This window comes from Pseudomonas sp. TYF_14, from assembly GCF_043105275.1.
Classification (GTDB): Bacteria; Pseudomonadota; Gammaproteobacteria; order Pseudomonadales; family Pseudomonadaceae; genus Aquipseudomonas; species Aquipseudomonas alloputida.
The window spans coordinates 55,996-111,910 of sequence record NZ_JBICLK010000009.1 but is presented as its reverse complement, the minus strand read 5'-3'; the positions used below and the strand labels follow the sequence as shown (position 1 = coordinate 111,910).

51 protein-coding genes (1 of these 51 cut by a window edge) are annotated in these 55,915 nt (G+C 62.9%); 25 read left to right on the top strand and 26 right to left on the bottom strand.

Annotated features, from left to right (window positions below; translation table 11 throughout):
- The 4 genes from ACF8O8_RS03590 to ACF8O8_RS03575 all read left to right on the top strand — a co-directional run.
- Positions 1–64: the end of a CidA/LrgA family protein gene (locus ACF8O8_RS03590; protein ID WP_010955288.1), read on the top strand. 323 nt of this gene lie to the left of the window's left edge; only the last 64 of its 387 coding nucleotides appear in the window; the start codon falls outside the window, past its left edge; the stop codon is at positions 62–64.
- Complete coding sequence (locus ACF8O8_RS03585; RefSeq protein ID WP_010955287.1) at positions 54–740, top strand: LrgB family protein; 687 nt, start codon at positions 54–56, stop codon at positions 738–740. The genes ACF8O8_RS03590 and ACF8O8_RS03585 overlap by 11 nt, the downstream gene beginning before the upstream one ends.
- 176 nt (positions 741–916) lie before the next feature.
- Positions 917–1,822 (top strand): alpha/beta fold hydrolase, encoded by a 906-nt coding sequence (locus ACF8O8_RS03580; RefSeq protein WP_049587072.1) that lies wholly within the window; start codon positions 917–919, stop codon positions 1,820–1,822.
- Between the two features lie 333 nt (positions 1,823–2,155).
- Entirely contained in the window at positions 2,156–5,380 is a 3,225-nt protein-coding gene (locus ACF8O8_RS03575) for a hypothetical protein (RefSeq protein ID WP_049587069.1), read from the top strand.
- Here the strand turns inward: ACF8O8_RS03575 and ACF8O8_RS03570 are convergent.
- Positions 5,311–6,144, bottom strand: a complete 834-nt coding sequence (locus tag ACF8O8_RS03570; RefSeq protein WP_010955284.1) for an IclR family transcriptional regulator — start codon at positions 6,142–6,144, stop codon at positions 5,311–5,313. The two genes, ACF8O8_RS03575 and ACF8O8_RS03570, sit on opposite strands and share 70 nt — an antisense overlap.
- Positions 6,145–6,256: 112 nt before the next feature.
- On the opposite strand from ACF8O8_RS03570, the gene hmgA reads away from it, so the two are divergent.
- From hmgA to maiA, 3 genes are read left to right on the top strand one after another with little or no spacing between them, the layout of a single operon-like run.
- The gene (gene hmgA / locus ACF8O8_RS03565; RefSeq protein WP_010955283.1) at positions 6,257–7,558 is read left to right on the top strand and encodes a homogentisate 1,2-dioxygenase; all 1,302 of its coding nucleotides are present in this window, start codon (positions 6,257–6,259) and stop codon (positions 7,556–7,558) included.
- A 3-nt stretch (positions 7,559–7,561) separates the two neighbouring features.
- Positions 7,562–8,854 carry a fumarylacetoacetase gene (fahA, locus tag ACF8O8_RS03560; protein WP_019436968.1) on the top strand — a complete coding sequence of 431 codons (1,293 nt, stop codon included), beginning with the start codon at positions 7,562–7,564 and terminating at the stop codon, positions 8,852–8,854.
- 12 nt (positions 8,855–8,866) lie between these two features.
- Positions 8,867–9,499, top strand: coding sequence for a maleylacetoacetate isomerase (maiA, locus tag ACF8O8_RS03555; RefSeq protein WP_010955281.1), 633 nt, complete (start codon positions 8,867–8,869; stop codon positions 9,497–9,499).
- Here maiA and ACF8O8_RS03550 read toward each other — a convergent pair.
- Positions 9,493–10,299: a SirB1 family protein gene (locus ACF8O8_RS03550; protein WP_392509254.1), complete on the bottom strand. Its 807-nt coding sequence runs from the start codon at positions 10,297–10,299 to the stop codon at positions 9,493–9,495. The genes maiA and ACF8O8_RS03550 overlap by 7 nt on opposite strands.
- Before the next feature lie 124 nt (positions 10,300–10,423).
- Here ACF8O8_RS03550 and ACF8O8_RS03545 point away from each other — a divergent pair, with 124 nt between their 5' ends.
- Entirely contained in the window at positions 10,424–11,443 is a 1,020-nt protein-coding gene (locus ACF8O8_RS03545) for a Glu/Leu/Phe/Val dehydrogenase dimerization domain-containing protein (RefSeq protein ID WP_010955279.1), read from the top strand.
- Between the two features lie 58 nt (positions 11,444–11,501).
- Here the strand turns inward: ACF8O8_RS03545 and ACF8O8_RS03540 are convergent, their stop codons facing one another.
- On the bottom strand, positions 11,502–11,765 hold the full coding sequence (locus ACF8O8_RS03540; protein ID WP_003251679.1) for a YebG family protein: 264 nt from the start codon (positions 11,763–11,765) through the stop codon (positions 11,502–11,504).
- A 410-nt stretch (positions 11,766–12,175) separates the two neighbouring features.
- Between ACF8O8_RS03540 and ACF8O8_RS03535 the strand changes: the two genes are divergently transcribed.
- Entirely contained in the window at positions 12,176–12,646 is a 471-nt protein-coding gene (locus ACF8O8_RS03535) for a phosphate-starvation-inducible protein PsiE (protein ID WP_003251685.1), read from the top strand.
- 3 nt (positions 12,647–12,649) lie between these two features.
- Here ACF8O8_RS03535 and ACF8O8_RS03530 read toward each other — a convergent pair whose 3' ends face one another.
- On the bottom strand, positions 12,650–12,940 hold the full coding sequence (locus ACF8O8_RS03530) for a DUF3509 domain-containing protein (RefSeq protein WP_026031873.1): 291 nt from the start codon (positions 12,938–12,940) through the stop codon (positions 12,650–12,652).
- A 120-nt stretch (positions 12,941–13,060) separates the two neighbouring features.
- On the bottom strand, positions 13,061–13,408 hold the full coding sequence (locus tag ACF8O8_RS03525; RefSeq protein ID WP_014592331.1) for an HPF/RaiA family ribosome-associated protein: 348 nt from the start codon (positions 13,406–13,408) through the stop codon (positions 13,061–13,063).
- Positions 13,409–13,664: 256 nt separating this feature from the next.
- Between ACF8O8_RS03525 and ACF8O8_RS03520 the strand changes: the two genes are divergently transcribed.
- From ACF8O8_RS03520 to ACF8O8_RS03495, 6 genes are all read left to right on the top strand, one after another.
- Positions 13,665–13,970: a DUF3649 domain-containing protein gene (locus tag ACF8O8_RS03520; protein ID WP_104962548.1), complete on the top strand. Its 306-nt coding sequence runs from the start codon at positions 13,665–13,667 to the stop codon at positions 13,968–13,970.
- A complete protein-coding gene (locus ACF8O8_RS03515; protein WP_392509253.1) occupies positions 13,967–15,544 on the top strand; it encodes a PepSY-associated TM helix domain-containing protein in 1,578 nt (525 codons plus the stop codon). The genes ACF8O8_RS03520 and ACF8O8_RS03515 overlap by 4 nt, the downstream gene beginning before the upstream one ends.
- Positions 15,544–15,870, top strand: coding sequence for a DUF3325 domain-containing protein (locus ACF8O8_RS03510; RefSeq protein ID WP_020191456.1), 327 nt, complete (start codon positions 15,544–15,546; stop codon positions 15,868–15,870). The genes ACF8O8_RS03515 and ACF8O8_RS03510 overlap by 1 nt, the downstream gene beginning before the upstream one ends.
- A 5-nt stretch (positions 15,871–15,875) precedes the next feature.
- The gene (locus ACF8O8_RS03505; RefSeq protein ID WP_010955272.1) at positions 15,876–16,451 is read left to right on the top strand and encodes an RNA polymerase sigma factor; all 576 of its coding nucleotides are present in this window, start codon (positions 15,876–15,878) and stop codon (positions 16,449–16,451) included.
- Positions 16,448–17,428, top strand: a complete 981-nt coding sequence (locus ACF8O8_RS03500) for a FecR family protein (RefSeq protein ID WP_392509252.1) — start codon at positions 16,448–16,450, stop codon at positions 17,426–17,428. The genes ACF8O8_RS03505 and ACF8O8_RS03500 overlap by 4 nt, the downstream gene beginning before the upstream one ends.
- 175 nt (positions 17,429–17,603) lie before the next feature.
- Positions 17,604–19,994, top strand: a complete 2,391-nt coding sequence (locus ACF8O8_RS03495; RefSeq protein ID WP_392509251.1) for a TonB-dependent siderophore receptor — start codon at positions 17,604–17,606, stop codon at positions 19,992–19,994.
- 29 nt (positions 19,995–20,023) lie between these two features.
- On the opposite strand, the gene ACF8O8_RS03490 is transcribed toward ACF8O8_RS03495, so the two are convergent.
- Positions 20,024–20,899 carry a helix-turn-helix domain-containing protein gene (locus ACF8O8_RS03490; protein ID WP_010955269.1) on the bottom strand — a complete coding sequence of 292 codons (876 nt, stop codon included), beginning with the start codon at positions 20,897–20,899 and terminating at the stop codon, positions 20,024–20,026.
- A 185-nt stretch (positions 20,900–21,084) separates the two neighbouring features.
- Between ACF8O8_RS03490 and ACF8O8_RS03485 the strand changes: the two genes are divergently transcribed.
- Positions 21,085–21,987, top strand: coding sequence for a DMT family transporter (locus tag ACF8O8_RS03485; protein ID WP_392509250.1), 903 nt, complete (start codon positions 21,085–21,087; stop codon positions 21,985–21,987).
- A gap of 114 nt (positions 21,988–22,101) precedes the next feature.
- On the opposite strand, the gene ACF8O8_RS03480 is transcribed toward ACF8O8_RS03485, so the two are convergent.
- Both ACF8O8_RS03480 and ACF8O8_RS03475 read right to left on the bottom strand, forming a co-directional pair.
- On the bottom strand, positions 22,102–23,076 hold the full coding sequence (locus tag ACF8O8_RS03480; protein ID WP_392509249.1) for a 2-hydroxyacid dehydrogenase: 975 nt from the start codon (positions 23,074–23,076) through the stop codon (positions 22,102–22,104).
- Positions 23,077–23,251: 175 nt separating this feature from the next.
- On the bottom strand, positions 23,252–24,199 hold the full coding sequence (locus ACF8O8_RS03475; RefSeq protein ID WP_003251712.1) for a LysR family transcriptional regulator: 948 nt from the start codon (positions 24,197–24,199) through the stop codon (positions 23,252–23,254).
- A 191-nt stretch (positions 24,200–24,390) separates the two neighbouring features.
- Here ACF8O8_RS03475 and ACF8O8_RS03470 point away from each other — a divergent pair, with 191 nt between their 5' ends.
- The 4 genes from ACF8O8_RS03470 to ACF8O8_RS03455 are packed head-to-tail and all read left to right on the top strand — an operon-like array spanning position 24,391 to position 29,155.
- The gene (locus tag ACF8O8_RS03470; RefSeq protein ID WP_392509248.1) at positions 24,391–25,920 is read left to right on the top strand and encodes an efflux transporter outer membrane subunit; all 1,530 of its coding nucleotides are present in this window, start codon (positions 24,391–24,393) and stop codon (positions 25,918–25,920) included.
- Complete coding sequence (locus tag ACF8O8_RS03465; protein ID WP_003251716.1) at positions 25,917–28,094, top strand: FUSC family protein; 2,178 nt, start codon at positions 25,917–25,919, stop codon at positions 28,092–28,094. The genes ACF8O8_RS03470 and ACF8O8_RS03465 overlap by 4 nt, the downstream gene beginning before the upstream one ends.
- A complete protein-coding gene (locus ACF8O8_RS03460; protein ID WP_009685040.1) occupies positions 28,084–28,284 on the top strand; it encodes a DUF1656 domain-containing protein in 201 nt (66 codons plus the stop codon). Before ACF8O8_RS03465 ends, ACF8O8_RS03460 begins: the two co-directional genes overlap by 11 nt.
- A gap of 10 nt (positions 28,285–28,294) precedes the next feature.
- Positions 28,295–29,155, top strand: a complete 861-nt coding sequence (locus ACF8O8_RS03455) for an HlyD family secretion protein (RefSeq protein WP_010952396.1) — start codon at positions 28,295–28,297, stop codon at positions 29,153–29,155.
- 72 nt (positions 29,156–29,227) lie between these two features.
- On the opposite strand, the gene ACF8O8_RS03450 is transcribed toward ACF8O8_RS03455, so the two are convergent.
- From ACF8O8_RS03450 to ACF8O8_RS03440, 3 genes are all read right to left on the bottom strand, one after another.
- A complete protein-coding gene (locus tag ACF8O8_RS03450) occupies positions 29,228–29,695 on the bottom strand; it encodes a type II toxin-antitoxin system YhaV family toxin (RefSeq protein ID WP_392509247.1) in 468 nt (155 codons plus the stop codon).
- The gene (locus ACF8O8_RS03445; RefSeq protein WP_014859917.1) at positions 29,692–30,018 is read right to left on the bottom strand and encodes a type II toxin-antitoxin system PrlF family antitoxin; all 327 of its coding nucleotides are present in this window, start codon (positions 30,016–30,018) and stop codon (positions 29,692–29,694) included. Before ACF8O8_RS03445 ends, ACF8O8_RS03450 begins: the two co-directional genes overlap by 4 nt.
- Positions 30,019–30,110: 92 nt before the next feature.
- Positions 30,111–30,557: a universal stress protein gene (locus tag ACF8O8_RS03440; RefSeq protein ID WP_350298590.1), complete on the bottom strand. Its 447-nt coding sequence runs from the start codon at positions 30,555–30,557 to the stop codon at positions 30,111–30,113.
- A 272-nt stretch (positions 30,558–30,829) separates the two neighbouring features.
- On the opposite strand from ACF8O8_RS03440, the gene ACF8O8_RS03435 reads away from it, so the two are divergent.
- From ACF8O8_RS03435 to ACF8O8_RS03420, 4 genes are all read left to right on the top strand, one after another.
- On the top strand, positions 30,830–31,735 hold the full coding sequence (locus ACF8O8_RS03435) for a LysR family transcriptional regulator (protein ID WP_010952400.1): 906 nt from the start codon (positions 30,830–30,832) through the stop codon (positions 31,733–31,735).
- Positions 31,736–31,851: 116 nt separating this feature from the next.
- Positions 31,852–33,393 carry an MFS transporter gene (locus ACF8O8_RS03430; RefSeq protein ID WP_010952401.1) on the top strand — a complete coding sequence of 514 codons (1,542 nt, stop codon included), beginning with the start codon at positions 31,852–31,854 and terminating at the stop codon, positions 33,391–33,393.
- 28 nt (positions 33,394–33,421) lie between these two features.
- Complete coding sequence (locus tag ACF8O8_RS03425; protein WP_049587435.1) at positions 33,422–34,483, top strand: HlyD family secretion protein; 1,062 nt, start codon at positions 33,422–33,424, stop codon at positions 34,481–34,483.
- Complete coding sequence (locus ACF8O8_RS03420) at positions 34,480–35,934, top strand: efflux transporter outer membrane subunit (RefSeq protein ID WP_392509246.1); 1,455 nt, start codon at positions 34,480–34,482, stop codon at positions 35,932–35,934. The genes ACF8O8_RS03425 and ACF8O8_RS03420 overlap by 4 nt, the downstream gene beginning before the upstream one ends.
- 249 nt (positions 35,935–36,183) lie before the next feature.
- Here ACF8O8_RS03420 and ACF8O8_RS03415 read toward each other — a convergent pair whose 3' ends face one another.
- Together ACF8O8_RS03415 and ACF8O8_RS03410 are read right to left on the bottom strand one after the other, a co-directional pair.
- Entirely contained in the window at positions 36,184–36,996 is an 813-nt protein-coding gene (locus ACF8O8_RS03415; RefSeq protein ID WP_350298593.1) for an SDR family oxidoreductase, read from the bottom strand.
- A 31-nt stretch (positions 36,997–37,027) separates the two neighbouring features.
- Complete coding sequence (locus ACF8O8_RS03410; protein WP_010952405.1) at positions 37,028–37,492, bottom strand: hypothetical protein; 465 nt, start codon at positions 37,490–37,492, stop codon at positions 37,028–37,030.
- A gap of 169 nt (positions 37,493–37,661) precedes the next feature.
- On the opposite strand from ACF8O8_RS03410, the gene ACF8O8_RS03405 reads away from it, so the two are divergent.
- Positions 37,662–38,114: a hypothetical protein gene (locus tag ACF8O8_RS03405; RefSeq protein ID WP_392509245.1), complete on the top strand. Its 453-nt coding sequence runs from the start codon at positions 37,662–37,664 to the stop codon at positions 38,112–38,114.
- 38 nt (positions 38,115–38,152) lie between these two features.
- Here ACF8O8_RS03405 and ACF8O8_RS03400 read toward each other — a convergent pair whose 3' ends face one another.
- The 13 genes from ACF8O8_RS03400 to yaaA all read right to left on the bottom strand — a co-directional run bounded on the left by ACF8O8_RS03400 (position 38,153) and on the right by yaaA (position 55,851).
- Complete coding sequence (locus tag ACF8O8_RS03400) at positions 38,153–39,607, bottom strand: mannose-1-phosphate guanylyltransferase/mannose-6-phosphate isomerase (protein WP_003251742.1); 1,455 nt, start codon at positions 39,605–39,607, stop codon at positions 38,153–38,155.
- A gap of 35 nt (positions 39,608–39,642) precedes the next feature.
- The gene (locus tag ACF8O8_RS03395) at positions 39,643–40,290 is read right to left on the bottom strand and encodes an alginate O-acetyltransferase AlgF (RefSeq protein WP_129932692.1); all 648 of its coding nucleotides are present in this window, start codon (positions 40,288–40,290) and stop codon (positions 39,643–39,645) included.
- Positions 40,291–40,310: 20 nt separating this feature from the next.
- On the bottom strand, positions 40,311–41,468 hold the full coding sequence (locus tag ACF8O8_RS03390; RefSeq protein ID WP_392509244.1) for an alginate O-acetyltransferase: 1,158 nt from the start codon (positions 41,466–41,468) through the stop codon (positions 40,311–40,313).
- 11 nt (positions 41,469–41,479) lie between these two features.
- Entirely contained in the window at positions 41,480–42,937 is a 1,458-nt protein-coding gene (locus ACF8O8_RS03385) for an MBOAT family O-acyltransferase (RefSeq protein WP_392509243.1), read from the bottom strand.
- Positions 42,938–43,116: 179 nt separating this feature from the next.
- Positions 43,117–44,220: a mannuronate-specific alginate lyase gene (locus tag ACF8O8_RS03380; RefSeq protein ID WP_392509242.1), complete on the bottom strand. Its 1,104-nt coding sequence runs from the start codon at positions 44,218–44,220 to the stop codon at positions 43,117–43,119.
- Between the two features lie 8 nt (positions 44,221–44,228).
- The gene (locus tag ACF8O8_RS03375; protein WP_274145073.1) at positions 44,229–45,668 is read right to left on the bottom strand and encodes an alginate biosynthesis protein AlgX; all 1,440 of its coding nucleotides are present in this window, start codon (positions 45,666–45,668) and stop codon (positions 44,229–44,231) included.
- Between the two features lie 13 nt (positions 45,669–45,681).
- Positions 45,682–47,241 (bottom strand): mannuronan 5-epimerase AlgG, encoded by a 1,560-nt coding sequence (gene algG, locus ACF8O8_RS03370; RefSeq protein WP_019752508.1) that lies wholly within the window; start codon positions 47,239–47,241, stop codon positions 45,682–45,684.
- A gap of 22 nt (positions 47,242–47,263) precedes the next feature.
- Positions 47,264–48,742, bottom strand: a complete 1,479-nt coding sequence (locus ACF8O8_RS03365) for an alginate export family protein (protein ID WP_064490718.1) — start codon at positions 48,740–48,742, stop codon at positions 47,264–47,266.
- A complete protein-coding gene (gene algK / locus ACF8O8_RS03360) occupies positions 48,739–50,172 on the bottom strand; it encodes an alginate biosynthesis TPR repeat lipoprotein AlgK (protein ID WP_392509241.1) in 1,434 nt (477 codons plus the stop codon). Before algK ends, ACF8O8_RS03365 begins: the two co-directional genes overlap by 4 nt.
- 10 nt (positions 50,173–50,182) lie before the next feature.
- Positions 50,183–51,349 (bottom strand): PilZ domain-containing protein, encoded by a 1,167-nt coding sequence (locus ACF8O8_RS03355; RefSeq protein ID WP_392509240.1) that lies wholly within the window; start codon positions 51,347–51,349, stop codon positions 50,183–50,185.
- Positions 51,350–51,386: 37 nt separating this feature from the next.
- Positions 51,387–52,868 (bottom strand): glycosyltransferase family 2 protein, encoded by a 1,482-nt coding sequence (locus ACF8O8_RS03350; RefSeq protein ID WP_003251762.1) that lies wholly within the window; start codon positions 52,866–52,868, stop codon positions 51,387–51,389.
- Positions 52,869–52,954: 86 nt separating this feature from the next.
- Positions 52,955–54,271 carry a nucleotide sugar dehydrogenase gene (locus ACF8O8_RS03345; RefSeq protein WP_010952417.1) on the bottom strand — a complete coding sequence of 439 codons (1,317 nt, stop codon included), beginning with the start codon at positions 54,269–54,271 and terminating at the stop codon, positions 52,955–52,957.
- Positions 54,272–55,071: 800 nt separating this feature from the next.
- Entirely contained in the window at positions 55,072–55,851 is a 780-nt protein-coding gene (gene yaaA, locus ACF8O8_RS03340) for a peroxide stress protein YaaA (RefSeq protein WP_392509239.1), read from the bottom strand.
- Positions 55,852–55,915: the final 64 nt, after the last annotated feature.

Genomic DNA, 55,915 nt, shown 5'->3' with positions numbered 1-55,915 from the left:
GATGATAGTGACCGCCATGACCGTTGAGATGGTGTGCCGCTGGAGGCTGCGTCGTGAGCCTTGAACCCATGCCGCTGTTCTGGTTGGCCTTGACCTTGCTGGCTTACCTGGGCAGCCGTTGGTTGTATCGGCGTAGCCAGCGCTACCTGCTGTCGCCGTTGATCCTGGTGCCGGTGTTGCTGCTGGCTGTGGCCGTGCCGCTGCATACGGCCTATGCCGAGTATGCGCGCAACACCCACTGGTTGATGGGCGTGCTCGGCCCGGTGACTGTCGCCTTCGCGGTGCCGATCTGGCAGCAGCGGGCCATGCTGGCGCGTCATTGGCCGGCCCTGATGGTGGGCATGGTCGCCGGCAGCAGTGCCTCGATCGCCAGCTCCTGGGGGCTGGCGCACCTGTTGGCGCTGGACAGCGCAACCAGCCTGTCGCTGGTGCCGCGTTCGATCACCACGCCATTTGCCATGCCCCTGGCCCATGACCTAGGTGGAGTGCCAGAACTGACCGCGGTGTTCGTGATGTTCACCGGCGTGCTCGGTGCCATGTTCGGCGGTGTGCTGTTGCGTTGGTTGCCGCTGCGTACGCCGTTGGCACGGGGGGCGCTGTTCGGTGTTGGCGCGCATGGTGCCGGGGTCAGCCGGGCGCAGGAAGTGGGCCGTGAGGAAGGCTCGGTGGCCGGCCTGGTGATGGTCCTGACCGGGCTGCTTAACCTGTTCGCGGCGCCTTTGTTGGCCTTGCTGCTCTGACCGTTCGTGCCACTGACTCGCTCAGTCATCAAGCTGGCTGGCAACGCAAGTTCCAGCCAATGGGCTGCTGGCTAGACTTTGCCTCGACATAGAGAGCACATGTAAGTGCCGAGGTGACATGCAATGACCGCAGCCTTGCCCTATTCCGCCAATACCACTACACCGGGACCCATCTGATGCCTATGGCCGAGATTCCATTGTGCGTCTGGCGTACCCGGGCACAGAGTTTCATGTTCCGGGGCCAGAGCATCCGCTACTGGACCGCAGGGCAAGGAGAGCCTCTGCTTCTGTTACACGGTTTCCCCACCGCCAGTTGGGACTGGCACTACCTGTGGGGCCCTCTGAGCCAACGTTTCCGGGTGATCGCTTGCGACATGCTCGGCTTTGGTGATTCGGACAAGCCCGTCGATCACACTTACAGCCTGATGGAGCAGGCAGACCTGCAGCAGGCATTGCTTGTCCATCTGCAGGTCGCGCAGCCCGTGCACCTGCTGGCCCACGACTACGGCGGCAGCGTGGCTCAGGAACTGCTGGCGCGACACCATGAGCAGCGTGCCGACATCGCCAGTTGCGTGTTTCTCAACAGCGGGCTGTTCCCCGAAAGCTGCCGCATGCTACTGATCCAGAAGCTGCTGCTCAGCCGCTTTGGCTGGCTGGTCGGGCGCTCGTTCGGGCGTGACGACCTGGTGCGTAATGTGATGCAGGTGTACGGCCCCTGCACCCATCCCAGTGAAAGCGCGCTGGATGATTTCTGGAGCCTGATCGCTGCCAACCGGGGCACGCGCATCCTGCACAAGCTGGTGGGCTACATGCCGGAGCGCAGGTTGCACCGCGAACGCTGGGTCGGGGCGATGCAACGTAAAGGCGTGCCGCTGCGCTTGATCAATGGCGTGGTCGACCCGCTTTCCGGCGCGCACATGCTTGAGCGCTACCGGCAACTGGTGCCGGAGCCGGACACCGTGCAGTTACTGGGCATTGGCCATTACCCGCATACTGAGGCGCCGGTGCAGGTGCTGCGCCACTACCTGGCCTTTCGTGAGCAGCCGCTGAGCTTCTACCCGCCGAAAGTGGCGTGGTCATGACGAGGCTTCGGCGTCGGCCACCTGGCAGCCAGGGTGCATGTTCAGACGCCAAAAAAAAGGCCGCTGCAAGCCGCAGCGGCCAATCGAGACGTCAGATCAAGGAGCTTCAAAATCTACGTCGGTGAACCTGGCAGGCTTGAAAGGCGGGGGGGAGAGCCCTTCAAGCCGGCCAGTGAGTCAAGAATAAGCGCTTGATCCGTCAGGAAAAATAGCTTCTGTCGACATTCACCGTTACGTATCAGGCAACAGTGCCAAGTGCTGGGTAAGCTTCCCTGCGCTATTGCCTTTATCATCCGTTCACTCTGCTGCTTCGGTAATTTTGGAGCACAGTTCATGTCTTTCGATTTCAATTTTGGCACCCCCAATCTCGGTGAGGGGTGCCCAGATCCACGCTCTGTGAAAGAACAGGTGAAGGCCATGATGGCTCACGCCCAGGAGCTGCAACAACTGATGGCTACGGTTGCGCAACTGGGCAGCCTGATACCGGAGGCGCATCGACAACAGTTCACCGAGCAGAAGCGTTTACCGTTGGCGGTTGTCGAGTCGCTTGTGCCGCAAAGGCAGGCGGTGCTTGGCCAGTGGTGGGAGCAACAGTCCAGATTAAGTTTGAAACCACTTACTTTGGCGTCCCGTTTGATCCAGCTGATGTTTGCCGAAACGCGCCTCAAGGCCCTTACGTTCAAGGCCTGGGAAGCCGGTATCGAGGCCCTCGAACAGGACGGGGACGCAAACAAGCATGAGGTGTACCTGGTTGCCGGAGATTTGCGTTTTCGTTTGCCGGGTGTCGTCGCCAGCCGTCATGACCTCGAACAGAACCCGGACGCACCTGCGGATTTTCTGATCTACAGCCTGGCCAGCGGTTGCTGGTTCGACACTGAACGCGCGCGCGCAGCCCGTGAACTCGCCCCTGCCTTTGCTGAAGGCAGCCCGTTGCGTTGGCTGTTGTCTTCGCAAGAGCGGGCGGCGTTGTCTACGGAGAGTTTGACACTCGATTTCGTGCCGCTGCAGGTGCCACTTCACAGGTATTTCATCCGTGATCTGCAGGCTATCCAGCTTGAAGCCACCCGGCGCAGCCTGCGGGTCAAGGTCGATGACGCCCGGCGTCTGGCCCAGCTCGACAGTGCGGCTCGGCTTGAGCCTCTGGTGGCTACGCTGCAGAAACGTGCGACGCGGCATGTGCGAGCGTACCGCACCAGCCTGCTGCCCGAATGGCGGCGGTTCATGCAGGGCGAGGAACTGCAAGCCTATCGACAGCTGGAAGATGACCTGCAGGTGAAGGAGAAGCGTTGCACCGAGCGTCTGGCGCAATGGCGCGACCTGCGCAGCTTCGCCAAGAAACAGGTCCAGCAAGCCCTTGGCCTGGATATCGACCCCGAGCAGGTACGACTGCGTGTCAGTCACGTCGATGACCCTGAACAGGCGATGAAACACACCCTGCTCGATTGGGCGCTGAGTGGTGGCTACAGCGGGGGCCAGCTCAAGGTCGAAGTCCTGGGTGAGCGGCACCGTTCCTTGTTGGGGAGTACCTCTATCCAGAGCGTGATCGAAAAACTGGATTTGCGCGTGAACTACGTCAAGCAGATCCGTACGCTCTATGACGACACTTTGACCATGGCCGCACTGTGTGAGGTGCTTGATGCACGGCTGGCGCTGGCCAATCAGGCCGCTCGTCATCAGGGTTTTCACCCGGCGGCGTTCGATCTGTTGCACCACGCACGCCTGGGGAAAATGCAGGCCAATGTCATCAGCGCCGGTCTGGTTTGCCTCAATGGTGCGCAAACGCCCTTGAAGGATCTGCTGTGCCTGGTGCAGGACGATCAGTACCTGCTCTATGCCCCTGGGGCGCCGGGAGGCGATTTTCATCTTTTCGACTCACTCGAAAAAATGGCGCTCGAAATCGGTAGCTGGACCTTGTGGCCGGTAGGCAGTGAATACCTGCTGGGGCAATGCTCGCGGGCCCAGCATGATTCGCTCAAGCGCCATTTGCGCAAGGTCGAGCTGCTACCCACTGACTGGTCCATGCACAGCGTGACGCTCGCGCCGATCAAGTCGCAGCAGTGGCCGGATGTGCTCAAAGCTCTGGCCAAGCGCAAGATCCTTGCCCTGATCGAGGATCAACAGGCCACCACGCCAAGCTGGTTCATCAAGGCCAGTCGTACCGAGCAGCAGGCACTGGTTGATATCGACCAACTGCTCAAGCTGGCGCAGGCCAGGTATCAGTCGCTGATGAAGGTGCCGAGCTTTCGCACCTTCGCCCATCGACAGGTGACGGAAAAGATCAATTCATACCCGGGCAATCGCGGCGGCCCAATCAACCCGGATCAGGTATTGATAACGCTGGAAGAGGATGCCATTCGCACACTGACACAGACTGTCATCAAAGGTTATCCCACGTATTACAATTTCTCCGACTTTGCCCGCATCACCTCGGCTATCGGCCAGGATATCTCGCACCTGAGCCCGGCGCTGCTAGGGAGCTACATTCGTGCTGCCGACCTGGGCAACAAGTACATCGAAGAAGTGAAAGCGCAGTTACTCGACCGCTCTAGGCCGGAATATGAAAGGCTCAGGCAGTGTTATCGCACGCTCTTTGCTTTGAAGATCAGGCGTGCCGTGCTCAGCGAGAAACTTCAGGGAAGCTTGTCGGGCCGCCATGCGCAGTGGCTGGAGTCGGTGAGCGACAGCTTTTCGGGGACCTTGATCGACGCGGCGTGCAACCTTTATCCGTTGTGGATGGACGATTGCCCCGTTCAAGGTGCCTACCTGCTGAAGCATGCTCGTGACCGCGAGCTTGAGCCCTTGGTCTATCTGCCAGAAATCGAGCAAGGCCCCACGCTGCGGACCCTCAGCGAGCTGGCAAGGACTTGGCGTGAGCACGACTTGGCAGGTTATTGCCAAGACCGCGTGCCGTTATCGAGCCAGTCGCGCTTGAACGCATTGATCGAAGAGCAACTGCGCGCCGGCGATGGCATTGGGGTGGTGCTGGATGCCGTCGCCCGAGGCAGGGGCGTGCGGCCGCCGATAGGGGAGACCGGGCGTATCGGGGATCCTGTCCAGGACCTGGAGAAACGTATCAGGCGGATGATCAACGAAGCCGCTGAAGACAGCGCCGACGCTGCCGAGCGTATTTCGTCCGTGGTGGTGGAGTGGGGGATCGTACTGGCCGGCATCCTCACCGTGCCGTTTCCGCCGGCGGCCATGGCCGTCGGGCTGTTCTGTGCGGCCAGGTCCTTCATCACCGGGGCCATCGCGTGGAGCGATGGCGACCGTTCCGCCGCCTTGCTGTCGTTCGCGGCGGGGGTTGCAGGAACGGTGGCTTCCACGGGGGTCTTGGTGCGGCTGTTCGGTGCCGCACAGAAATACATCACCGTGCTTTCCCGGGCAGAGGTGTCGCAGCCCACGGCATTCTCGCGTGTGATCGGGCGGCTATGCGATGACTACGGGGATCTGGTGAGTGAGGTGGCGCCCGCCCTTTATGACGGCTTCTCTCAGGAACTGCTCTGGCTCGTCGAGGAGGAAACGCTAGACGTCGAAGCGCAGTGTGGGTTGCCCGCGTAACCCATGCGCCAGCTCACGGTTCGTGCGGCCGTGAGCAGGCTCTGCGCCGCCGGCCCATGTTCATCGGCATGGAAGATCGACGTCGGCCCGACCACGGTCATCACCGCGGCGATCTGCCCCATGGCGTTGAATACCGGCGCCGACAGCGCATCCACCCCCGGCATCAGCAGGCCATGCACATGGTGCAGGCCCTTTTCGCGGATGCCGGCCAGCAGTGTGTGATAGTCACTGGCGGTTTGTTGCAAAGCGGCCAGTTCCCTGTCGCGCAGCTCCTGGGTTTCTCGCTCGGGCAGGTAGGCGGCGAATACCAGCCCGGTGGACGAACTGAGCAACGGCAGCACCGAACCGATCTGGGTCACCACGGTGACCGCGCGCACGGCAGGTTCGATGCTTACCACCGTGGCCCCCTGGTTGCCCCACACGGCGATGAAGCAGCTTTCGTTGAGCTCATCTCGCAACTGCGACAACGGCATCGCCGCCACCTTCAGCACATCGATGCTGCCCAGCGCCGCCAGCCCCACCCGCAATGCCTCGCGCCCCAGCCCGTAATGGTTGGTGGCCGCATCCTGTTCGGCAAAACCACTGGCAATCAGCGCCTGCAGGTAGCGATGCACTTTGCTCGCAGGCATCTGCACGTGCTCGGCCAGGCGTGATAGTGACGTCGAGGGTGAGAGTTCTGCGAGGGCCTTGAGGATGTCGGTGCCGACTTCCGCCGAGCGGACCTTCTGCTTGCCGGTGTCGGTGGGGGAGCTGGCTTTGGCCATGGGAGGGGAGGTTCCGGATTTATCGTGTCGCCTTTATAGCTTGACGCCTTGAGCGGAGCAAATTACGTTATTCGTAATCTGATTACGATAAAAACAAAATCCGGAGGCATCGATGAACCGCGACACGTCGCCCGACCTTCACTACCTGAGTGGCTTCGGCAACGAATTCGCCAGCGAAGCATTGCCCGGGGCGCTGCCTGTTGGGCAGAACTCCCCGCAGAAGGCCCCGTATGGCCTGTATGCCGAGCTGCTGTCGGGCACGGCGTTCACCATGGCCCGCAGCGAGCTGCGCCGTACCTGGCTGTACCGCATTCGCCCTTCTGCCTTGCACCCACGCTTCGAGCGCCTGGCGCGCCAGCCGCTCGGCGGGCCACTGGGTGGCATCAACCCCAACCGCCTGCGCTGGAGCCCGCAGCCGATTCCTGCTGAACCGACCGATTTCATCGAAGGTTGGCTGCCCATGGCTGCCAACGCCGGAGCGGAAAAACCGGCTGGCGTGAGCATCTACATCTACCGCGCCAACCGGTCCATGGAACGGGTGTTCTTCAACGCAGACGGTGAGCTGCTACTGGTGCCGGAACAGGGCCGCCTGCGTATCGCCACCGAGCTGGGCGTGATGGAGGTCGAACCGTTGGAAATTGCGGTGATCCCACGTGGCATGAAGTTCCGCGTCGAACTGCTCGACGGCCAGGCCCGTGGCTACATCGCGGAAAACCACGGTGCGCCGCTGCGTCTGCCGGACCTGGGCCCGATCGGCAGCAACGGCCTGGCCAACCCCCGCGACTTCCTCACGCCTGTGGCCCACTACGAAGAAGCCGAAGGCCCGGTGCAACTGGTACAGAAGTTCCTGGGTGAGCACTGGGCCTGCGAGCTGCAGCACTCGCCACTGGACGTTGTGGCCTGGCATGGCAGCAACGTGCCGTACAAGTATGACCTGCGCCGCTTCAACACCATCGGCACGGTCAGCTTCGACCACCCGGACCCCTCGATCTTCACCGTGCTCACCTCGCCAACCAGCGTGCATGGCATGGCCAACATGGACTTCGTGATTTTCCCGCCACGCTGGATGGTGGCCGAGAACACCTTCCGTCCGCCATGGTTCCACCGCAACCTGATGAACGAGTTCATGGGCCTGATCAATGGCGCCTACGACGCCAAGGCCGAGGGCTTCCTGCCGGGTGGTGCCTCGTTGCACGGGGTGATGAGTGCCCATGGCCCCGACGCCGAAACCTGTGAAAAGGCCATTGCCGCTGACCTGGCGCCACACAAGATCGACAACACCATGGCCTTCATGTTCGAGACCAGCCAAGTGTTGCGCCCGAGCCTGCAAGCCCTTGAATGCCCGCAATTGCAGGCCGACTACGATAGTTGCTGGGCGACTTTGCCGAGCACCTTCAACCCGAACCGGAGATAATCCATGAACCACTCTGCCAATGCCCGTAGCTGGGTCGAGCACGCCAACGGGCACAGCGACTTCCCCCTGCAGAACCTGCCATTGGGCATCTTCAGCCGGCCGGGTGAAGCCAGGCGCTGTGGCGTGGCCATCGGCGACGCGATCCTCGACCTGGAGGCGGTGCTGGCCGCCGGGCTGTTCGACGGGGCGGCCAAGGCCGCCGTTGAAGCCACCCGCGGCGGGGCTCTGAACGCATTCTTCGCTTTGGGCCGCAACGCCCGCGTAGCCCTGCGTGAGCGTTTGCAGGTGCTGCTGGGCGAGCACAGCGAACACCAGGCAGCCCTGAAGCCGGCGCTGCTCCCGGCCAGCGACTGCCAGCTGCACGTGCCAGCGCAGATCGGTGACTACACCGATTTCTACGTTGGTATCGAGCATGCGAAGAACGTGGGCAAACTGTTCCGCCCCGACAACCCACTGCTGCCCAACTACAAATACGTGCCGATCGGTTATCACGGCCGCGCCTCCACCATCCGCCCGTCCGGCACCGACGTGCGTCGGCCCAAGGGCCAGACCCTGCCGGCGGGGCACACCGAGCCGAGCTTCGGCCCTTGCGCTCGTCTGGACTACGAACTGGAACTGGGTATCTGGATTGGCCAGGGCAATGACATGGGCCAGGCAATTCCGGTAGGCGATGCCGCCGAGCACGTAGCCGGCCTGTGCCTGCTCAACGATTGGTCGGCGCGCGATATCCAGGCCTGGGAATACCAGCCACTGGGGCCGTTCCTGTCCAAGAGCTTCATCACCACCATTTCGCCCTGGGTGGTTACCGCCGAAGCGTTGGAGCCGTTCCGCTGTGCCCAGCCGGCTCGTCCCGAAGGTGACCCGCAGCCGCTTTCGTACCTGCTGGACAAGCGCGACCAGGCCAGCGGTGCATTCGATATCGAACTCGAAGTGCTGCTGCTGACCGAGCGCATGCGTGAGCAGGGCATTGCCCCGCACCGCCTGACCCTGAGCAACACCCGCAGCATGTACTGGACCGTGGCGCAGCTGGTGGCGCACCACAGTGTCAACGGCTGCCAGCTGCAGCCAGGTGACCTGTTCGGGTCGGGCACGCTGTCGGGCGCCACGCCGGGATCGTTCGGTAGCCTGCTGGAGATCACCGAAGGCGGCAAACTGCCGGTCGAGCTGGCCAGCGGCGAGGTGCGCAAATTCCTCGAAGACGGCGACGAAATCATCCTGCGTGCCCGCTGCACACGTGACGGCGTGGCCAGCATCGGTTTCGGTGAGTGCCGCGGCACGGTCATCGCAGCCAACTGAGGAGGCAGGGGTATGGAGCTGTACACCTATTACCGTTCCACCTCGTCCTACCGGGTGCGCATTGCCCTGGCACTGAAGGGGCTGGCTTACCAGTCCCTGCCGGTCAACCTGCTGCAGGGTGAGCAGCGTGGCGAGGGCTATGTAGCCGTCAACCCGCAGGGCCGCGTACCGGCCTTGCGCACCGACGGTGGTGAGGTGCTGGTGCAGTCGCCGGCGATCATCGAGTACCTGGAAGAGGTTTATCCACAGCCTGCGTTGCTGCCGGCCACCGCCGAGGCACGGGCCAGGGTACGGGGGGTGGCGGCCATCATTGGTTGCGACATTCATCCGCTGCACAACGTCAGTGTGCTCAACCGGCTGCGCCAGGCCGGTCAGGATGAGGGGCAGGTCAACCAGTGGATCGGCCACTGGATCAGCCAAGGGCTCGCGGCAGTGGAGCAACTGATTGGCGATCACGGTTTCTGCTTTGGCGACACGCCTGGGCTGGCGGATGTGTACCTGATCCCGCAGTTGTACGCGGCCGAACGCTTCAACATCGACCTCGACAGCTTCCCGCGCATCCTGCGGGTTGCCGCACTGGCGGCCGCGCACCCGGCGTTCGCCAAGGCCCATCCCGCCCAGCAGCCGGACAGCCCGGCTCAGTGAAGTGAACGGTTCGCCGCCGGAAGCTTGCCGATTCGCTCGGACAGCTTCAGGCGCTGGACCGGGTCTTCCGTCAGCAGCAATGCATGCTCCAGGTCGAAGCGCTCGGCCTGCGGGCAATCCAGATGATGGTAGAGAGAGGCGCGAGTCATGTAGTCGCTCACCTGCACCGGGCCCAACTGCATGATCCGCTCTGAATCGATCAATGCCGCCAGGTGGTTGTCGTTACTGATGTGCAGTTGGCGCAGGTTGCGTGACAGGCGTTGCAGCATCTGCAGCGGGCTGGCGCTGCGCAGGTGCTCGGCTGTCAGCGCCAGGTGCGGGCCGAACTGGCGCGCCAGCAATTCGCGGCAGTCGCTGGGATACAGGCGCCGGCCGCCACAGGGATCGAGCAGGTGGTCGGCACCCGGCACGCGCAGCAGGAAATGCCCAGGGAAGCCCACACCCTCCAGCGGTATGGACAGGCGCCTGGCCAGTTCCAAAGCGAGGATGGCCAGGGTCAGTGGTTGGCCGCGGCGGCGCTGCAGTACCTTGTCCATCATCGCCGCATGGGGGCGCAAGGGGTGATATTCATCCTGCTGAAAGCCCAGCGCATTCAGCTGGCGCAGCAGTGGCTGGGCCAGTTCGCTTAGTGGAAGCATCGGCAGGTTGGCGCTTATCTCGCGCTGCAGGTCGTGCAGCGCAGCAAGGCTGGCCGCGGGCTCGACACCAGGGTCGTGCTCGGCGGCAATCCACAATGCGGCTTCCAGCAGGTCGACAGGCTCGCGTTCCAGGCAGGCCAGGCAGGCTTGACGTGGCTTCATGGGGTATCTCCACACACGTTTGAGTATTAGCCGTGGCGCGTGGTTTCGTCCAGTGGTCCGGCGGCGGCGTCGAGGCTGAGGCCGTGCCTATACTGGAAGGAGCACCTCGTAGGGGAGCCGGTCGATGTTCGCGCTGATGCAAAGCACCCGTACCCAGTCACTGCACCTGTTCAATGACCCGCCTACGGGCCTGAAAGCCGTTGTGGCAATCCACAGTGAGCATTTGGGCCCGGCCATGGGGGGGTGCCGCTACCTGCCTTACGCCGATGACGAAAGCGCCATGACCGACGCGATTCGCCTAGCCCAGGGCATGAGCTACAAGGCAGCACTGGCCGGCTTGCCGATGGGGGGTGGCAAGGCGGTAATCATGCGCAACCCGCATGTGGAAAACCGCGCAGCGCTGTTCGAGGCCTTTGGCCGCTTCATCGATACCTTGCATGGGCGCTTCATCATCGCCGTGGACAGTGGCACCTCGACCTTGGACATGGACTGCATTGCCCACAGCACGCCCTACGTGACCAGCACCACTGCATCGGGCGACCCATCGCCACATGCGGCGATGGGGGTGTTCGCGGGCATACGTGCCACAACCTCGTTCCGGCTGGGCAGCGATGACCTGAGAGGCTTGCGGGTAGCGGTCCAGGGGTTGGGCAATGTTGGTTATGCCCTGGCGGAGCAATTGCATGCGGTGGGCGCGGAGCTGCTGGTCAGCGACTTGGACCCGGGGCGGGTGCGGCTGGCGATGGAGCAGTTCGATGCCAAACCGGTGACCAACGATGCGTTGATCAGTACCCCTTGCGATATCTTTGCACCCTGCGGCGTGGGCCCGGTACTGAACGGGCAGAGCGTGATGCAACTGCGTTGTGCGGCAGTGGCGGGGGCGGCCAACAACCAGCTGACTACCTTGCAGGTGGCAGACCAGCTGGAGTCGCGCGGCATATTGTATGCACCTGACTACGTGATCAATGCCGGTGGGCTGATCTATGTGGCACTCACCCACCGTGGCGAAGACCAGCGCACCATTACTGCGCACCTGGCGCGGATCCCTTCACGGCTGACCGAAGTGTTTGGCCATGCGCAGGCGGAGAAGCGTTCGCCGGCAAGGGTGGCGCAGATGTTGGCGGAGCGGTTGTTGTATGGCTGAAGGTTGATGATGGCGTGGTGGGCCACTTCGCGGGTAAACCCGCACAGCTCCAGCGATATCACTCGGCAGCAGTACCCTCAAGCAATTCGGCCAGCGCATCCGGCTGGCTTTTGAACGCCCGGGCGAACACATCGCGGTTCTTCGCCATGTAGATACCGGCTTCCTCGACCTGCTGCTCGGTCAGCGACGGCACCGCCTTGTGCAGCACTTCGGCCAGGCGCTCGGCCAGTTCGAGCATCTTGTCGTGACGGTCTGCTTCGGCCTTATCCATGAACAAGCGCTCCGGGTCGCGGCTGCTGCGGTACACCACTTCGACGGCCATTCATCACCTCTATGCCTTTTTGCTGGTTGTGTTGCGGTTTACTGTATCTATATACAGTAATGGCAATACTGGTTGGTTCGCAAGCAGAAATTGTAGCGTGGCATAGACCGAGTGCTGCGGGTGCCTTTGCCTTGGTTTTTGCGGTGTTGCGGAGATCGAGCGCCGCCCGCGCGGCGCATCGCGAGCAAGCTCGCTCCTACATTTGTTTCGGGCCAGTATCGCCTGTGCCTGCGCGCGCGACCGCCTTGTTTGTCCCTCACGATATCGAGGTGAGCTCCAGGGCCATGCCTCAAGGTGCCTTGCGGCAATCGGTCGCCTTCCAAGACAGGGGCTTGGCCCTTTAACTGCATGGCACAAGCGTCACATCAGCGACGCATCATCCTTAAAGACGTATCGGGGAATGGAACATCGTGAACATCAAATGGGCAGAAAAACTGCGCAAGGGCCTGCACGGCTCGGCCGACTCGCTGGGCAACCTGTGCGTCGAGGCGTTCCATTACCTGGCGCTGTTCGGCATTGGCGCCATCACCGCCTACGCGGCGGTGGTGACGTTCCTGGACATGCTGGGCAAGGGCGGGATCAGTGTCGATGACATCCTGCTGTTGTTCATCTACCTGGAGCTGGGGGCGATGGTGGGGATCTACTTCAAGACCAACCACATGCCGATCCGCTTCCTGCTGTACGTGGCAATCACCGCGCTCACTCGCCTGCTGATCGGCGATGTTTCGCACCACAAGGCACCCGATGAAGGGCTGTTGTACCTGTGCGGCGGCATCCTGTTGCTGGCGTTCTCGATCCTGGTGGTGCGCTACGCTTCGTACCGCTACCCCTCGACCAAGGTGCTGGACGCCAACGGCAAGGCAGTGGAGGAGGGCAAGTAGCCCTCAATTGGCAACAAAATGGCGCGGCTCGTGGCGGGCGTCACGGGTCAGCGCGGCCAGCACTTGCAGGGGGTTCTGGCTGAGTTCGATCGCAAGGCCCAGGCGGATGCTGTCGATCACCCGTTGCAGGCGCACCGGGTCATTGCGTTGGGCCGGGGTGATGAGGCGCTTGGCGACCACGCCGGCGTCGTCGGACAGGGTCAGCATGATGCTGCCGTCGAGGTTGGCAATGCTCAGGTTCACCCGGTATTCGGGGGCGAATGCAGCACTGATTCGTTCGAATGGGTTGTTCATGGTCTTGCTTCTGCGGTGAGTGATGCAGAGGTTGACCGGGACGTTCGCATGTTGGTTCAGCGCCATTGATCGGCACAAACGAAAACGCCCGGCTCAAGGCCGGGCGTTTTGCATTGCCGATCAGGCGTCCGGGTCACTCAGTTCCAAGGCGCCGCGCTTGCTGCGCAGCTTGCCGTAGAAGTGCTCCAGCGCGTGATTGAGCTTGGTGGCGGCACCGTCGACTGCCTGGTCCAGCGAACTGGCGGTGTGGGTCACGGAAATCGGTTGGTGGCCTTTCGGGCGAGCCTCCATCTGGCAGCGTTTGTCATGCGGTCCGGGCTTGACGCCGTTCTCGTCGCGCAGGTGAACCTCGATGCGGGTGAGGTCTTCTTCGTAACGTTCCAGTGAGTTCTGCAGTGTGCTGCGGACCCATTGGTCGAGCCGGGCGTTACCGTCGAAATCGTTGCTGCTGTTGACCTGGATTTGCATGATTCAATCCTTATTCAGCTTGCTCGCATGGAGACGCGCCTAGGCCCTTGAGACCCTTGGAATTTCTGCGCCTCTTGACTCTAAGGTCAGGCAACTGCGGAATGAATTCAAGCCCTTTTTGAAAATAAATTTCTTGTTGCAGATTGTCTGACTGCGGCATGCCGTTCCGTCGGCCAATCGGCTGGCGGGTTCTGGGCTTTGCTTATGAGAATTGAAATCATTATTATTGCAGCCTTTAAAACGCCCGGACCCCGCCATGACGCGCAAAACCGCCGGCCTTCCCCTCAGCTATCGCCTGGCCGTGACATCCCGTAGCCTGGCGGCGCTGCTGGGCGGCTACTTGCTGGCGTCGATGGCCAGTGTCTGTATTGCCTTGGTGGCGCCGTTGCCAAAGGTCGATGCCACGCTCACCGGCCTGTTGCTGTCGTTCGTCTTCTACCTGCTGGCGTTCATCTGGTGTTTCGCCTGCCGCAGCGCCTGGCGTGCCTGGTTGGGCGTATTGGCGCCAAGCCTGCTGCTGGGCGTGATCAGCGGCGTTGCCTACTGGATGAAAAACCCATGAAAGAAGGCTTCCGCCAGGCAATGGCCTGGCTGCACACCTGGACCGGCCTGATCTTCGGCTGGCTGTTGTTCGCCATCTTCCTTACCGGCACGCTGTCGTACTTCAAGGAAGAAATCACTCATTGGTCGCAGCCTGAAGTGCGCAGCCATGCCCTGGACCCGATCAATAGCCTGGCAGTCGCTCAACGTTACCTGCAGGACAATGCAGGGCATTCGAGTACCTGGTTCATTCGCATGCCGAACGAACGGGAGGCCGCCTTGAGTGTGGGCTACCGCGACCCCAGTGGCGGCCCGCGTGGCTTCGTCAGGAAAACCCTCGATACCCAGACCGGCCAGCCGGTGGAAGCACGTGACAGCCGCGGTGGTGAGTTCTTCTACCGCTTTCACTTCCAGCTTCAGATGCCTTACCCGGTTGGCCGTTGGCTCTCGACGTTCTGCGCTTTCATCATGCTGCTGGGGTTGGTCACCGGCATCATTACCCACAAGAAGATCTTCAAGGAGTTCTTCACCTTCCGCCCTGGCAAGGGGCAGCGTTCCTGGCTGGACGGGCACAATGCCATCGGCGTGCTGGTGCTGCCGTTTCACCTGATGATCAGCTACAGCAGCCTGGTGCTGTTCATGTACATGGTGATGCCGGCGGGCATCATGGCCAGCTACGGCAATGACACCGACAAGTACTTCAACGACCTGTTTGGCCGCAACGATGCGCCCAAGGCGGCCCAGGTGGCCACGCCGCTGGTAGCGCTGCCGAGCCTGTACGCCAAGGTGCAGGAGCTGCAGCCGGGGGCGCGTGTCGGCAACATCCAGGTGCAGAACCCGGGCGACAGCAATGCCCGCGTTACCTTCACCCAATCGGCAGCCGACCACGTGGCTTATCGGCGTAGCGCCAACTGGACATTCGATGGGGCCAGTGGTGCGCTGTTGAGCCAAGGCAAGCCAGAGAGCGGGGTAATGATGACCGCCTTCAGTTTCGCCGGCCTGCACATGGGTAACTTTGCCGGGCCTTGGCTGCGCTGGCTGTACTTCTTCTTTGGCGTGGCCGGTACTGCGGTGATTGGTACCGGGTTGGTGATGTGGTTGGGCAAGCGCCAGCTCAAGCACGCCAAGAACGGGCATATGCCAGGTGAGCTGCGTTTGGTCGAAGTGCTCAATATTGCCAGCATGAGCGGCTTGTTGCTGGCGGTGGCGAGCTTCTTCTGGGCCAACCGCCTGGTGCCCATGGCTGTCGAAGGCCGCGCCGACTGGGAGGTCAATGCTTTCTTCATCGCCTGGGGCCTGTCGCTGGTGCACGCCGTGCTGCGTAGCGGGCGCAAGGCCTGGGGCGAGCAACTGGCGCTGGGGGCGCTGGCCTTCGCCCTGCTGCCGTTGCTCAATGGCCTGACGACTGACCGGGGCTTGAACCATTCGGTACTGGAGGGCGACTGGGCCATGGCCGGCTTCGATCTGACAGCCCTGGGGACCGGCCTGTTTCTGGCCTGGCTGGCTCGCAAGATGCTGGTCAGCCCCACGCCCGTAGCCAAGCGCGCGGCACGTGCGACAAAAAAACCGAGCGTTGAAACGTTGGGGGCGAGCTGATGCTGGGTAACGCACTGATCGCCTTTGCAGGCTTCGTTGCCCTGTGCCTGGCGATGGAAAAGCATTTCAGCGACTTGCTTGGGCGCAAGCCGCGCCCGCGCCACTTGCACCTGTTGCGTTTTGCAGGTTGGCTGCTGCTGATACTGTCGCTGGTGCTCAGCGTGCACCAGCGTGGCTGGGCCCTCGGCCTGGTGGAGTGGACCGCGGTGATGATGGCCGGGGTAACACTGTGGGTGTTCGGCCTGCCGTACCAGCCTCGTCTGCTGCTGGGCCTGGCCGCCGTCAGCGTGGTGCTGGGCCCGATGCTCGCCGTGTTTGCCGTGTGACCCCCGTGAGCGAGCCAGGGGATATCATCGAGCCTCACGCTGACAGCGCAGGCGCACGTGCACGTTTCGTCCAGGTGTTCCAGGCCCAGCGTGCGCGTATGGAGGCGTTGGTAAGCCGTCGGGTCGGCTGCCGCGCCACCGCTTCGGACCTGGTCCAGGAATTGTTCCTTCGTTTCTGGCGTCGCCCCGAGGTCAAGGTCGAGGCGCTGGACACTTACCTGCTGCGTTGCGCGGGCAACCTGGCCATAGACCACCTGCGCAGCGAAAGTAGCCGCGAACGCGTGGCCGAAGCCGCTGTGCCGGTGAGCGAGGCGAGCCTGGCCCAGGCCCCTGAGCAGGCCGTGGAGGTCGACCACGACTTGCAGCGTATCGAGGCCACCTTGCGTGCCTTGCCCGAGCGCACCCGGCAGATCTTCCTGCTCAACCGCATTCACGGCTGTAAGTACAGCGAGATCGCCAAAGCCATGCAGCTGTCACAGAGCGCCGTGGAAAAGCATATGATGCGCGCCCTTGAAGCGTGCAAGGCGAGTGTTGCCGAGCCCGCGTCCACCCCACGCCGGCCAGGGAGCGCCCGTCGATGAGCCGTTTACCGCCGATCACCGAAGCGCAGTTCCAGGCTGCCCTGCAATGGTTCAACCGGATCAACGAGCAACCCCGGCAAGCCGAAGGCGCGGCATTCAAGCGCTGGTTGCTGGCCGACCCCGCACACCGCGCAGCCTACGAACAGGCCCAGGTGCTTTGGCAGAAAAGCGCCGCCCCGGCGGCGCGGCTGGCGGACGAAGAACAGGACGCCCTGCAGCGCTACCTCGATGCCATGGCCAGACCGCCGGCTGGTGGCGGGTGGCGGCGGGTGGCAGGGCTGGCGTTGGCAGCCTGCCTGGTGCTGGCCGTGGGTGTCGCCGGGGGCTGGCACCCGGGGTACTGGTTGCGGGACCTGCAGGCGGACTACAGCAGTACCGGGCAGATTCGCCAGGTGATTTTGGCCGACCAGTCTCAGGTGACGCTTGATGCAGGTAGCGCCATTGCGGTCGACTTCGCCCGGGGTGAGCGCCGTGTGCGGTTGCTGCATGGCGCGGCGTTCTTCGAGGTTACCCATACCGGTGAGCCGTTCCTGGTGGAAGCTGCCGGCGGCGAAGTGCGGGTGCTTGGTACCCAGTTCGAGGTGCGTGAACAAAGTGAGGGCGCCCAGGTGACGGTGCGCAGCGGGCGTGTGGGCGTCAGCCCCGCGCAGGGCACTGTGGCGCGAGAACTGACTGCCAACCAGCAGATGACCTACCGCGCAGGCAGGGTAGGCGACACCCTGGCGGTGGACAGTGACAACCGCCTGGCCTGGCGCCAGGGGTGGCTGAACTATTACCAGGTGCCGCTGGCGCAGGTGATCGAAGACCTTGGGCGATATTATCCGGGGCGTATCCTGTTGCTCGATGGTGACCTGGGGCAGCGCAAGGTCAGCGGAAGCTTCCCGGTGGCCGAGCCGCTGCTGGCGCTGGATTCGCTGGGCAAGGTGATGGGTTTTTCACGGCAGACCGTGTTGGGGCGTTTGACCCTGGTTCGGTAGTTGCCTGTGCCAGCCTCTTCACGGGTAAACCCCCCGTAGGGGCGGGTTTACCCGCGAAGAGGCCGCCACAGCAAAAATATTTCCAGGCACAGGTGAGGTAACAGCACGTGGCATCCGTGTAATGAGTGAAAGTGCGATTGATTCGCAATAATCACCCCCTCACAGGTCTGCGTCCATGAAGTTCTCCCCGCGTTGCGTCCCTCTCTGGTTCGGCCTTGCTGCGCTCCCGGCCTTCGCTGTCGCCCCCCTGGCAAGCGCGGCCGAGCAGCTGCAGGCCTATGCCTTCGCCCAGCCGGCCCAACCCTTGGCCCAGGCCCTGAACGCCTTCAGCCGTACCACTGGCCAGAGCGTGGTCTACACCCTCGAGCTGCCGGGCGTGCAAGCGCCAGCGCTGAATGGTCGGTTCAGCGCCGAGCAGGCGCTGCAACAACTGCTGGGCAACGCTGGGCTGGCCTGGCGCCGCGTCGACGCACGTACCCTGACCCTCGAACCAGCAGACACCTCCGGAGCCCTCAGCCTGCAGGCCACCACCGTGACCTCGCAACTGGACGACTACAGCTACCAGCCCCCGGCCAGCGCTTCGATCATGCGCGGCCAGGGCCCGAACCAGGACATCCCCCAGGCAATCAACGTGGTACCGGCCCAGGTCATCCGCGACCAGGCCCCGCGCAACCTCGATGATGCCCTGGCCAACGTCAGTGGCATTACCCAGGGCAACAACTTCGGCGGCACATCCGACACGGTTATGAAACGTGGCTTCGGCGACAACCGCGACGGCTCGATCATGCGCGATGGCATGCCCGTGGTGCAGGGTCGCAACCTCAACGCCAGCACCGAGCGGGTCGAAGTGCTCAAGGGCCCTGCCTCGCTGCTGTACGGTATCCAGGATCCGGGTGGGGTCATCAACGTGGTCAGCAAGCGTCCGCAGTTGCAGCAGTACAACGCCCTGACCGTGCGCGGCTCGACCTATGGCAGCGGCAAGAACGGCAGCGGTGGCGGGCTCGACAGCACGGGCGCACTGGGTGACAGCAACTTCGCCTACCGCCTGGTCGTCGACCACGAAGACGAGGACTACTGGCGCAACTACGGCGTGCACCGCGAATCGCTGGTGGCGCCGTCGCTGGCCTGGCTGGGCGAAGACACCCAGGTGGTGCTGGCCTACGAGCACCGTGAATTTCTCTATCCGTTCGACCGTGGCACCGCGTTCGGCAACAACGGCCACCCGCTGAACATCCCTGCCACGCGCCGCCTGGACGAGCCGTTCAACGACATGGAAGGGCGCTCCGACCTGTATCGCCTGGAAGTCGACCATCAGCTGGCCGATGACTGGAAGCTGCACTTCGGCTACAGCTTCAATCGTGAGACCTACGATGCCAGCCAGGTTCGCGTGACCGGCGTCAACGAAACCCAAGGCACGCTGACACGCAGCATCGACGGTACCCACAACGCCATGAGCCGTGACCAGTTCGTGACCCTGAGCCTCAATGGCAATGTCGAGCTGGCGGGGATGCAGCATGACCTGCTGTTCGGCATTGACCATGAAGACCGCAAGATCTTTCGCGGTGACCTGATTCGCCAGACACCACAGTCCACGTTCAGTTATCTGGACCCGGTCTACGGGCAGGAAGTGGAGGGCACCAACGTGCGAGCCAGCGACAGCGACCAGACCGACAAGCTGCGCACCGATGCGCTGTTCGTGCAGGACGCGCTGCACCTCGATGAGCACTGGATCCTTGTAGCAGGTGCGCGTTTCCAGCAGTACGACCAGTACGCTGGCCGCGGTCGCCCGTTCAAGGCCAATACCGACATCAGTGGCCAGGCCTGGGTACCTCACGCCGGTATCGTTTACAAAGTCGACGACCAGCTCTCGTTCTATGGCAGCTACAGCGAGTCGTTCAAGCCCAACTCGACCATCGCGCCGCTGACCGGCAATGTCGTGCTCGACTCCTCGGTGGCACCTGAGGAGGGCAAGGCGTGGGAGCTGGGCGCCAAGCTCGACATGCCAGGCCGCATCACAGGCACCCTGGCATTGTTCGATATCACCAAGCGCAATGTACTGGTCTCGAACTTTGACGCCGTCACAAGCGAGACGGTCTACAGCAATGCGGGTGAGGTCAGTTCACGCGGTGTGGAACTCGACGTGACCGGCCAGCTCAGCGAGCGCTGGAGCCTGATCGGCAGCTATGCACTGACCGATGCCAAGGTCACCAAGGACCCTGATCTTGAGGGCAATCGCCTGCAGAACGTGGCCCGCCACAGCGGCTCGCTGTCGGCGGTGTATGACTTTGGCAGCCTGTTCGGGAGTGACCGGCTGCGCTTCGGTGCCGGCGCCCGTTATGTGGGCGAGCGTTCGGGTAACGCGACCAATACCTTCGACCTGCCGAGCTATACCGTTGCCGATGCGTTTGCCACTTATGAAACCAAACTCGACGAACACAACGTGCGCCTGCAACTGAACGTGAAGAACCTGTTCGACAAGGTGTATTACAGCTCGGCGGTGAACCAGTACTTTGTGGCGATTGGCGATGCGCGGCAGGTCAGTTTGTCGAGCACCTTCGAGTTTTAGGCAAATGGGGCCGCAGAGCGGCCCCGGTTTCAGATGAAAAAGGCCTTGCGGTATTCGCCAGGTGTGGCCCCCAGGGCTTGGCGAAACCGGTTGCTGAAATGGCTGGCACTGGCAAACCCGCACAATAAGGCAATCTCTCCCAGCGGCATTACTCCCAGCCGCAACAACTGGCACGCCCGGTGCAGCCGCCGGGCCAGCAGATACTGGTGCGGCGGGAGCCCGAAACTGGCGCGGAACATGCGCGCAAAGTGGTATTCGGACAGATTGCAGCGCAGCGCCAGCTCGTCCAGGGTGATGGGCTGGTCCAGGTGTGCCTCGAGGTAGTCGACCAACTGCCGGCGCAGGTTTGGCGCCAGCCCGCCTTTCAGGCGCAGGCCTTGGCGCAACCCGACCTGGCTGAGCAGCGCATGGTCCACGATCTCGTGCGCCAGGCTGCTGGCCAGCAGGCGCTCGCCGGGCTCGTCCCAGTCCAGCTGGATCAATTGACGAAAGCGGCCAGCCTGCTGCGGGTCGTCCAGAAAGGTCGCTTCCTGCAGTTGCAGCTCGCGCGGTTCCCGGTCGAGCAGGCGTACACAGCCCAGGGCGAACTGTGCCTCGCTGACATACAGGTGTGCCAGGCGGATCGCGCCATTGACGACCCAGTTCGATTCCTGCCCGGCCGGCATCACGCACAGCTTGTCGGGCGCACCTTTGTCGGCCGGGCGCTGGCGGCGGAAGGTGCCGGTGCCGTCGGCGATGTAGCACGACAAGGTGTGATGGCTAGGCGCCTGGTAGTCGCGCGCATCGTCACGGTTGCTCCACAACGCCGCCGCCAGTCCGTCGCCCAGGTGCGCGCTCAGCTCCAGCCTGGCATTGGGCGAGGCATGCATGGCGTTGAACACTTGCAACTGGGTGAGTGGCGTCATGGGCGGGTCCTCTTGCCTGCCATCCTACTGCGCCCTGGATCGAGTGACAGCTACCGGCGCAAGAAAAGCGCAAGTTTGTGCAAGCAGCCAGAGGCCGATCGCAAGAACACTGGTGATCCCTGTAGGAGCGGGTTTACCCGCGAAGCGCCGGGCACCGATTTCCAAAGGCCCAAGGAACCGCCACCATGAACCTGTCACTCTACCTGCTCACCGTCCTGATCTGGGGCACCACCTGGATCGCCCTGAAACTCCAGCTAGGCGTGGTCGCGATCCCGGTTTCGATCGTCTACCGCTTCGCCCTGGCCGGCCTGATCCTGTTTGCTTTCCTGTTGATTACCCGCCGGCTGCAACCCATGAACCGCCGTGGCCACCAGATCTGCCTGGCCCAGGGCCTGTGCCTGTTCTGCGTCAACTTCATCTGCTTCCTCAGCGCCAGCCAGTGGATCGCCAGCGGCTTGATCGCGGTGGTGTTCTCAACCGCCACACTGTGGAACGCGCTTAACGCCCGCATTTTCTTCGGCCAGAAAATCGCCGGCAATGTGCTTGGCGGTGGTGCCTTGGGCCTGCTTGGCCTGGGCCTGCTGTTCTGGCCGGAGCTGTCGCATCACGCAGCCAGCCGCGAAACCCTGTACGGCCTTGGCTTGGCCCTGTTGGGTACGCTGTGCTTCTCGGCCGGCAACATGCTGTCGAGCATGCAGCAGAAGGCCGGGCTCAAGCCGATGACGACCAATGCCTGGGGCATGGTCTATGGGGCGGTGATGCTGGCGGTGTTCTGTGTGGTCAGCGGCGTGCCGTTCAGCATGGAGTGGAATGCGCGCTATATCGGTTCACTGCTGTACCTGGTGGTGCCGGGGTCGGTGATTGCCTTTACTGCCTACCTGACCTTGGTCGGGCGCATGGGCCCGGAGCGGGCAGCTTACTGCACGGTGCTGTTCCCGTTGGTGGCGTTGAATGTGTCGGCGGTGGCCGAGGGTTATCAGTGGACGGCGCCGGCCTTGCTCGGGTTGGTGGCGGTAATGGCGGGGAATGTGCTGGTGTTTCGCAAGCCCCGGGCCAAGGTGGCTGGGGGTGTTGTGGTAGCCAAATAGGTGATGGGTTGCCTGGGCCGGCCCTTTCGCGGGTAAACCCGCTCCTACAGGGTGCACACCCTTTGTAGGAGCGGGTTTACCCGCGAAGAGGCCGGCACACGCACTCCAAAACGGTCAGCCCTTCCACACCTGCGGGTTCACCAGGTCCCGCGGCCGCTCGCCCAGCAGCGCCGCACGCAGGTTGTCGATCGCCCGGTTGGCCATGGCCTCACGGGTTTCGGCAGTGGCCGAGCCAATGTGCGGCAAGGTCAGCGCATTGGGCAGCTTGAACAGCGGCGAGTCGCTCAGCGGTTCTTTCTCGTACACATCCAGGCCTGCGCCGCGAATGGTGCCCGCCTGCAGCGCCTCGATCAGCGCCGCCTCATCCACCACCGGCCCACGGGCAATGTTGATCAGGAACGCACTCGGCTTCATCAGCTTCAGCTCGCGGCTGCTGATCAGCTTGCGGGTGGCATCGGACAACGGCACCACGATGACCACGAAGTCGGCTTCGGCCAGCAACTGATCCAGGCTGCGGAACTGCGCGCCCAGCTCCTTCTCCAGCGCGGTCTTGCGGCTGTTGCCGCTGTACAGGATCGGCATGTTGAAGCCGAAACGGCCACGGCGTGCCACTGCTGCACCAATGTTGCCCATGCCGACGATGCCCAGGGTCTTGCCATGTACATCGCTGCCGAAGTGGGCCGGGCCTACGGTGGCCTGCCAGTTGCCGGCCTTGGTCCAGGCATCCAGCTCGGCGGTGCGCCGGGCGCAGCCCATGATCAGCGAGAAGCCCAGGTCGGCGGTGCTTTCGGTCAGCACGTCGGGGGTGTTGGTCAGGGCGATGCCGCGCTCGTTGAAGTAGTCGAGGTCGTAGTTGTCATAGCCGACCGACACGCTGGACACCACCTCCAGCCTGGCCGCACCTTCAAGCTGTGCCCGGCCGAGCTTGCGGCCAACGCCGATCAGGCCATGGGCTTCGGGCAGGGCTTCGTTGAACTGGGCGCTGATGTCGCCGAGCTTGGGGTTGGGCAGGATCACGTTGAAGTCTTGCTGCAGGCGTTCGGCCATGGCCGGGGTGATACGGCTGAAGGCCAGGACGGTCTTTTTCATCGGGCAACTTCTCTGCAAGGCGGGGTGGGGCTGTGCTGGTCCCTTCGCGGGCAAGCCCGCTCCTACGGGGGGGCGCGGTGCCTTGTAGGAGCGGGCTTGCCCGCGAAGGGGCCGGAACAGGCGAAATCAATGGTTAGCAACCTACCATTGTCCGCCCCCGCATTGCAGCAGCTTTTTAGTTGGCGATCAGCACCTGATGGGTTTTCAGGTCTGCCTCATGCGCGGCAAGAATCTCTGGCAGCGAGTTGCGCAGGTACTCGACCCAGGTCTTGATCTTGGCATCCAGATACTGCCGCGATGGATAGATGGCATACAGGTTCAACTCCTGCAGGCGATACTCCGGCAGTACCCGTACCAGGCTACCGTCCCGCAGGCCCTCGATAGCCGAATAGATCGGCAGCACGCCTACGCCCATGCCACTGCGGATCGCAGTCTTCATGGCATCGGCGGTGTTCACCATGAACGGCGAACTGGTGATGTTGACCATCTCTTGGCCTTCCGGGCCATCGAACAGCCACTTCTCCAGCGGTATCACCGGGCTGACCATGCGCAGGCAGGCGTGCTTGAGCAGGTCGGCAGGCTTGTGCGCCACGCCATGCTGGGCGATGTAGGCGGGCGAGGCACAGACAATGCTGTAGGTGATGCCCAGGCGCTGCGAAACGAACCCCGAGTCGGGCAGTTCGGTGGCCAGCACGATGGAGACGTCATAACCCTCGTCGAGCAGATCGGGCACGCGGTTGGCCATGGTCAAATCGAAGGTCACGTCCGGGTGCGTTTCGCGGTAGCGGGCGATGGCATCGACCACGAAGTGCTGGCCGACCCCAGTCATCGAATGCACCTTCAACTGCCCGGCCGGGCGCGCATGGGCGTCGCTGGCTTCGGCCTCGGCTTCTTCGACGTAGGTAAGAATCTGTTCGCAACGCATCAGGTAACGCTTGCCGGCTTCGGTCAGCGCAATGCGGCGGGTGGTACGGTTGAGCAGCCTTGTTTGCAGATGGGCTTCCAGGTTGGAGACGGCCCGCGACACGTTCGCGGTGGTCGTATCCAGTTGCGCCGCAGCGGCAGTGAAGCTGCCGAGTTGGGCTACGCAACTGAAAGCACGCATGTTTTGCAGGGTGTCCATGGGTCACTCTCGAGGTAGAGGACAAAATTGTGTCACGAAGTAACTTGGAAAAGAGAAAAAGTTGCCTTCGACCAAAGGCGGATTATCGCTGTTTTGGTAACAAAGATTCGCAGGAATCTGTGCTTATCGCCAGTGCTGCTGCCCCCTAGAATTGCCCGGCCCCTTCACCTCTTCCTCGGGAAATCGCAGCTGTGCCGCGTCGCATCATCAGAACGCTCAAGGCGTTCAGTGCCTGTGCCCTTGCCCTCACCTTGAGCGGCTGTATCGGAACCTGGGGCATTGCCCCGCAAAGCAAGACGCTGCAAGCCAATACCTTGACCACCGACGCGGCCATTCGCGAAGCCGCGACCGACGCTCACTGGCCCGACCAGCAGTGGTGGCACGCCTATGGTGACCCTCAGCTGGACCGCTGGGTTACCCTGGCCGTGGCCGGTAGCCCAAGCCTGGCCATGGCTGCGGCGCGGGTGCGCGAAGCCAAGGCCATGGCCGGTGTGGTCGAGTCGGCGGAAAAACTCCAGGCCAACGGCCAGGCCACGCTCAAGCGCCACAACTGGCCGGAAGACCAGTTCTATGGCCCTGGCGCGCTGTCCGGTGCCAACACCTGGGACAACAACGCTGCCATCGGCTTCAGCTACGCCCTTGACCTGTGGGGCCGTGAACGCAATGCCAGCGAGCAGGCCGTGGACCAGGCGCACATGAGCGTGGCCGAAGCCCGCCAGGCGCAGCTGGAACTGCAGAACAATGTGGTGCGTGCCTACATCCAGTTGAGCCTGCATTTTGCCCAGCGCGATATCGTCAAGGCCGAACTGGAACAGCAGGAGCAGATCCTGGCCCTGGCCAAGCGCAGGCTGGATGCCGGCATCGGCACCCACTTCGAAGTCAGCCAGGCCGAAGCGCCGCTGCCGGAAACCCACCGCCAGCTCGACAGCCTGAACGAAGAGATTGCCCTGACCCGCAACCAGCTGGCGGCACTGGCAGGCAAGGGCCCGGGCGAAGGCGCCCAGTTGCAGCGCCCGACCCTGGCGCTGGCTGCACCGCTGAAGCTGCCGTCGAACCTGCCGGCCGAATTGGTTGGCCAGCGCCCCGACGTAGTTGCCAGCCGCTGGCAGGTGGCCGCGCAGGCGCGGGGTATCGACGTCGCCCACGCCGGCTTCTTCCCCAACGTCGATCTGGTCGGCAGCCTGGGCTTCATGGCCACCGGCGGTGGCCCGCTGGAATTCCTGACCGGGCGCAAGTTCAACTACAACGTCGGCCCGGCCATCAGCCTGCCGATTTTCGACGGTGGCCGTTTGCGCTCGCAGCTGGGCGTGGCCTCCGCCGGCTATGACGTGGCCGTGGCCCGCTACAACCAGACTGTGGTCGGTGCGCTGAAAAACATCTCTGACCAGTTGATCCGCCGCGAGTCGATGAAAGAACAGTCGCACTTCGCCGCCGAATCGGTTGCTGCCGCACAGAAAACCTACGACATCGCCATGGTCGCGTTCCAGCGCGGCCTTACCGACTACCTGAACGTACTCAACGCGCAGACCTTGCTGTTCCGCCAGCAGCAGGTGCAGCAGCAGGTGCAGGCCGCCCGCCTGATTGCCCATGCCGAGCTGGTCACCGCCCTGGGTGGTGGCCTGCAGGCTGGTCAGGATGTGCCGAAAGAGGAACGCCAGGCAGCACCGAAGACCCCGGCCACCCTGGCCATTTTCGACAAGAAGCCGGATAACGCCGAATGAGCACTTCCAGTTTGCCCGTGCGCTGGCTGCAAAGCCTGGAATGGCGCCGGGGCTTCTTTGCCTGGGCACGCACCGACGGCGTGACCTGGGTGTACATCTTCAAGGTGCTGGCTGCCGCGTTCATTACCTTGTGGTTGGCCATGCGCCTGGAGCTGCCGCAACCGCGCACGGCCATGATCACCGTGTTCATCGTCATGCAGCCGCAAAGCGGGCATGTGTTCGCGAAAAGCTTCTACCGGGTGCTCGGTACCCTGGCGGGTTCGGCGATGATGGTGGCGCTGATCGCCATCTTCCCGCAGAACACCGAGCTGTTTCTGCCCAGCCTGGCCCTGTGGGTGGGCCTGTGCTCAGCCGGTGCCATGCGCTACCGCACCTTCCGCGCCTATGGTTTCGTGCTGGCTGGCTACACCGCAGCGATGATCGGCCTGCCGGTGCTGCAACACCCCGACCAGGCGTTCATGGCAGCGGTATGGCGGGCGCTGGAAATCGCCCTGGGTATTCTGGTGTCGACCTTCGTCAGTGCCGCGATCCTGCCGCAGTCGGCCAGTGCCGCAATGCGCAACGCCCTGTACCAGCGCTTTGGCGTGTTTGCCGGGGTGGTGGTGGAAGCCCTGCGTGGCGACAGTCAAAAGGACCGCTTCGAGAGCAGCAACGTGCGCTTCGTGGCAGAGGCCGTGGGCCTCGAGAGCCTGCGCAACGTCACCGCTTTCGAAGACCCGCATATGCGCCGTCGCAGTGGCCGGCTGGTGCGCATGAACAGCGAGTTCATGGCCATCACCACCCGCTTCAATGCCTTGCACCGCTTGCTGGAGCGCCTGCGTGCCCGTGGCCCGCTGCAAATTGTCAGCGCTATCGAACCGGGCCTGAATACCCTGGTGGAGTTGCTGCAGCCCTATGTGGGCCGGGCGTTGACTGACGCCGATGCGCTGCGCCTGACCCTGGAGCTGGCCGCCTACAAGGAAGGCCTGCAGGCCCAGGTGCGGGGGCTGCGGGCGGAGTACCTGGCAACGGACCCCAGCGAATCCGACCTGCTCGATTTCCATACCGCGTTCGAGCTGCTGTACCGCTTCGTCGACGAGATGTTGAGCTACGCCGAAACCCATGCCTCGCTGGCCGCGCACAAGCATGAGCGCGAGCAGTGGGACGAACCCTACGTGGCGCAGACCAGCTGGCTGGTATCGCTGGCGGCCGGTGTGCGCGCTTCGGCAGTGCTGTTGCTGCTGGGCAGCTACTGGCTGCTCAGCGATTGGCCCAGCGGCGCCATGATGACCCTGATCGCCACGGTCACCGTATGCCTTTCTGCAGCGTCACCCAACCCCAAGCGCATGTCGTTCCAGATGGCTTGCGGCACGGCCATCGGCGCTTTTGTCGGCTTCTTCGAAACCTTCTTCGTGTTCCCCTGGATCGACGGTTTCCCGCTGCTGTGCATGGTGCTGGCGCCCGTGTTCGTGCTGGGCGCTTTTCTTTCGTCGCGCCCTGCCTACGCCGGTTATGGCATTGGCCTGCTGGTGTTCTTCGCGATTGGTTCGGTGCCGAACAACCTCACCGTTTATGACCCGTACACCTTCATCAACGACTACATCGGCATGGTGATCGGCATGTTCGTCTGTGCCGCCGCCGGGGCGATCATCCTGCCGCCCAACAGCCGCTGGTTGTGGAGCCGCCTGGAGCAGGCGTTGCGCGAGCAGGTGCTGTTCGCCATCAGCGGCCGCCTGCGCGGCCTGGGCTCGGCCTTCGAAAGCCGCACCCGCGACCTGCTGCACCAGGCCTATGGCCTGGCGGCCGGCAAGCCGCAGGTGCAGAGCCAGCTGATGGGCTGGATGTTCACCGTGCTGGAGATCGGCCACGCCGTCATCGAGCTGCGCAAGGAGCAAGCCCGCGCCCCGGTGCACCCGGCCTATGCCGAGTCGCAGCCGTGGCGCCAGGCAATCCGTGTCATGGGCCGTGCGCTGACCCGGCTGTTCCTGCAGCCCAGCGCCAGCAACCACGAGCGCGCACTGGTGGCCGTGGACCACGCCATCGCCCGCGTGCAGGCCACCGATGAGCCATTCGCCCGGCACTTCGACACCTCGGTGCTGCGCCGCGTGCAAAGCTACCTGCACTTCATCCGTACTTCCCTGCTGGACCCACAGTCGCCACTGGCACCGGCGAAAGGATTGCACCATGCCCCGTGAGATCGCCTTCCATGGCGTGTACATGCCCACCATGACCTTGATGTTCCTGTTTGCCCTGGGCCTGGCCTGGGGCCTGGACCGGTTCATTGCCAGCCATGATGGCTACCGCTTCTTCTGGCACCCGGCGCTGCTGCGCCTGAGCCTGTTCGTCTGCTTGTTCGGCGCCATGGCGCTGACTGTCTACTGGTGAGAATCCTTCGATGAAAAAGTTCTTCAGCCTGATCGCCACCCTGCTGGTGCTGGTCGCTGCCGTGGCCATCGGTCGCCAGTTGTGGCTGCACTACATGACCACGCCATGGACCCGTGATGGCCGTGTGCGTGCCGACATCATCAACGTCGCAGCCGACGTGCCCGGCTACGTGGTGGATGTACCGGTCAAGGACAACCAGCGGGTGAAGAAGGGCGACCTGCTGATCCAGATCGACCCTGAGCACTACCAGTTGGCCGTCGACCAGGCCAAGGCACTGGTCGCCTCGCGCAAGGCCACCTGGGAAATGCGCAAGGTCAATGCCAAGCGCCGTGCCGACATGGACAACCTGGTGATTTCCAAGGAAAACCGCGACGACGCCAGCAACATCGCCAATTCCGCCCAAGCCGATTATCAACAAGCCCTTGCCGAGTTGGCCGCAGCCGAGCTGAACCTCAAGCGTACGCACATCGTGGCGACGGTTGACGGCTATGTGACCAACCTGAATATCCACAAGGGCGACTATGCGCGTACCGGCGAAGCAGTGATGGCGGTGGTCGACGAGAATTCGTTCTGGGTTTACGGGTTCTTCGAGGAGACCAAGCTGCCGCATGTGAAGGTGGGGGACCAGGCCGAATTGCAGATGATGAGCGGCGAGCGCCTCAAGGGGCATGTGGAGAGCATTGCCCGCGGCATCTACGACCGTGACAACCCACAGAGCCGCGAGCTGATCGCCGACGTGAACCCCACCTTCAACTGGGTGCGGCTGGCGCAGCGGGTGCCGGTGCGCATTCACATCGATGAAGTGCCGGAAGGGTTTTTGCTGGCGGCGGGGACGACGTGTACGGTGGTAGTCAAGCCTGGCGAAGGTTGACCTTCGCGACCATCCCGGCCTCCCGCATCATCTGTGGGAGCCCTGCTGATGCATGCGTATTAGCCAGTCGGCTCAATCTGCGGCAGCCTCTTGCAGCAACTGGTCCCAATCGTCCGGTGGGTTGCCGCTATGCAACATCTTTTGAAAGACCTTGTAAGCATCGTCGCTACTTTCATAGGCCCGCTTGCTCGACTCGTCATTGACCCAGGCCAGCACGATGATCCTGCTGGGGGTGTGGTAGCGGAAGAACAACCGGTACTGCTGGAAGAACTTTGCTCTGAACCAGTGCTTGTGGTCACCGCCAAGTGTTGTCCCTTGCCGGTATTCGGGTTTGGTCGGGTCTTGAGGGATTACATCGAACGCCAACCGCCGGATGGCGGCCAGCCTTTTAAAGGTATTTCTTTTCGTATAACCCGTTGGGTCTTTGTCCCGTTGAGCCTCGACTTGAGCGCTTAGCGCGTCCAGTTTGGCCAGGAACAGCGGGTGGGCAATTACAGTCCATCCATGAATAACCAGAGGCTTCCTGCTCGCATCACTCATTCATCGTCCGCCGACAGAGGTTGATCCAGGTCGACCTCCGCGTCGCCGACAAGCTTGTCGAGGCGCGCGATGAGGCCAGCATCGACAACCTGCAGCCGTTGAGGGTTGGTAGCGATATCGTGTGCCAGGAAATCCAGAAATTTGCCCAGTACCGGATCGTCCTCGGTTGCCTCTGCGCGGGTGAGTATCACCCCACCGTCGGGGCGAATCGAGTAATGGATCTTGTCACGTTTTTTCAAGCCCAAGGCGCGCCGCACCGTTTCGGGAACAGTGGTTTGATAGCGATCGGTCAGCGTGGACTCGACGTCGAAGGTGGCAGCCATGAGTAATGTCCTGTGGGTGACAGCGATACAACTCAAGGTAATGCGATTGCATTGCCTTGTCAATGCAGGTGCATTACCACGGTGATGAGCGGTCAGGCAGAGCCCACCAACACTGGCATGTCTACCCGGTCAATCACCTTCGCGCTGATTGACGGGTCCAGCAACCGCCCCAACCGCGACAGGTGGCGGTGGCCCATGATGATCAGTTCGCAGTTCAATTCCCGCGCTTTGGCCACAATCGCTTCAACCGGCAGCCCGGCCACCATGCAGCCCTGGCTGGCGAAGCCGGCTTGCTGCAGTTCGCGCACGGCCTCGGCTACGGCGTGGTCGGCATGCTGCTGTTCCTGGCAGGCGGCGGGGTATTCTTCCAGTTCCTCGGCGGTGTAGGGTGCAGGTTGCTCATGCACGGCGAAGGTGGAATCGATGGCCAGCAGCACGTGCAGTTCGTGTTCGCCGGGGCGGCAGTAGCGGCGGGCGAGGGTGAGCAGGGTGCTGGAGGCGGGGGAGGCGTCGATGGCGATCAGGACGGGGCTGGGCATTGGAATCCTTGGCAGAGGCTGGCTTGTGTGGCTGCAGGATCGGCCCTTTCGCGGGCATGCCCGCTCCCACAGGTGTGTCGCACAACATTCGGGAATTGTGGGGGGCCTGTGGCAGCGGGCGCGCCCGCGAAAAGGCCAGACCTGCCAATGCTTCATTTAAGGCCGAATACGCCCAGTGAATAAATGCCCCACCACGCAAGAGCGCATTGCGTCTGATGCAATCCACCAACCTGCTACCATCGCGTTTCCCGCAGCTGTAACGGAAAACGGCCATGCAACTCCCGGACATGAACCTGCTCGTCGCCCTCGATGCCTTGCTCGACGAGGGCAGCGTGGTGGGCGCAGCGCAGCGCATGAACCTGAGCCCGGCGGCCATGAGCCGGACATTGGGGCGTATCCGCGATGCCTTGGGTGACCCGATCCTGGTGCGCGCCGGCCGTGGCCTGGTGCCTACGCCCCGTGCGTTGGCCCTGCGCGAGCAGGTGCATGGCCTGGTGGAGCAGGCCGGGCAGGTGTTCCGCAGCCGTGACGATGTCGACCTAGTTAACCTGGACCGTGCCTTCAACATCCGCACCAATGATTTGTTCATTGCCCTTTACGGCGCCCAGCTGCTGCGCATGATGCTGGCCCAGGCGCCGCGTACGGTGTTGCGGTTTGTCCCGGAGGGCAGTGGTGACGATGATGCAGTGCTGCGCAACGGGCATATCGACCTGATCATCAGCTCGGCCATTGAACTGGGCCCGGAAATCAAGGTGCAGAGCCTGTTCAATACTTACTTTGTAGGCCTGGCGCGTGTGGGCCACCCTATCTTCGATGCCCCGATCACCCCTGAGCGTTTTGCCGCCTACCCGCAGATCAGCGTGTCTCGACGCGGCCGTGCCAACGGGCCGATCGATGTGGCGTTGGCCAACCACAAGGTGGAGCGGCGCGTGGCCCTGATCACCACCAGCTTCCACTCGGCGATGTTCTCGCTGCCGGATTCGGACCTGATCCTGCCGATACCCGCCAATATCCTCAACAGTGTGCAGCGGTTGAAGTTGCCATTGCGCTCGTTCGAGATCCCAGTGCCGTTGGAGACGGTCAATGTAATGCAGGCGTGGCACCCGCGCTTCGACAACGACCCCGCGCACCGTTGGTTGCGCCAGACGTTGAAAGCGTGTGGCCGCATCGATCCGTGATTCAGGCATGGATTGCGTCTGACGCAATATAAAACTACCGACAAGTCAGTTTTCGTCAGCATTCGACCTTCTTAAACTTGCCCCAGCCCTGAAATTGTTGCTGGAGATGTATTCTCATGACTTCCCTGACGGCGCCCTCTGCGGCGCTGGCCGCCGCACCCGCGCCGGCCGCGCCTGCGCAGACGGCGTTTGGCCTGCAGGTGGTGGTCGGGCTGTTCGGTGTGTTGCTGGCTGTGCTGTGCGCCGGCCTCAACGAGTCGGTAACCAAGATTTCCCTGGCCGATATCCGCGGCGCCATGGGCATCGGTGCCGACGAAGGTGCCTGGTTGCTGGCGGTATACAGCGCCGCTTCGGTCTCGGCCATGGCCTTTGCGCCGTGGCTGGCCACGACCTTCTCGCTGCGGCGCTTCACCATGAGCGCAGTGGGTCTGTTCGCCGTGCTTGGCCTGCTGCAACCGTTCGCCCCCAACCTGCACAGCCTGATGTTGCTGCGCGTACTGCAGGGCTTTGCCGCTGGCGCCTTGCCGCCGATGCTGATGAGCGTGGCCCTGCGCTTTCTGCCGCCAGGTATCAAGGTCTATGGCCTGGCCTGCTACGCCCTGACCGCCACCTTTGGCCCCAACCTCGGCACGCCGCTGGCGGGGTTGTGGACCGAATACGTCGGTTGGCAATGGGCGTTCTGGCAGATCATCCTGCCCTCGCTGCTGGCCATGGTCTGCGTAGGCTGGGGGCTGCCGCAGGACCCGCTGCGCCTGGAGCGTTTCAAACAGTTCGACTGGCGGGGCGTACTGCTGGGCCTGCCCGCCATCAGTTGCACTGTGCTGGGCCTGTCGCTGGGCGACCGCTGGGGTTGGTTCGACTCGCCGCTGATCTGCTGGCTGCTGGGCGGTGGCCTGCTGTTGCTGGTGTTGTTCATGTACAACGAGTGGTCCGAGCCGTTGCCGTTTTTCCAGTTGCGCTTGTTGCAGCGGCGCAACTTGAGTTTCGCCCTGGTGACCCTGGCCGGCGTGCTGGTCGTGCTTTCGGGTGTGGGCAGCATCCCCTCGGCCTACCTTGCGCAGATCCAGGGCTACCGCCCGGCGCAGACCAGCCCGTTGATGATGCTGGTGGCCATGCCGCAACTGATCGCCCTGCCGCTGACGGCGGCACTGTGCAACATCCGCGCAGTGGACTGCCGCTGGGTGCTGGGCATTGGCCTGGCGATGCTGGCGGTGTCCTGTGTTGGCAGCAGCCTGCTGACCAGCGAGTGGATCCGTGGCGACTTCTACCCGTTCTACCTGCTGCAGGTGTTCGGCCAGCCGATGGCAGTGCTGCCGTTGCTGATGCTGTCCACCAATGGCATGACCCCGCAGGAGGGCCCGTTCGCCTCCAGCTGGTTCAACACCGTCAAGGGCCTGGCCGCCGTCATCGCCGGTGGCCTGCTGGATGTTCTTGGCACCCTGCGCCGGCACTTCCATTCCAATCACCTGGTGGACAGCCTGGGCAACGCCCCGCTGGTCGACGGCAACGCCGCCGGCCTGGCCAAGCGCATTCACGACCAGGCGCAGGTATTGACCTCAGCTGACCTCTATCTGGTGCTGGCCTGTATCGCCGTGGCCCTGATCTGCCTGATTCCTTTCGTGCCTACCCGGGTCTATCCGCCGCGTGCGGTGGCTTGAACCCTGGATGATTTCGAGAACCATTGAAATGACCAACAACCGCAAAACCCTTTTCATCGGCTCGGTGCTGGCCGTGGCCGTCCTGGCCGGCATCGTCGGCCCCTGGATGTTTGGCAGCGATCACCGCCAGAGCACCAATGACGCCTATGTGACCGCCGACTACACCGTGGTCGCGCCCAAAGTCGCCGGTTTCATCAAGCAAGTGCTGGTGGAAGACAATCAGCAGGTCACAGCTGGCCAGTTGCTGGCGACCATCGACGCGCGTGACTACCAGGCCGCGCTGGATGCTGCGCAGGCGCAGTTGCTGGTAGCCCAGGCACAAAGCGCCGATGCCCGCGCCACGCTTGAACGCCAGGACGCGCTGATTGCCCAGGCCGAAGCGGCAGTGAAGGCGGCCCAGGCTGAGGTGGCGTTCGCCGACCATGAAGTCAATCGCTACAGCCGCCTTGCCGAGCAGGGCGCGGGTACCGTGCAGAACGCCCAGCAGGCGCGCAGCGCTGTCGATCAAGCCCGTGCTCGCCTGGCCAACGCTCAAGCTGCGCGGGTGGCGGCGCGCAAGCAGGTGGACATCCTCACGGCTCAAGTGGCCAGCGCCGATGGCCAGCTCAAGCGTGCCGAAGCAGGCCTGGAAAAGGCCCAGCTCGATCTGTCCTACACCCGCATCACAGCGCCGGTGGACGGTATGGTCGGCGAACGCGCCCTGCGCGTGGGGGCCTACGTCAACCCGGGCGCTCGCCTGCTGTCGGTGGTGCCGTTGCAGCAGGCCTATGTGGTCGGCAACTTCCAGGAAACCCAGCTGACCCACGTACAGCCGGGCCAGCCGGTGCGCATCAGCGTCGACACCTTCTCCGGCGAAACCCTGCAAGGCCATGTGCAAAGCATTGCCCCGGCTACCGGCGTCACCTTCGCCGCAGTCAAGCCAGACAACGCCACCGGCAACTTCACCAAGGTGGTGCAGCGCATTCCGGTCAAGATCGTTCTCGATGATGGCCAGCCACTGCTCACCCGCCTGCGTGTGGGCATGTCGGTCGAAGCCACCATCGACACGCGTGGCGACAAGCTGGACGGCAAAGAGGTAAGCGCGCGATGAAACCGGGATTACGCTTGAGCCCTTTGCTGCTGGCTGTGCTGCTGACCGGTTGCACCCTGGGCCCGGATTTCCAGCGCCCAGATAGCCAGGCCCCGCAGCAGTGGGCGCCGCTGCAAGGCGAGGCAGCGGCCAGTCAGCCGCAGGCCGAACCGCTTGAACTGCGCTGGTGGGAAACGTTCCACGATGCCCGCCTGAGCGCGTTGATCCAGCGCGTTGCCGAACGCAACCTCGACCTGCAGATGGCCAGCGCGCGGTTGCTGCAAAGCCGTGCCCTGCGCAGTACCTTGGCTGCCGACGAAGTACCGTCGGTGGACGTGAACGCCGGTTACAGCCGTGCTCGTAACAGCGCCGATGGTTTGAGCGATCCGTCCGGCAAGGCCGGGAAAGAAGCCTTCAACCTCTGGCAGGGCGACCTGGTGGCCGGTTGGGAACTGGATCTGTGGGGCCGTGTGCGGCGTCAGGTCGAGGCTGCCGATGCCACGGTCGAAGTGGCCGAGAATGACCGCCGCGGTGTGCTGCTGGCACTGCTTTCGGAAACCGCCGGCAATTACATCCAGCTGCGTGCCGTGCAGCACACCCTCGATGTGACGCAGGATAACCTCAGGGTCGCCCGGCACAGCCTGAAGCTGTCCCAGGACCGCCAGGCCGAAGGCGTTGCCACGCGCCTGGATGTGGCCCAGGCCAGCGCCCAGGTCGCGTCTATCGAGTCGCGCCTGCCAAGCCTGGAAGCGCAGCGTGATGACCTGATCAATGCCCTCAGCCTGCTCGCTGCCGAGCCGCCGCGCAGTCTCCAGGCCGAATTGCTGCAAGGCGGCGAGCTGCCTGCGCCGCAGCAGAAGTTTGCCATCGGCTTGCCGTCTGAACTGGCCGAGCGCCGCCCGGACATCCGCCAGGCCGAGGCCCGCCTGCATGCTGCCACCGCCAGCATTGGCGTGGCCAAGGCGGATTTCTACCCCAGCATTCGCCTGTCGGGCAGTGTCGGCTTCCAGGCGATGCAGCTGTCGGATTTCGGTGGCTGGGATTCGCGCCGGTTCGCCTTCGGTCCACAGATGTCGCTGCCGATTTTCGAAGGCGGCCGGCTCAAGGGCACCTTGGAACTGCGCGAGGCGCAACAGCAGGAAGCCGCGCTGAACTATCGCAAGGTGGTGCTGGGGGCCTGGCATGAAATTGACGATGTGCTACGCCTGTACAACGCCAGTCAGTTGCGCCGTGATCACCTTGCCGAGGCCGTGCGGCAAAACCGTATCGCCCTGGAAACCGCCCAGCGCCAGTATGTGGAAGGGGCGGTGGACTTTCTCAATGTGCTGACGGTGCAAGGTGCGCTGCTGGCCAGCGAGGAGCAATGGATCGACAGCTCGGCCGCGGTGTCGCAGGCGCTGGTGGGGCTGTACAAGGCGCTGGGTGGAGGCTGGCAGGCGTTTGATGAGCAGCCGCAGAATGCTCACGGTTAGAGAGGACGCGCAGTATCTGGAGGGCGGGGTACTGCGGTCCATGGCATGATGCTTTACAGCCTGTACTGGCCTCTTCGCGGGTAAACCCGCTCCTACACGACGGCCTGTGTCCAACCGCCGATGTGTGTCCACCACCAATCTGTGTAGGAGCGGGTTTACCCGCGAATACGGTAGCGGCGGCAACGGTGAACGGCGGGTGAAAATTGGCCCGCAGGCCCGGCCCTTTCGCGGGTACAGGCAGGCGATCACTCAGAGCGGGCGCACCAGGCCAAAGCGCTTGCGCAGCACCCAGTCCAGCAACCGCCGCGGCAGCAACCGTGCCATCAGCGGCAAGGCTGTACTGCCATTCCCCAAACGTACCACCGCGGGCGCCGGCGACTTGCCGACGGCTGCCAGCACGCCTTGGGCAAATACCGCCGCCGACGTTGGCTTGTCCTGCGATGCCCGCGCCCGCGCCTGCACATGCTCACGCAAAGGCCACCACGCCGAGTCTGCCGCCAGCACCTGCTCGGCCTGGCGCTGGGCATTGCTGGCGAACTGCGAGGCGATTGCGCCCGGCTGTACTTCCATTACCCGTACACCGAACGGCGCCAGTTCCAGGCGCAAGGCATCGCTCAGGGCATGCACAGCCGCCTTCGAGGCGCAGTACGCGCCAGCGAATGGCGTGACCAGCACGCCCGATACACTGCCGATATTCACCACCAGGCCGCGTGAGCGGCGTAGCAGCGGGAACAGCGCCCGGGTAACGCCGACCACGGCGAAGACGTTGGTTTCGAATTGCTGGCGCAGGGCGTCGACGCCACCATCGAGCAGTGGACCCATGGCGCCGTAGCCGGCGTTGTTGATCAGGATATCGAGGGTATCAAGTTCCTCTGCCAGGCGGGCCAGCGCCTCGCCATCGTTTACATCCAGCTGCCGAGCCGTGTAGCCGGCGGCACTCAGTTTCTCGACATCCTCAGGCTTGCGGGCGGTGGCCCAGACATGGTGGCCGGCATCGCGGAAGGCGTCGGCCAGGGCGCGGCCGATGCCGCTGGAACAACCGGTGATCAGGACGGTGGGCATGGTAGGGGCCTGTTGTCATGGAGGAAACACATCAATTGGCAAACGTACCTTGCAGGTGCTCGGCTCGGAATTCCAGGGTCTGCGGCCGATAGCCGGAACGCAGCGGCGGCAATGGCAGGCAGTCTTGCCACTCGGCCCCCGGCTGCAATTCACCTGGCCCGCGGTATCGCGGGGCGTTGTAGGTGTTCTCGGCCAGGTTCACGGTATCGCCCGGTGCGTACGCCGCCACGCGCCAGCGCAGTTCGGTCAGCGGCACGTCGTTGCCGTTCTTCATGCGTACCTGCAAGGCACGGTCGGCGGGACAGTGTTCGGGGGCGTAGGTCAGACGCAGGTCCAGGCGCGCCAGTCGACTGCTTTCCCGGCTGTCTTGCCAGACCACGAACAAGGCCACCAGGCCCAGGCCACACACAGCCGCCAGGGAGATGGGAAGAGCCTTGGCTGGGTAACGCAACAACAACACCAGCCAGGTGAGGATCAGCAGGGCACCGATCAGCATCGCGTTATCGCCTCATTCGCGCGCAGGGATGGCTACAGCCTACCTAAAACCCAGCAGTCAGGTAACCGGTGAGCAACCGTGCCAGAAGCCAGACCTGGCAATACTGCGAGTAGTGGAAAGGGTACATCCATTCTAGATTCCGCCATGCCTATTCAAAAGGAGTATGGCCATGAGTGGCACATCGGTTGAGCGAAAGCCTGTGCAAGAAATGAAAAAAACGCCTGCCAAGGGCAACGTTACGGCTTTCATCAGCCTTGCGGGTCAAAAGGAGGATTTCGTTTCCGAGGGGGTGGACTACGGGAGCGCCGAAAAATCAGCGTGGTTGTACGCGTACAAGGGGCAGGCCGAAGATGCGGACGTCTACATTGACTTCGATCTGGAACTACAGGAGGGCGTGCGGGATGTCGTTATCGGGGGTGAGGCGAACCGGGCGCTTGTTCACAAGCGCGGCACAACCTATGGCGGCTATGCGAAATCCGGACGTATCCGGAAACTCGAGATAACTGCCACGAGCATCAGGGCTGAATCCTTCGAATTTGAAGGGGAGGATGATTTGCAGCGACCTTTCAGGGTGGTGGGTGGCCCATTCGACATCTCCGTCATAGCCCCGACCCTTGAATGAGCAGCTCGCCCCTGGTCAGCCCAGGGGCGAGCCAGCATTTACTGCGCGATGGTCTTCACCGAAACGCCGCGCTCGATGGGTGTGGACGTGCGCCCATACACATCCTCGAAGCGCTCGATGTCATCCTCGCCCAGGTAGCTGCCGGACTGCACCTCGATGATCTCCAGCGGGATCTTGCCCGGGTTGCGCAAACGGTGCACCGAAGCGATGGGGATGTAGGTCGACTGGTTTTCGGTCAGCAAGAACACGTTCTCGTCGCAGGTCACCTCGGCGGTACCGGATACCACGATCCAGTGTTCGGCGCGGTGGTGGTGCATCTGCAGCGAGAGGCTGGCGCCCGGCTTGACGGTGATGTGCTTGACCTGGAAGCGGCCGCCCATGTCCACCGAGTCGTACGAGCCCCACGGGCGATACACTTCCAGGTGGTTCTGGGTTTCCGTGCGGCCCTGTTCGTCGAGGGTCTTGACCATCTGCTTGACGCCCTGGACCTTGTCCTTGTGGGCAATCATCATGGCATCCTTGGTCTCGACCACCACGATGTTCTCCAGGCCGATCACCGACACCAGTTTGCCGTTGCCGTGGATCATGCAGTTGCGGCTGTCTTGAACCACCACGTCGCCCTTGGTGACGTTGCCGTTGTCGTCTTTCTCGTGCACTTCCCACAGCGACGACCAGCAGCCTACATCGCTCCAGCCGGCCGACATCGGCACCACGCAGGCACGCTGGGTTTTCTCCATCACCGCATAGTCAATGGAGTTGTCCGGGCAGCAGGCGAAGGTGGCTTCGTCGATGCTCAGTACATCGCCGTCTTCCTGGCTGCGCTCCAGGGCCAGTACGCAGGTGTCGTAGATGTCGCCGTCGTGCTTTTTCAGCTCTTCGAGGAAGCGGCTGGCGCGGAACAGGAACATACCGCTGTTCCAGAAGTAACCACCGGCCTGGACGAACTCGGCCGCGCGTTTCTCGTCGGGCTTCTCGACGAACTGCGCAACCCGCGCCACGCCTTCGGGCAGCAGCGCATCCTGGCTGGAACGGATGTAGCCGTAGCCGGTTTCCGGCTTGGTCGCCGGCACGCCGAACAGCACCATCTCGCCACGCTCGGCGGCCACGGTGGCCAAGGCCAAGGCACGTTGCAGGGCTTTCTGGTCATCGATCACATGATCGGCAGGCAGCACCAGCATCAGCTCGTCGCGGCCTTCGTTGACCAGCTTCATGGCAGCCATGGCCACGGCCGGCGCGGTGTTGCGGCCGAACGGTTCCATGAGGATGCCTTGGGTTTCCAGCTTCAGTGCGGCCAGTTGCTCCTGGACGATGAACTTGTGGTCCTTGTTACAGACCACGATCGGGGTGTCCATGCCCTCGAATACAAGGCGCTCGATGGTTTGCTGGAACAGCGTGTGTTCACCGGTCAGGGCCAGGAACTGTTTGGGAAACTGCTTGCGCGACAGAGGCCACAGACGGGAACCGCTACCACCAGAAAGAATTACCGGGATCATCATGTTTCTCCAATAGTCGTTGAGAGGCAGGGGAATCAGTTGCTAGCCACGGGGCGAGTTACCCACACCGGCGACAAGGCGTTGCCGGAACCCGTTACGTACAGCACTGCGGCTTCGCCGCGCTCCAGGGCGACGGGTTTCACGTCACCCACTTTCTTGTCTCCTTGGTACAGCGCCAGGTTGACCTTGACCGGGTTGATTTCGCGTTCGCCACGGCCGTTGGCGGCCACCGGCTTGACCACTTCGGTCTTGCCGTCGGCGGTTTTCAGGGTCAGTTGCTGGTCGCTCAGGTTCTGCACGCGCACCAGGGCTTTCTGCTTGTTCTTGAACGGTGGTTCTTCGATCAGTTTCGGGGTGCCGCTGTTGCTGTTGACCAGGGTGTAGTACTTGTCCGAGGCCAGCTTGACCGGCACGCTCTTGCCGCCGACCTGGGCTGTGTAGTCGCCGCCTGGCAGGAAGCTGAAGTCGCTGCTGGCCTGTGCGCCAACCTGTTTGATCTGGGTGTTGCCGACCGACGCGGCGGCCGGTGCGCTGGTCGCGTTGTACAGGCGTACGAAGGTCGAGCCTTTCGGCGCGCTTGGGCCATACAGTGCGGCGTCGGCACCAGCGAAGGCCTGCATCGAAGCAAGGGAAAGGCCGGCCGCGAGGGTGAGGGCTTTGGCAATGGAAGTCTTGGTAGTCATGTGCGTTTCCTCTCTATCAGTCAGTGGTCTGTCCGGGTGGACGACAAGGCCAGGTTTTCTTCGGATTTACGGGAGTTTTTCAGCTGCGCGATCCACTGCGGATCGAAGCTGCTGAGGTCGTTTTTCATTGGCAGATAACGTTCGGGGAATTCCCACACCACCACTTGTGGTGCGGCGTTCTTGAAGGCATCGCTTTGCAGGTACTTGAGCATCGGCAGCAGCGGGCCATGGCCGTCTTCGGCGTAGTTGGCGACGTCGCTGCGCAGGGCCTGCTGCAGCGCGCCAAGGAAGTTCCAGTGCGGGTTGGCGCTGTAGCTGGTGCCTACCAGTGCAACCGGGATCTGCTTGTCGGCGAACAACGCGTCGCCGGCGTCACCCTCGGCATCGACCGGCCGGGTGGTGCGTTTCTGCAGGTTGTCCGGGGCCGGCAGCAGGTTGCTGAACAAGGGGTCCAGTGGCAGGAAGTTGGTCAGGTCGCCCTTGTAGGGGGCGGTGTTGCCGGCTTCGGTGATGAAGGCTTGTGGGGCGCCATTGAGCAGGCTCTGGCGGCTGACCGCTTCGGCCAGCGCCTGCGCCGCCACTTCGGCACCCATGGGCGTCCAGTGGGTATCGGTACGCAGGAATACCTGGCCGCGGGCCTTGGCCTGCTCCATCGGTGCCATCAGGTCCGGTGCGAACACGTTGGCCTGGCGTGCCTGGGCATGGAACTGGTTGTACAGGTCGTCATGCAGGCTGGCAGGCCGCTCTTTGCCCAGGTACTCGGTGTAGACCCGTGCCTTGGCCGGCACGATCGCCAGCACCAGCTGGCTACCGTGTTGCTGCAGGGTGTCGCGTACGCCACGGATCAGTGCCAGGTTTTCCTGCATCAATTGCTCGGCACCGGCGGTGGGCTTGAACTCTTCGTCGCTGAACAACCACTGGTCGCGGCCCAGTACCACACCTGGGCGGCCTTCGTTGAACAGCTTGAAGTCCATGGCCGCCCACAGGTTGGTGCCCAGGCGCTTGACCGGGAATTCGGCGTCGTAGTGGGTCTCGGCGGCCTTGGCCAGCTTGCCGTTGAGCAGGGTCATCTGCTCGGTGCGCTGGAAACTCTGCAGGCCACCGGTGGACCAGGCGCCCATGCCGACCAGCAGGCCGAGGAACGACAGGGAGTAGGTGATGCGTAATGTCCGGGTCATGGTCATCAACCTCAGAACTGGAAGTAAAGGAACGGCGAGTAGCTTTGCGCCGAAAGCTTGAGGATCGAGGCGACGAACAGCAGCAGGATCAGTGCGCGGGTCATCACCCGGGTCCAGTCCAGGCCGATCGAGCCGTCAGCGTTGACCTGCACCGGGGTCGCCTTGGGCGTCGGCCTGGCATTGCGGTAGAAGTCGCGCAGGCCGAAGAACGCCAGGGTGAGGTAGGCGATGACCAGGGTGGCCACCTGCAGACCGGTGAGCTGGGCGCGGTTGAGCTCCGACAGCTGCCAGTCGCCGAAGCTGAACATGGCGCCGTACATACGGGCGGCCACATGCAGGTTTTCGGCGCGGAAGATCACCCAGCCGACCACCACCAGCAGGAAGGTGAAGGCCCACTTCACCGGGTTGAAGCGCTGCGGGTTGGTGTCGAGGCCCAACGCGCGCTCGATGGCCAGCCACATGCCGTGCCAGGCGCCCCAGATGATGTAGGTGAAGTTTGCACCGTGCCACAGGCCGCCCAGCAGCATGGTCAGGAACAGGTTGCGGTAGGTATTGAAGGTGCCTTTGCGGTTACCGCCCAGGGTGATGTACAGATAGTCGCGCAGCCAGGTCGACAGGCTGATATGCCAGCGCCGCCAGAACTCGGTGATCGACTGGCTGATATAGGGCTGCTTGAAGTTTTCCATGAAGCGGAAGCCCATCATCAGGCCCAGGCCGATGGCCATGTCGCTGTAGCCGCTGAAGTCGAAGTACAGCTGTGCGGTGTAGGCCAGGGCGCCGAGCCAGGCATCGCCCGTGGTGGGGGTTTGCAGGGCGAAGCAGTGGTCGGCGACCACGGCCAGGGTGTCGGCGATGAACACTTTCTTGATGAAGCCCTGCATGAAGCGGGTGCAGCCTTCGGAGAACTTGTCCAGGGTGTGGGTGCGGTTGTTGAACTGGTCGACCAAATCCTTGAAGCGCAGCACGGGGCCTGCGATCAGGTGCGGGAAAATCGCCACGAACGCTGCGAAGTCGATCAGGTTGCGGGTAGCCGGGGTGTCACCGCGGTATACGTCGATGATGTAGCTGATCGACTCGAAGATGTAGAACGAGATACCGATCGGCAGCAGCACGTGGGTCAGAATGAATGGCTCCAGGCCAAACGACGTCATGATCGCGTTCAGGCTGTCGACGCCGAAGTTGGCGTACTTGAAGTAGCCGAGGATTGCCAGGTCGACACCCACGCCGAGCAGCAGCCAGCGCTGCGCAGGCTTGGTGCGCACACCGGCGGCACCGACTTTCAGGCCGATCCAGTAGTTCCACAGGGTGACGCCGGCGAACAGTGCCAGGAAGTCCACCCGCCACCAGGCGTAGAAGATGTAGCTGGCGACCAGCAGCAGCAGGTTGCGATAACGTTGCCCGCTCAAGTAGTACAGGCCGAGGAAGATCGGCAAGAACAGGAACAGGAACACGTTGGACGAGAAGACCATCCCGGTTCTCCTAATTTGTTCACAGCATCCAGGGCAAAGCGCCCCCCAAACCCCCCAGTGCAAGACTGGAAGGCAACTTAGATTCCTGTGGGAGCGGGCAAGCCCTTGCCATGCACCGCGGTGGCTTCTTCGCGGGCATGCCCGCTCCCACAGGTTCCGCCCCCGCAATGGGGGTCAATTCATTTCTTGCTCTCTGCACTCGGGTCGTAGACCCGGGTCACATCGCCCCCCAGCCGGAAGCTGTTGAACGGCTGCATGTCGTGCTTGCGCTCAAGCGTGTCGCCGACACAGTGGTACAGCGCACACCAGGGCTCGAGCCAGGAGTACTTGCTGTCAACCTTGAGGTCGGTCATGTCCTGTTTCTTGCCCGCCCGCGCCTTGAAGTGGCTGGGGTCGCGGGCGCCGGCCAGCACGCCTTCACCCAGGCGCTGCAAGGCGAAGTTGTTCTCGGCGCGCAGGTCGACGCCATTGGCCTGGGCGAAGCTGGCAATCATCGCCAGCGGCGGCAAGGCGTAGTTGTGATAGGCCAGCGCGCGCTGCTTGCGCTTGATTTCGTTGGGCAGGAAGCCCTGGTCATCCACCTGGTTGGCGCCGACCTTGTATTCCTTCACGGCCCAGTCGAACAGGTCGCGACGGTCGGTGGCGACGGCGGTAGCCATGACCGACCAGGCCGCCCAGTAGCTGTGGTTGTTTATCTTCTCCAGCGGCAGGTCGCTCCAGTCACGCACAGTCTGCTCGGCCAGGCGGGTGAGCCATTTTTCGATCAGGTCGGCCTCGGCCTGATGTGCCGCCAGCGGCTGCGAGTTGGAGAATTTCAGCCGCAACCATGAACCGCTCATGCTGCCCAGCGCCCATTTGCGCATCGACTTGCCGGTATGGTTGTAGTCGGTGGACAGCAGTGCACCGGCACGTGCCCAGGTGCCCAGCCACGTCAGGGTGCAGTCGAGTTGCGCCGGGCGGCCGTCGCGCATGTACTGGCCGACCATCTTGCTCACGCCCTTCTCCAGCGTGGTGATGTCTTCGGTCGACTTGCGAAAGGCTTTTTTCGAGGCAGCGTTGAGCGTTGCCCGAGCCTTGTCCGAGCCTTCGTACTTGCTGCGAAACTGAAGCGGGCCTGTGTATGGCTTGGGCGCCGCTTCGCAGCGGAAATTACCATCACCGGTCTTGAGCTTTTCGATCCCCTGGTAGTAACCCTGCGGCGGTACCAGCGCGGCGTGCGCGGCACCACCAAACAAGGCCAACGCGAGCAGGGCGGGGCTGGAAATTCGTTTGAAAAGGGTCATGGGTCGCCTCACTGGCCTGCCTGCGCGGTCTGCGCAGGCACGGCGAAGTTGTTGCGTTTGCAGAGCTTGGCTTCGACCTTCTGGGTGCCGCTTTCCGGCCCCTGTACCTCGAACGCGAGCAGGCGCTGGCTGGCCCAGTCCTCGTCTTCGCGCATCTGGAAGACGAAGCGGCCGTCGGTGTCGGAGGTTTCCGGTTTTTCCAGCTTGATGTCCTCGTGGCGGCCGTTGAGGTACCAGAGGGTGGCCTGCAACACCTTCACCGAGGGATCTTCGAACTTGACGTCCATCTGCAGGTTGCGGTTGATCAGGTCTTTGATCACGCCGCCCTTGCCGTTGACCATCAGCTCGTTCTTGCCAGGCTTGAGGGTGGTGCTGGCGCTCATCAGGGCTGGGCGGTCGTCGCAGCCGTCGTCGAGCAGGCCAAGGATTTGCCGCCAGATGGTTTCCTGGTCCAGGCGGTACAGCGGGGAGAATTCCCAGATCAGGATCTTCGGCGGGTTCTTCTGGAATTCCTCGCTGCCCAGGTACTGGATCATCGACCCTTCCAGGCCACCGCCTGGGAAGGCGACGTTGAGCACGTCGGCGCCGATGTATTGCTCGAGGAAGCCCGAGAAGTTGTAGTTCTTGCCGCTGTGGCTGGTACCGACCAGGGTGATCTGCGCATTGCCGCTGTCACCGAACAGGTCGTCGCCACCGCTCGCGCCTTTCGGCTCGGTGGCGAACTGGTCCATGTACTGGACGGCGTAGCTGGTGCCGCACAGTTGGCCGGCAACGTTGTGCAGGGTGCCGGTCTTGCCCATGCGCCCGGACTTCTTGGTCTCGAATTCCTTGCGCGGGATGCCTTCGAAGGCCGGCATCTTGTGTACGGTGTCGGCCACGATCTTCGCCGCGCGCTCGGCACCGTACGGCGTCCAGTGCTGGTCGCCACGGAAGTAGAAGTCCTTGCCCTGGTCAGCGGCGGCCAGTTGCTCGTTGGTCAGCGGTGACAGGTCGGGCACGTTGTAACCCATGCTGGCGAAGCGCTTGAGCATGGCCTGGTAGTTGCCCAGGGCCTTCTGGTAGTCGAAGGCGGCTTTTTCGGCCGGGTTGAGCATGTTGCGGTTCACCAGGCCACGGGTCGGCTGGTACACCACCACCAGTTCCACACCACGCTTCTTGAACGCGTCGTGCACTTGCTGCAGGCGTTTGTAGCCGGCCGGGGTGGTGTTGAACTCGGTGCGCAGGTCTTCGCGGGTGCGGAACAGCCAGTCGCCCTGGGCCTGCACCAGCGTGGTGAAGTTTTGCTGATAGCGGGTGGTGTAGCGGCTTGCATCGTGCGCTTCAGGGCACAACTGGCAGCAGGGCTCGGCGCTGAAGGTCGGGGCCTTGACGTCTTCGGCGCGCACGCCCTGGCTGATTGCCAGAAGGGCGGCGGACAGGCCCAGCAGTTTCATCAGGTGTGGAGTCATGGTCTGGGCTTCCTTAATCGATCATTTCGGTCTGGCGTTCGACCGGGTCGATCAGCACAGCCTTCTGCTGGCGTACCAGCAGGTCGAGGATTTCGTCCTGGCGCTCGCCCAGCACACCATTGAGGCTGATGCCGCTGGCCTTGCGCGGGGCGAGCATGGACACCTTGTACAGCTCGACCGACAGCGGCGAGTCGATCGACAGCGGGCCGGAGCCGTTGGCCGACAGCTCGCCACCTACCACGATCAGCGACACCTTGGTGTCGAACGGGTCGAGGGCGATGTCGCGGTCGGTGTCGGACAGGTCCTTGATGTGGCCGTATACGCCGACCAGGCCGTTGGCCATGGCGACGTTTTCATACAGGCGGATGTTCACGCTGTTACGCACGCGGATGCCGTGGCGGCGGTTGTTGACCAGCTTGTTGCCCCAGATCAGGTTGTCGCCGCTTTCGTACAGGGTGATGCCGTCGGTGTGGTTGCGGTAGATCTCGTTGTAGGCCACCAGGTTGTTGACGCTGTTACGGTCGATCACCACGCCCGAGAGCTTGTTGTCGTAGCTCTTGTTGTTGATGATCCAGCTGTCGTTGACCTCACGCGAAACGATGATGCCGTGCTTCTTCTTGGTGCCGTACACCGTGTTGCCGGCGATGATCAGGCGATGCGAACGGTCGTGTGGGTCGATGCCGTAGACGATGTTGTCGCGGTAGGTACTGTCCTTGATCACGAAGTCCTGGGTTTCGTAGCAGTAGAAGCCGTACCACATGTCGCTGAACTCCGAACCGATGATCCAGCCGGTGGGCTCCGGGCGGCCCATGCGCTTGGCCATGTTCGGCGTGTACTGCGAGATGCTCACGCCATACGACTTGGACTTGGCGTAGCCGAAGCTGGCCATCTTCGTATTGACGATGTAGGTCTCGGTGCCGCCCCACGACAGCAGGAACGGGCGGAATTCCTTGGGCGAGCGGAAGGTCGCCGGGCCGTTGTCCTTTTCCCGCCAGCCGGTCACCTGGGTGTCGGTTACGAACAGCTTGCCGTCATTGACCAGAAATGCGCCGCCCTCCTGGGACAGGCGCAGCTGTTTGACCTTGCCGTCGATCTCGAGGATGCCCTTTTGCCCGACCACGATCGGCAGGCGTGCCAGGTAAACCCCGGGCTCGACTTCGCTGAAGTACTGTTTGGGTACCTTCTTGCTCAACTCGGTCAGGTCGACATGGCCGTCATCGACGAAGATCGCCTGCGGGATGCCGTGCTGGCGCTGCACCCACTCGGCGGCTTTGTTGTCGCCGCCGACGAACTCCTTGAGGGTGTCCTCCTGGAACATACGGCGCAGGCTGACCTTGCCCTTGTGGCGGCGGTCGATTTTCTTCTGCACCGCCTCGGCCGTGAAACCGGTCAGGTCGGGCAGCTTTGGCGGGTCCATCTGCAGCGGCTCGATCGGTGCGCTGGCCACCGTATAGGTCTTGGCCTGCTGCAGCTCCTTGGCGACCACCTGGGGTTCTGCGGCAGTGGCCAGGCCGCTTGCCAGCAGCAAGGCACTGGCCAACAGGCTGTGACGTAAGTGCGGGTGAAGGTTCATCACGGTCAGTCCCCTACCGGCCTCAGAAGCGCCAGATGACGTCGACGAAGGCGCGGTGCATGTACGAGTCCGTTTCCTTGCCGTAGGCGTCGCCCGGCTTGAATACACCGGCACGCAGGCGCACCAGGGCTGACGGCTCGTCGATTGCCTGGCTCATCGAAGCCGGCAGCAGGCCTTGCTTGAAGTACTTGGTCACGACCACGTCCATTTCCTGGCCAAGGTCCTTCTCGCCGTCGACCAGCTGACGGTTCACGCCGTTGTCGTCGACCACCGCGTTGATGCCGCTGGAGCCAATGTTCTGGTTGCCATCGACCCGCCAGAATTTGTGGTAGATCAGGCTGGCGTCGTAGTCGTCGCGCAGCTGCCACGAAGCGAACAGGGTGGCGGCCTGCAGGTTGCCCAGTTCGCCGCGGAACGCTTCGCCGAAGCGGTGCACGCGCGAGCGGGTGCCGGTGAAGTTGGAGCGGTTGCTCTCCAGGCCGGTCTGCTCGAAGTTGTTCGAGCCGTCATCGCCGCCGCCGCCGCTACCGCGGGCGTACGCAGCGCCGACCTGCCATTGCGGGTCCAGGCGCAGGCGGATACCGAGGTCGGTTGCCCAGGCGTTGACGTCACCGCTCTGCTTGCCGGTGGCGACCTGGTCGTCACCCACCTGCTGGGTGCTCAGCTTGTCGCGGTCACCGGTCAGCCAGGTGACGCTGCCCCAGTAATTCACGGTGTGGTCGTTGCGCCAGTTGTAGGCGTCGCTGTTGGCCTCCAGACCCAGCCAGGTGAGGTCGCCAGTGCGGGTCTTGTCCAGCGCGTCGACCGTTTCGCCGGGGCTCTTCAGGCTGCCGCTGTCATGTGTGTGGTGAGCGCGCAGGCCAACCCAGTGGCCAGGGGTCCACTGTGTGGCGACGTTGCCGTAGATGTGGGTGCGGTCCTTGTCTTCCGGCGCCAGTTCGGTGAGATCGGTGCGGTATTCGCTGAATCGCTGGGCGACGCCCAGGTCGGCCTTGAGCAAGGTGGTATCGAAGGTCCAGTTCAGCGCTTCGATGTTGGTATCGCGCCACATGCCATCGTCACTGCGCAGGCGCTGGCGACCGAAGCGCAGTTGCTCGCCGGGGTAGGCGGTAAGGCCGCTGTAGCCGACCCAGAACTCGCGCATGGCCAGGTAGCTTTTGTCTGGTTGACGGCTGTCGTCGCCGGTGTCGGTGCTGGTGCCGTCGTCGTTCTGGCGCAAGGTGTCGGTTTCGATGGTGTCGGTCGCAGCGACCGCCTGGCCCATGGCGTAGGCACTCCAGTTACCGCGCTCGCCATACACCCACGGGCGCAGATCCAGGCCCAGGCCGTTGACGTCGCCGCCAGAGCGGGTGCCGAGGTCACGGTCGTCTTCCGACTGGCCGGTGATTTTCACGTCCAGGCCGAAGTTTTTTTCAGCGGTCATTTCCGCCAGGGTCGGGCAGGACCACAGCAGGGCGAAGCTCAGGCCGATGCCAGCTTTCACGAAGGGATTGAGCGTCATAGCGAGTCCTCACCGTCTACTTCTTTTTCGTCGTCTTGCAGGGCTTCGAGGGCCAGGGTGCTGTTCGCGCCCTGCGCCATGCTGCCGCGTGCACGCTTTTCCTGGTCCAGCAGTTGCTGGGCCTGGTTGCGCTGGTCAGGTGTCAGTTGCTGGTCGAGCTGCTGCAGCAGTTCGGCTGATTGCGGCGTCGGGTTGGCCTGCGACAGCTGTGCGAACACCCAGGCGTTGCCCGGTTGCGGGCGGATGCCGTGGCCCTCGCTGAACAGCTGGGCCAGGGCATAGTCGGCGCTGTTCTGCCCGCCACGGGCGGCGGCCAGCAGGTGGTCGACGGCCTTCTGCGGCTCGACATTGCCCAGGTAGCCGCGGCGGTAAAGCTGGCCCAGGTAGTAATGGGCGCTGATCTCACCGGCTTCGGCAGCAGCTTGCAGGTGCTGCTCGGCTTTTTGAGCGTCGGCTGGCAGGGTTTTGCCTTCGTAGTACAGACGGCCCAGCAGCAGTTCGGCGCGGGGTTGTTCAGCTTCGCGGCCTTTGTCGATGTAAGCCATCAACTGGTCGGTGTCGCCCAGTTCGGGGAAGTCGTATACCAGCTGTGCCAGGCTGACCCAGGACGCCGGGTTGGCCGGGGCTACTTGCTCGAGCAGCTCCTTGGCGGTTTTTTCGTCGGTCTGGCCAAGGCTGCGATCGGCCAGCACCCGGGCCACGCTGTCAACCCGGGTGGCCGGTACGGCGCCACGGGCATAGGCGGATTTCAGCTGGCCGAGCAGGGCGGCTTGCTGATCGGCCTGGCCACGTTTCTGGTACACGGTGGCCAGTTCGACGTAGCAGATGTCGGTGGTGTTCAGCGCGGCCTTGCAGATCTTTTCCACTTCACCCAGGTGCTGGTCATAGGTGCCCTGGGTGCGGTACAGCAGCACCTGGGCCAGGCCCGCTTCCGGGTTGCCGGCGGCGCGCCACTGGTCGATCTGCTGCTGCGCGTTGACCTTGGGGAAGCTCTGCGGGTAGCTGAGGTAGAGCATCGCCAGTGGGATCAGGGTGTTGCTTTCGCCTTGACTGGCCGCTTGCTTGAGCAGGGTCTCTGCTTCTTCGCGCTCGGCCTGGGTGCTGTCCGGCTTGGCCACCAGCAGGCGGCCAAGGCGCGCCTGGGCGCGTGGCGATGTGGCGGCTGCAGCGCGATAGGTGGCTTCGGCTTCCTTGATTTGCGAGGGGTCGCGGGTTGCCACCTTGATGTCCGCAAGGCCGACTTGCGCTTCGCTGTAGCCCAGGTCGGCCAGCGCCTTGTAGTTGCGCTCGGCCAATGCCGTGTCACCGCGCTTCATGGCCTCGTTGGCCAGGCGCTGGTCGGGCAGGCCGGCACAGCCGGCCAACGTGATGGCGGCGGCCAGTGCACACAACCCCAGGTTCACGCGGACCTTGTAGGTATCAGAGATCATTGTCCGTCCCTCACAGGCCACGGGCCACGGCTTTGTCGATCAGCCAGTTCAGCGAGGGGCCACGGTCGCTGTTGACCGAGGCCGGGCGGCCGGCCAGTTCGGCGGGCAGGCCGCTGTCTGGCTTGATCTGCACGCGGATGTCGGAGGACAGGTCTTCGCTGTTGAGGCTGGTGCTGCTGACGATCTGACCGGTGCGCACTTCGTCTTCGCCGGCCACCTGGAAGTTGACCCGGGTACCCGGCTTGACCTCGTCGAACTGGCGGTAGCTGAAGCGCGCCTCGACCATCGGGGTGGTGGTGCGTGGGATCAGCTGGAAGATTGGCTGGCCCTTGGCGGCGTACTGGCCGTCGTCCACCAACTGACGCGCGACCACGCAATCGCAGGGGCTGGTGAGGGTGCCGGACAGCTGCTTGCCGAACAGTTCCTCGATCTTCGCCGGCTCCAGCTGTGCGTCTTCAAGGTTGCCCTTGAGCATGTCCAGCATGCTGGTGGTGAAGCTGGCCAGTGGCGCGCCCTTGGCGATCTGCCCACCGCTTTCGACCAGGCTGCTTACGGTACCGTCGCGCGGCATGGTGACGTTGGTGGTTGGCACTGCGACCACACCGGCTTCGGCGTGGCTGACGAAATACATGCCATACAACGATTTGGCGACGAAGCCGAAGGCCGCAACGCCGACCACGAACACGCCCAGTGTGATGGTGACTGCCTTGAAGCGGCCGAAGGCGCTCAGGCCCGACCCACCGTCCTTCTGCTTGCGCGCCTTGGTGAAGTTGTCACGCTGCAGGGTGCTGAGGACGTCGCCGATGCTGATCAGCTCACCCGACAGGTGGCTGGTGATGATGTGCCGCAACGTGGCGATGTCGCGAGGTTCAAGGTTCTGGAACTGCGCACCGATACGGCCATTGTCCGGGTTGTACGAGCGCACCTGGAACTCGATGTCGATCGACAGGCCCAGGTTGTCGACCACGAACTGCAGGCGCCCGCGCAGCACATCGCCCACCGACTGCGGTTGCTTGGCGTGGAAGCTCAGGCCGCCGGCAGAAAGGTCTTCGACCTTGACTTCGTGGACCTGGCGCTGGGCATCCAGGAACCGCAGCTTGGCGGGAATGCGTACCCGGGCGTGTTGGCGCTGGGCTTCGGACTCATGCACGACATTGACGTTCACGGCGGTATTCATGGTGGTTTGTTCCTGTTAGATCCGATCCGGGTTGGGCTCACACGACCATGAACAGCACAGCAACGAAGATGCTGGCAGCCGAGAAGGTCATGGTCCGCGAGGACCAGGTGTTGAACCATTGTTGAAAGCTGGCGAGGTCACGCTTGAGGGCAGTGGGCTGACGCGTCCACGACTGCTTGTCGAGGCGGAAGAACACGTAGATCTTCATCAGCGCGCCGATGATCTGGTTGTAATAGAGAATCAGCGGGTAGGCCGGGCCTACGTTGTGGCCGGAGCACAGCAGCATGATGGTGAGGATCAGGCGGGTAATGCCGATCCACAGCAGGTACACCAGCAAGAAGGCCATGCCGAACTTGAGGCTGGCGATTACCGCCACGGTCAGGCCCAGCAGGCTGGTCCACATCGACACGCGCTGGTCGAACAACACGATGCTGGTGAACAGCCCCAGGCGACGCAGGCCAAGGCCCAATGCCCGTGAGTTCTGCCGCAGGTTGTTGCCGTACCAGCGGTACATCAGCTTGCGGCTGGCCTTGAGGAAGCTTTTTTCCGGCGGATGCTCGACCGTGTTGATGGCGGCGTCCGGCACGTAGAAGGTGTCGTAGCCCAGGCGCATCAGGCTGAACCAGCTGGACTTGTCGTCCCCGGTAAGGAACTTGAAGCGGCCCAGGCGCCAGTGCATCAGCGAGTCGCTTTCGACGTCGGCGATGAACTCGGGGTTGGTCACCACGCTGGCGCGGAACATCGACATGCGCCCGGTCATGGTCAGTACGCGCTTGGACAGGGCCATCGAGCACATGTTGATGTGGCGCTGGGCGAAGCGCAGCTTGTGCCACTCGCTCATGATGTAGCCGCCACGCACTTCGCAGAATTCATTGGTGGTCAGGCCGCCCACATTGGGGAACAGCTTGAACCACGGCACGGTCTTGCGCACCACGCCGTCGGCCAGCACGGTGTCACCGTCGATCACCGCCACCACGGCGTTCTCGTCCGGCAGCATGCGCGAGATGGCGCGGAAGCCGTAGGCCAGGCCATCGCGCTTGCCGGTACCGGCGATACGCACGATGTCCAGCTTCACGTGGGCCGGCGGGTTGTACTTGGCCCACAGGCTCTTCACCAGCAGTTCATCGGACATTTCCACCAGCGAGCAGACCACGGTGGTGGGGAAGCCGCAGTTGATCGCCTCGCGGATCACCGAGCTGTACACCTGGGCGGTGGTCAGCGCTTCGATACGGAAGCTGGTGACCATCAGGTAGACATGCGACGGGTCGGTGGCATTACCCATTTTCTGCACCTTGCGGCGCAGGTACGGGTACACGCCGTAGAGGAAGATCATGCCGCGGATGAAATGGGTGGCGCCCATGGAGTAGCGCCAGATGCCGACTGCGCCGACCAGGAAGATGAAGTGCTTCGACTGCGAGTCGAAGATATCAGCTGGCAGGGCCAGGGCGATCAGCATGAGCAGGCTCATGTAGAGCAGCCACCCGGCGCACTGCAACAGCACTGTCTGGAGCCTTTGCATGTTCAGCATCCGTCGAGAATTCGGGAAAGGGTGGGCAGCGAGGAGGCGGCTCTTGTCGAGTGCCTCATCGCTGCCCGGCCGGGCACTTACCAGCAGATGCCTTCGGTACGGGCGGTGGTGCTGGTCGGTTTGTTCATGAAGCCGACCAGGTCGATCACCTGCTTGCCGGCTGGCGCTTGCAGGGCCAGCGCACGGAACTGCTCGTCACGGTTGCCGAGGACGATGATGTCGGCGTTGTCGATCACCTGCTGCAAGTTGGCGTTGAGCAGCGACGACACGTGCGGGATCTTCGACTCGATGTAGTCCTTGTTGGCGCCGTGAACACGGGCGTACTGGACGTTCTCGTCGTAGATGTCCAGCTGGTAGCCCTTGCCGATCAGGCGCTCGGCCAGTTCCACCAGCGGGCTTTCGCGCAGGTCGTCGGTGCCGGCCTTGAAGCTCAGGCCCAGCAGCGCGACCTTGCGCTTGTCGTGGGCTTCGATCAGCTCGAAGGCGTTCTGCACCTGCGATTCGTTGCTGCGCATCAGCGAGTCGAGCAGCGGTGCACGGACATCGAGGCTGGCGGCGCGGTAGGTGAGGGCGCGTACGTCCTTGGGCAAGCAAGAGCCGCCGAAGGCAAAGCCAGGGCGCATGTAGTACTGGGACAGGTTGAGGACCTTGTCCTGGCAGACCACGTCCATCACTTCGCGGCCATCGACGCCCACGGCCTTGGCGATGTTGCCGATTTCGTTGGCGAAGGTGACCTTGGTGGCGTGCCAAACGTTGCAGGTGTACTTGATCATTTCGGCCACTTCGATCGGCTTGCGGATGATCGGGGCGTCGAGCTCTTCGTACAGGGCCTGGAGGATGTCACCGCTGGCGCTGTCCAGTTCGCCGATGACTGTCATCGGTGGCTGGTCGTAGTCCTTGATCGCGGTGCTTTCACGCAGGAATTCCGGGTTGACCGCCACGCCGAAGTCGACGCCGGCCTTCTTGCCCGAGCAGTCTTCGAGGATCGGGATGACCACGTTCTTGACGGTGCCAGGCAGTACGGTGCTGCGCACCACGATGGTGTGACGGCGGGTGGTGTCACGCAGCACGTAGCCGATTTCGCGGCACACGGACTCGATGTACTCCAGGCCCAGGTCGCCGTTTTTCTTGCTGGGGGTGCCCACGCAGATCATCGACACATCGCTGGCACGGATGGCTTCGGCGAAGTCGGTAGTGCCGCGCAGGCGGCCATTGGCGATGCCCTGTTGCAGCAGTGCTTCCAGGCCAGGTTCGACGATGGGCGACTTGCCCTGGTTGATCAGGTCGATCTTGGTGCTGGACACGTCCACACCGATCACTTCATGGCCACGCGCCGTCAGGCAGCCTGCACAGACTGCACCCACATAACCCAAACCAAAGATGCTGATACGCATCGCTATCACCTCATGTGTTTATCACGCCGACGCCTCCGCAGAGAGCCGGGCTGGGTTGATTAACAACAGTTTTCGGGCGCACGGATCCATGGCGAATGCACACTTCGCCGAGCGCAGGCAAAATAAATCCGGAACGCAAAAAGTTATGCGCTCAAAGTTGGCACTCAATAGCCATTCATTAAAAAACGTGCCCTGAAATGCAGCCGTCTTTATTGCAATGCGCTACTTGGCGCGTTGCTGTGCTTGTTTTTTCAAGTGAATAAATCCTTTGAAATCAACCACTAGGACGATTTGTAAGGGGCGCGTCTCTCCTGCATGGACAAGGTCTTCGGAGGTTTCCGTGATCCCTGTCGATTTTCTCATGGCGGGCAGTGGATACCCGCTGCTGTCATCTGTAAGTCATCTCTCACAGCCCGTAGGCAGGAAAATCGTTACGGCACTATGAGCGATTGGCTTTGGCAGAAGTTCCTGAGCCAGTTTCGCCCGAATGAAAGATTTCTAAATATTTATTCAGTTGCGGACAGTTTCAAATTGATAGCACGCGGGTGTTTCACCCCCGTGTATAAAGGACGTAACTGTTGCGAGATATTTTTATGCCAGCATCTGAAAATTTTTTTCAGAATTCGTCAAAAAAGGTATGAACGGTCTTATGGCGTTTGGCGATAAAGGGAGGTGCGACGGATTTTTGGCGTCGGATTCGTGGCGTGATGGCGGTTTGCAGCGTGCCCTGTTGCAGGGCAGAGGCGGATCACGGCGGCTGACCTCTTCGCGGCTTCAGCCGCGAAGAGGGCGTGACAGGCTCACTCCGCGGGGTGATCGCGCAGGAACACCAAATGGTCTGGCTTGGACTGCTCGGCACTGTAGTAGTACCCCTGAGCATCGAACTGCTTGAGCTGTTCCGGGGTGCTGATGCGCTGCTGGATGACGAAGCGGCTCATCATGCCGCGGGCTTTCTTGGCGTAGAAGCTGATGATCTTGTACTGACCGTTTTTCTGGTCCTTGAAGTCGACGTTGATTACCCGGGCCTTCAGTGCACTGCGTTTCACTGCACTGAAATACTCGTTACTGGCCAGGTTCAACAGCACGTCATCGCCTTGGTCGGCCAGGGCCTGATTCAGCCATTCGCTGATGCGCGTGCCCCAGAAGGCGTACAGGTCCTTGCCGCGGGCGTTGGCCAGCTTGGTGCCCATCTCCAGGCGGTAGGGCTGCATCAGGTCGAGCGGGCGCAGCAGGCCATATAGGCCCGAGAGCATGCGCAGGTGGCCCTGAGCGTAGCTGAAGTCGTCTTCACTCAGGCTCTGGGCATCGAGGCCGGTGTACACGTCACCCTTGAACGCCAGCAGCGCCTGCTTGGCATTGGCCGGGGTGAAGTCTGGGGTCCAGCTGCCAAAGCGCGCAGCATTCAGGCCGGCGAGCTTGTCGGACAGGTGCATCAGCTCGCTGATCTGCGCCGGCGACAGTTCGCGCAGCTGCTGGATCAGGGCCTGGGATTCATCCAGGTACTGGGGCAGGGTGAAACGCTCGGTCACTGGCGGGGTGTCGTAGTCGAGGGTCTTGGCGGGGGAAATCACCGTCAGCATCGGGTCGGCTCCTGGCATCGTTGGCCGAGGATTCTACGGGGTGGGCGGTACAAGTCCAAACTAT

Bases quoted from the DNA above. Each gene is read 5' to 3' on its own strand.
- fahA (WP_019436968.1), top strand. From the start codon at position 7,562: ATGAACCACTCTGCCAATGCCCGTAGCTGGGTCGAGCACGCCAACGGG.
- ACF8O8_RS03480 (WP_392509249.1), bottom strand. From the start codon at position 23,076: ATGAAAAAGACCGTCCTGGCCTTCAGCCGTATCACCCCGGCCATGGCC.
- ACF8O8_RS03510 (WP_020191456.1), top strand. From the start codon at position 15,544: ATGCTGGGTAACGCACTGATCGCCTTTGCAGGCTTCGTTGCCCTGTGC.
- ACF8O8_RS03385 (WP_392509243.1), bottom strand. From the start codon at position 42,937: ATGGTCTTCTCGTCCAACGTGTTCCTGTTCCTGTTCTTGCCGATCTTC.
- ACF8O8_RS03520 (WP_104962548.1), top strand. From the start codon at position 13,665: ATGACGCGCAAAACCGCCGGCCTTCCCCTCAGCTATCGCCTGGCCGTG.
- maiA (WP_010955281.1), top strand. From the start codon at position 8,867: ATGGAGCTGTACACCTATTACCGTTCCACCTCGTCCTACCGGGTGCGC.
- ACF8O8_RS03435 (WP_010952400.1), top strand. From the start codon at position 30,830: ATGCAACTCCCGGACATGAACCTGCTCGTCGCCCTCGATGCCTTGCTC.
- ACF8O8_RS03545 (WP_010955279.1), top strand. From the start codon at position 10,424: ATGTTCGCGCTGATGCAAAGCACCCGTACCCAGTCACTGCACCTGTTC.
- ACF8O8_RS03445 (WP_014859917.1), bottom strand. From the start codon at position 30,018: ATGGCTGCCACCTTCGACGTCGAGTCCACGCTGACCGATCGCTATCAA.
- ACF8O8_RS03415 (WP_350298593.1), bottom strand. From the start codon at position 36,996: ATGCCCACCGTCCTGATCACCGGTTGTTCCAGCGGCATCGGCCGCGCC.
- ACF8O8_RS03575 (WP_049587069.1), top strand. From the start codon at position 2,156: ATGTCTTTCGATTTCAATTTTGGCACCCCCAATCTCGGTGAGGGGTGC.
- ACF8O8_RS03465 (WP_003251716.1), top strand. From the start codon at position 25,917: ATGAGCACTTCCAGTTTGCCCGTGCGCTGGCTGCAAAGCCTGGAATGG.
- ACF8O8_RS03390 (WP_392509244.1), bottom strand. From the start codon at position 41,468: ATGACCCGGACATTACGCATCACCTACTCCCTGTCGTTCCTCGGCCTG.
- ACF8O8_RS03400 (WP_003251742.1), bottom strand. From the start codon at position 39,607: ATGATCCCGGTAATTCTTTCTGGTGGTAGCGGTTCCCGTCTGTGGCCT.
- ACF8O8_RS03380 (WP_392509242.1), bottom strand. From the start codon at position 44,220: ATGACCCTTTTCAAACGAATTTCCAGCCCCGCCCTGCTCGCGTTGGCC.
- ACF8O8_RS03455 (WP_010952396.1), top strand. From the start codon at position 28,295: ATGAAAAAGTTCTTCAGCCTGATCGCCACCCTGCTGGTGCTGGTCGCT.
- ACF8O8_RS03550 (WP_392509254.1), bottom strand. From the start codon at position 10,299: ATGAAGCCACGTCAAGCCTGCCTGGCCTGCCTGGAACGCGAGCCTGTC.
- ACF8O8_RS03450 (WP_392509247.1), bottom strand. From the start codon at position 29,695: ATGAGTGATGCGAGCAGGAAGCCTCTGGTTATTCATGGATGGACTGTA.
- ACF8O8_RS03350 (WP_003251762.1), bottom strand. From the start codon at position 52,868: ATGCAAAGGCTCCAGACAGTGCTGTTGCAGTGCGCCGGGTGGCTGCTC.
- algG (WP_019752508.1), bottom strand. From the start codon at position 47,241: ATGAACCTTCACCCGCACTTACGTCACAGCCTGTTGGCCAGTGCCTTG.
- ACF8O8_RS03405 (WP_392509245.1), top strand. From the start codon at position 37,662: ATGAGTGGCACATCGGTTGAGCGAAAGCCTGTGCAAGAAATGAAAAAA.
- ACF8O8_RS03355 (WP_392509240.1), bottom strand. From the start codon at position 51,349: ATGAATACCGCCGTGAACGTCAATGTCGTGCATGAGTCCGAAGCCCAG.
- ACF8O8_RS03530 (WP_026031873.1), bottom strand. From the start codon at position 12,940: ATGAACAACCCATTCGAACGAATCAGTGCTGCATTCGCCCCCGAATAC.
- ACF8O8_RS03500 (WP_392509252.1), top strand. From the start codon at position 16,448: ATGAGCCGTTTACCGCCGATCACCGAAGCGCAGTTCCAGGCTGCCCTG.
- ACF8O8_RS03525 (WP_014592331.1), bottom strand. From the start codon at position 13,408: ATGCAAATCCAGGTCAACAGCAGCAACGATTTCGACGGTAACGCCCGG.
- algK (WP_392509241.1), bottom strand. From the start codon at position 50,172: ATGATCTCTGATACCTACAAGGTCCGCGTGAACCTGGGGTTGTGTGCA.
- ACF8O8_RS03570 (WP_010955284.1), bottom strand. From the start codon at position 6,144: ATGGCCAAAGCCAGCTCCCCCACCGACACCGGCAAGCAGAAGGTCCGC.
- yaaA (WP_392509239.1), bottom strand. From the start codon at position 55,851: ATGCTGACGGTGATTTCCCCCGCCAAGACCCTCGACTACGACACCCCG.
- ACF8O8_RS03410 (WP_010952405.1), bottom strand. From the start codon at position 37,492: ATGCTGATCGGTGCCCTGCTGATCCTCACCTGGCTGGTGTTGTTGTTG.
- hmgA (WP_010955283.1), top strand. From the start codon at position 6,257: ATGAACCGCGACACGTCGCCCGACCTTCACTACCTGAGTGGCTTCGGC.
- ACF8O8_RS03375 (WP_274145073.1), bottom strand. From the start codon at position 45,668: ATGACTCCACACCTGATGAAACTGCTGGGCCTGTCCGCCGCCCTTCTG.
- ACF8O8_RS03425 (WP_049587435.1), top strand. From the start codon at position 33,422: ATGACCAACAACCGCAAAACCCTTTTCATCGGCTCGGTGCTGGCCGTG.
- ACF8O8_RS03420 (WP_392509246.1), top strand. From the start codon at position 34,480: ATGAAACCGGGATTACGCTTGAGCCCTTTGCTGCTGGCTGTGCTGCTG.
- ACF8O8_RS03345 (WP_010952417.1), bottom strand. From the start codon at position 54,271: ATGCGTATCAGCATCTTTGGTTTGGGTTATGTGGGTGCAGTCTGTGCA.
- ACF8O8_RS03365 (WP_064490718.1), bottom strand. From the start codon at position 48,742: ATGACGCTCAATCCCTTCGTGAAAGCTGGCATCGGCCTGAGCTTCGCC.
- ACF8O8_RS03460 (WP_009685040.1), top strand. From the start codon at position 28,084: ATGCCCCGTGAGATCGCCTTCCATGGCGTGTACATGCCCACCATGACC.
- ACF8O8_RS03475 (WP_003251712.1), bottom strand. From the start codon at position 24,199: ATGGACACCCTGCAAAACATGCGTGCTTTCAGTTGCGTAGCCCAACTC.
- ACF8O8_RS03540 (WP_003251679.1), bottom strand. From the start codon at position 11,765: ATGGCCGTCGAAGTGGTGTACCGCAGCAGCCGCGACCCGGAGCGCTTG.
- ACF8O8_RS03440 (WP_350298590.1), bottom strand. From the start codon at position 30,557: ATGCCCAGCCCCGTCCTGATCGCCATCGACGCCTCCCCCGCCTCCAGC.
- ACF8O8_RS03430 (WP_010952401.1), top strand. From the start codon at position 31,852: ATGACTTCCCTGACGGCGCCCTCTGCGGCGCTGGCCGCCGCACCCGCG.
- ACF8O8_RS03485 (WP_392509250.1), top strand. From the start codon at position 21,085: ATGAACCTGTCACTCTACCTGCTCACCGTCCTGATCTGGGGCACCACC.
- ACF8O8_RS03395 (WP_129932692.1), bottom strand. From the start codon at position 40,290: ATGACTACCAAGACTTCCATTGCCAAAGCCCTCACCCTCGCGGCCGGC.
- ACF8O8_RS03495 (WP_392509251.1), top strand. From the start codon at position 17,604: ATGAAGTTCTCCCCGCGTTGCGTCCCTCTCTGGTTCGGCCTTGCTGCG.
- ACF8O8_RS03515 (WP_392509253.1), top strand. From the start codon at position 13,967: ATGAAAGAAGGCTTCCGCCAGGCAATGGCCTGGCTGCACACCTGGACC.
- ACF8O8_RS03580 (WP_049587072.1), top strand. From the start codon at position 917: ATGCCTATGGCCGAGATTCCATTGTGCGTCTGGCGTACCCGGGCACAG.
- ACF8O8_RS03490 (WP_010955269.1), bottom strand. From the start codon at position 20,899: ATGACGCCACTCACCCAGTTGCAAGTGTTCAACGCCATGCATGCCTCG.